Source organism: Pseudomonas sp. GM25, from assembly GCF_000282255.1.
In the GTDB taxonomy this organism is placed as follows: domain Bacteria; phylum Pseudomonadota; class Gammaproteobacteria; order Pseudomonadales; family Pseudomonadaceae; genus Aquipseudomonas; species Aquipseudomonas aphyarum.
On the sequence record NZ_AKJQ01000079.1, the window covers coordinates 1 to 56,988 of the forward strand.

The 56,988-nt window shown below is 60.3% G+C and carries 57 protein-coding genes and 1 tRNA gene (1 of these 58 only partly in view); 33 read left to right on the plus strand and 25 right to left on the minus strand.

Annotated features, from left to right (window positions below; all coding sequences use genetic code 11):
* Positions 1–21: 21 nt before the first annotated feature.
* Both PMI24_RS27535 and PMI24_RS27540 read right to left on the minus strand, forming a co-directional pair.
* The gene (locus PMI24_RS27535) at positions 22–342 is read right to left on the minus strand and encodes a YbjQ family protein (RefSeq protein ID WP_007959944.1); all 321 of its coding nucleotides are present in this window, start codon (positions 340–342) and stop codon (positions 22–24) included.
* A 154-nt stretch (positions 343–496) separates the two neighbouring features.
* Positions 497–586 (minus strand) — tRNA-Ser (locus tag PMI24_RS27540).
* A 307-nt stretch (positions 587–893) separates the two neighbouring features.
* Here PMI24_RS27540 and PMI24_RS27545 point away from each other — a divergent pair.
* From PMI24_RS27545 to PMI24_RS27555, 3 genes are all read left to right on the plus strand, one after another.
* Positions 894–1,583: a crotonase/enoyl-CoA hydratase family protein gene (locus PMI24_RS27545; RefSeq protein WP_007959952.1), complete on the plus strand. Its 690-nt coding sequence runs from the start codon at positions 894–896 to the stop codon at positions 1,581–1,583.
* Positions 1,584–1,799: 216 nt separating this feature from the next.
* Positions 1,800–2,522, plus strand: coding sequence for a 1-acylglycerol-3-phosphate O-acyltransferase (locus PMI24_RS27550; protein ID WP_045121916.1), 723 nt, complete (start codon positions 1,800–1,802; stop codon positions 2,520–2,522).
* 134 nt (positions 2,523–2,656) lie between these two features.
* Positions 2,657–3,628, plus strand: coding sequence for a magnesium and cobalt transport protein CorA (locus PMI24_RS27555; RefSeq protein ID WP_007959954.1), 972 nt, complete (start codon positions 2,657–2,659; stop codon positions 3,626–3,628).
* 39 nt (positions 3,629–3,667) lie between these two features.
* On the opposite strand, the gene PMI24_RS27560 is transcribed toward PMI24_RS27555, so the two are convergent.
* From PMI24_RS27560 to PMI24_RS27570, 3 genes are all read right to left on the minus strand, one after another.
* Positions 3,668–4,390 carry an amidotransferase gene (locus PMI24_RS27560; RefSeq protein WP_007959955.1) on the minus strand — a complete coding sequence of 241 codons (723 nt, stop codon included), beginning with the start codon at positions 4,388–4,390 and terminating at the stop codon, positions 3,668–3,670.
* A 95-nt stretch (positions 4,391–4,485) separates the two neighbouring features.
* The gene (locus tag PMI24_RS27565; RefSeq protein WP_007959956.1) at positions 4,486–6,630 is read right to left on the minus strand and encodes a 3-hydroxyacyl-CoA dehydrogenase NAD-binding domain-containing protein; all 2,145 of its coding nucleotides are present in this window, start codon (positions 6,628–6,630) and stop codon (positions 4,486–4,488) included.
* A 17-nt stretch (positions 6,631–6,647) separates the two neighbouring features.
* Positions 6,648–7,853, minus strand: a complete 1,206-nt coding sequence (locus PMI24_RS27570; RefSeq protein WP_007959957.1) for an acetyl-CoA C-acetyltransferase — start codon at positions 7,851–7,853, stop codon at positions 6,648–6,650.
* A 624-nt stretch (positions 7,854–8,477) separates the two neighbouring features.
* Here PMI24_RS27570 and PMI24_RS27575 point away from each other — a divergent pair.
* Complete coding sequence (locus PMI24_RS27575) at positions 8,478–9,263, plus strand: c-type cytochrome (RefSeq protein ID WP_052026255.1); 786 nt, start codon at positions 8,478–8,480, stop codon at positions 9,261–9,263.
* A 14-nt stretch (positions 9,264–9,277) separates the two neighbouring features.
* On the opposite strand, the gene PMI24_RS27580 is transcribed toward PMI24_RS27575, so the two are convergent.
* The 10 genes from PMI24_RS27580 to PMI24_RS27630 form a co-directional block, all read right to left on the minus strand.
* Complete coding sequence (locus tag PMI24_RS27580; RefSeq protein ID WP_007959971.1) at positions 9,278–10,087, minus strand: transglutaminase family protein; 810 nt, start codon at positions 10,085–10,087, stop codon at positions 9,278–9,280.
* Positions 10,084–11,034 (minus strand): alpha-E domain-containing protein, encoded by a 951-nt coding sequence (locus PMI24_RS27585; protein WP_007959974.1) that lies wholly within the window; start codon positions 11,032–11,034, stop codon positions 10,084–10,086. Before PMI24_RS27585 ends, PMI24_RS27580 begins: the two co-directional genes overlap by 4 nt.
* Before the next feature lie 12 nt (positions 11,035–11,046).
* Complete coding sequence (locus tag PMI24_RS27590) at positions 11,047–12,456, minus strand: circularly permuted type 2 ATP-grasp protein (RefSeq protein ID WP_007959976.1); 1,410 nt, start codon at positions 12,454–12,456, stop codon at positions 11,047–11,049.
* Between the two features lie 477 nt (positions 12,457–12,933).
* Complete coding sequence (locus tag PMI24_RS27600; RefSeq protein ID WP_007959978.1) at positions 12,934–13,281, minus strand: ribonuclease E inhibitor RraB; 348 nt, start codon at positions 13,279–13,281, stop codon at positions 12,934–12,936.
* A 210-nt stretch (positions 13,282–13,491) separates the two neighbouring features.
* On the minus strand, positions 13,492–13,725 hold the full coding sequence (locus tag PMI24_RS27605; protein ID WP_007959980.1) for a hypothetical protein: 234 nt from the start codon (positions 13,723–13,725) through the stop codon (positions 13,492–13,494).
* Between the two features lie 156 nt (positions 13,726–13,881).
* Positions 13,882–14,757 (minus strand): polyamine aminopropyltransferase, encoded by an 876-nt coding sequence (speE, locus tag PMI24_RS27610; protein ID WP_007959983.1) that lies wholly within the window; start codon positions 14,755–14,757, stop codon positions 13,882–13,884.
* 134 nt (positions 14,758–14,891) lie between these two features.
* Positions 14,892–15,083, minus strand: coding sequence for a PLDc N-terminal domain-containing protein (locus PMI24_RS27615; RefSeq protein ID WP_007959984.1), 192 nt, complete (start codon positions 15,081–15,083; stop codon positions 14,892–14,894).
* 71 nt (positions 15,084–15,154) lie between these two features.
* On the minus strand, positions 15,155–15,685 hold the full coding sequence (locus PMI24_RS27620) for a hypothetical protein (protein WP_007959985.1): 531 nt from the start codon (positions 15,683–15,685) through the stop codon (positions 15,155–15,157).
* 90 nt (positions 15,686–15,775) lie between these two features.
* Entirely contained in the window at positions 15,776–16,294 is a 519-nt protein-coding gene (locus PMI24_RS27625) for an ankyrin repeat domain-containing protein (protein ID WP_007959988.1), read from the minus strand.
* A gap of 98 nt (positions 16,295–16,392) precedes the next feature.
* Positions 16,393–18,231, minus strand: coding sequence for a long-chain-acyl-CoA synthetase (locus PMI24_RS27630; protein WP_007959989.1), 1,839 nt, complete (start codon positions 18,229–18,231; stop codon positions 16,393–16,395).
* 388 nt (positions 18,232–18,619) lie between these two features.
* On the opposite strand from PMI24_RS27630, the gene PMI24_RS27635 reads away from it, so the two are divergent.
* Positions 18,620–18,898: a DUF3509 domain-containing protein gene (locus PMI24_RS27635; RefSeq protein WP_007959992.1), complete on the plus strand. Its 279-nt coding sequence runs from the start codon at positions 18,620–18,622 to the stop codon at positions 18,896–18,898.
* Between the two features lie 77 nt (positions 18,899–18,975).
* Here PMI24_RS27635 and mtnC read toward each other — a convergent pair whose 3' ends face one another.
* The 5 genes from mtnC to aroC all read right to left on the minus strand — a co-directional run bounded on the left by mtnC (position 18,976) and on the right by aroC (position 23,192).
* Positions 18,976–19,659: an acireductone synthase gene (mtnC, locus tag PMI24_RS27640; RefSeq protein WP_007959993.1), complete on the minus strand. Its 684-nt coding sequence runs from the start codon at positions 19,657–19,659 to the stop codon at positions 18,976–18,978.
* Between the two features lie 4 nt (positions 19,660–19,663).
* Positions 19,664–20,209 carry a 1,2-dihydroxy-3-keto-5-methylthiopentene dioxygenase gene (locus tag PMI24_RS27645; RefSeq protein ID WP_007959995.1) on the minus strand — a complete coding sequence of 182 codons (546 nt, stop codon included), beginning with the start codon at positions 20,207–20,209 and terminating at the stop codon, positions 19,664–19,666.
* A gap of 91 nt (positions 20,210–20,300) precedes the next feature.
* A complete protein-coding gene (locus PMI24_RS27650) occupies positions 20,301–20,927 on the minus strand; it encodes a methylthioribulose 1-phosphate dehydratase (protein ID WP_007959997.1) in 627 nt (208 codons plus the stop codon).
* A complete protein-coding gene (locus PMI24_RS27655; protein ID WP_007959999.1) occupies positions 20,924–22,069 on the minus strand; it encodes an MFS transporter in 1,146 nt (381 codons plus the stop codon). The genes PMI24_RS27650 and PMI24_RS27655 overlap by 4 nt, the downstream gene beginning before the upstream one ends.
* A gap of 31 nt (positions 22,070–22,100) precedes the next feature.
* Positions 22,101–23,192, minus strand: coding sequence for a chorismate synthase (aroC, locus tag PMI24_RS27660; protein ID WP_007960000.1), 1,092 nt, complete (start codon positions 23,190–23,192; stop codon positions 22,101–22,103).
* A 130-nt stretch (positions 23,193–23,322) separates the two neighbouring features.
* On the opposite strand from aroC, the gene PMI24_RS27665 reads away from it, so the two are divergent.
* Complete coding sequence (locus tag PMI24_RS27665) at positions 23,323–24,276, plus strand: alpha/beta hydrolase (RefSeq protein WP_011333206.1); 954 nt, start codon at positions 23,323–23,325, stop codon at positions 24,274–24,276.
* A gap of 96 nt (positions 24,277–24,372) precedes the next feature.
* Positions 24,373–25,164, plus strand: a complete 792-nt coding sequence (locus tag PMI24_RS27670; RefSeq protein ID WP_007960006.1) for a hypothetical protein — start codon at positions 24,373–24,375, stop codon at positions 25,162–25,164.
* Between the two features lie 93 nt (positions 25,165–25,257).
* Here PMI24_RS27670 and prmB read toward each other — a convergent pair whose 3' ends face one another.
* On the minus strand, positions 25,258–26,166 hold the full coding sequence (gene prmB, locus PMI24_RS27675; protein ID WP_007960007.1) for a 50S ribosomal protein L3 N(5)-glutamine methyltransferase: 909 nt from the start codon (positions 26,164–26,166) through the stop codon (positions 25,258–25,260).
* A 239-nt stretch (positions 26,167–26,405) separates the two neighbouring features.
* Here prmB and PMI24_RS27680 point away from each other — a divergent pair, with 239 nt between their 5' ends.
* From PMI24_RS27680 to PMI24_RS27700, 5 genes are all read left to right on the plus strand, one after another.
* Positions 26,406–26,996 carry a cysteine hydrolase family protein gene (locus tag PMI24_RS27680; RefSeq protein WP_007960008.1) on the plus strand — a complete coding sequence of 197 codons (591 nt, stop codon included), beginning with the start codon at positions 26,406–26,408 and terminating at the stop codon, positions 26,994–26,996.
* A 131-nt stretch (positions 26,997–27,127) separates the two neighbouring features.
* Positions 27,128–27,448 (plus strand): hypothetical protein, encoded by a 321-nt coding sequence (locus tag PMI24_RS27685; protein WP_007960009.1) that lies wholly within the window; start codon positions 27,128–27,130, stop codon positions 27,446–27,448.
* 74 nt (positions 27,449–27,522) lie between these two features.
* A complete protein-coding gene (locus PMI24_RS27690) occupies positions 27,523–28,080 on the plus strand; it encodes a Smr/MutS family protein (protein ID WP_007960010.1) in 558 nt (185 codons plus the stop codon).
* A gap of 77 nt (positions 28,081–28,157) precedes the next feature.
* Complete coding sequence (gene folE / locus PMI24_RS27695) at positions 28,158–28,703, plus strand: GTP cyclohydrolase I FolE (RefSeq protein ID WP_003204506.1); 546 nt, start codon at positions 28,158–28,160, stop codon at positions 28,701–28,703.
* A 102-nt stretch (positions 28,704–28,805) separates the two neighbouring features.
* Positions 28,806–29,177 (plus strand): glutathione S-transferase N-terminal domain-containing protein, encoded by a 372-nt coding sequence (locus PMI24_RS27700; protein ID WP_007960011.1) that lies wholly within the window; start codon positions 28,806–28,808, stop codon positions 29,175–29,177.
* 31 nt (positions 29,178–29,208) lie between these two features.
* Here PMI24_RS27700 and PMI24_RS27705 read toward each other — a convergent pair whose 3' ends face one another.
* Positions 29,209–30,375 carry an aminotransferase-like domain-containing protein gene (locus PMI24_RS27705; RefSeq protein ID WP_007960012.1) on the minus strand — a complete coding sequence of 389 codons (1,167 nt, stop codon included), beginning with the start codon at positions 30,373–30,375 and terminating at the stop codon, positions 29,209–29,211.
* An 82-nt stretch (positions 30,376–30,457) separates the two neighbouring features.
* On the opposite strand from PMI24_RS27705, the gene PMI24_RS27710 reads away from it, so the two are divergent.
* From PMI24_RS27710 to PMI24_RS27735, 6 genes are all read left to right on the plus strand, one after another.
* Positions 30,458–30,901 carry a MarR family winged helix-turn-helix transcriptional regulator gene (locus PMI24_RS27710; RefSeq protein WP_007960013.1) on the plus strand — a complete coding sequence of 148 codons (444 nt, stop codon included), beginning with the start codon at positions 30,458–30,460 and terminating at the stop codon, positions 30,899–30,901.
* A gap of 196 nt (positions 30,902–31,097) precedes the next feature.
* Positions 31,098–32,447: an NCS2 family permease gene (locus tag PMI24_RS27715; protein WP_007960018.1), complete on the plus strand. Its 1,350-nt coding sequence runs from the start codon at positions 31,098–31,100 to the stop codon at positions 32,445–32,447.
* Between the two features lie 87 nt (positions 32,448–32,534).
* A complete protein-coding gene (locus PMI24_RS27720; protein ID WP_007960020.1) occupies positions 32,535–33,164 on the plus strand; it encodes a LysE family translocator in 630 nt (209 codons plus the stop codon).
* 201 nt (positions 33,165–33,365) lie between these two features.
* Positions 33,366–37,049 carry a hypothetical protein gene (locus PMI24_RS27725; protein WP_007960026.1) on the plus strand — a complete coding sequence of 1,228 codons (3,684 nt, stop codon included), beginning with the start codon at positions 33,366–33,368 and terminating at the stop codon, positions 37,047–37,049.
* 171 nt (positions 37,050–37,220) lie between these two features.
* Entirely contained in the window at positions 37,221–38,834 is a 1,614-nt protein-coding gene (locus PMI24_RS27730) for a hypothetical protein (protein ID WP_007960028.1), read from the plus strand.
* Positions 38,835–38,840: 6 nt separating this feature from the next.
* Entirely contained in the window at positions 38,841–40,388 is a 1,548-nt protein-coding gene (locus PMI24_RS27735; RefSeq protein WP_007960030.1) for a hypothetical protein, read from the plus strand.
* 108 nt (positions 40,389–40,496) lie between these two features.
* Here PMI24_RS27735 and uraH read toward each other — a convergent pair whose 3' ends face one another.
* Positions 40,497–40,850: a hydroxyisourate hydrolase gene (gene uraH, locus PMI24_RS27740; protein WP_003223171.1), complete on the minus strand. Its 354-nt coding sequence runs from the start codon at positions 40,848–40,850 to the stop codon at positions 40,497–40,499.
* A 430-nt stretch (positions 40,851–41,280) separates the two neighbouring features.
* On the opposite strand from uraH, the gene puuE reads away from it, so the two are divergent.
* The 8 genes from puuE to PMI24_RS27780 all read left to right on the plus strand — a co-directional run bounded on the left by puuE (position 41,281) and on the right by PMI24_RS27780 (position 49,346).
* The gene (gene puuE / locus PMI24_RS27745; protein WP_007960032.1) at positions 41,281–42,207 is read left to right on the plus strand and encodes an allantoinase PuuE; all 927 of its coding nucleotides are present in this window, start codon (positions 41,281–41,283) and stop codon (positions 42,205–42,207) included.
* Positions 42,204–42,719 (plus strand): 2-oxo-4-hydroxy-4-carboxy-5-ureidoimidazoline decarboxylase, encoded by a 516-nt coding sequence (uraD, locus tag PMI24_RS27750; RefSeq protein ID WP_007960034.1) that lies wholly within the window; start codon positions 42,204–42,206, stop codon positions 42,717–42,719. The genes puuE and uraD overlap by 4 nt, the downstream gene beginning before the upstream one ends.
* Positions 42,720–42,806: 87 nt before the next feature.
* Positions 42,807–43,802, plus strand: a complete 996-nt coding sequence (alc, locus tag PMI24_RS27755; protein WP_007960036.1) for an allantoicase — start codon at positions 42,807–42,809, stop codon at positions 43,800–43,802.
* 117 nt (positions 43,803–43,919) lie between these two features.
* The gene (locus PMI24_RS27760) at positions 43,920–44,423 is read left to right on the plus strand and encodes an ureidoglycolate lyase (protein WP_007960046.1); all 504 of its coding nucleotides are present in this window, start codon (positions 43,920–43,922) and stop codon (positions 44,421–44,423) included.
* A gap of 51 nt (positions 44,424–44,474) precedes the next feature.
* Entirely contained in the window at positions 44,475–45,788 is a 1,314-nt protein-coding gene (locus tag PMI24_RS27765; RefSeq protein ID WP_007960048.1) for a urate hydroxylase PuuD, read from the plus strand.
* A 169-nt stretch (positions 45,789–45,957) separates the two neighbouring features.
* The gene (locus PMI24_RS27770) at positions 45,958–47,316 is read left to right on the plus strand and encodes a nucleobase:cation symporter-2 family protein (RefSeq protein WP_007960053.1); all 1,359 of its coding nucleotides are present in this window, start codon (positions 45,958–45,960) and stop codon (positions 47,314–47,316) included.
* 86 nt (positions 47,317–47,402) lie between these two features.
* Entirely contained in the window at positions 47,403–48,188 is a 786-nt protein-coding gene (locus tag PMI24_RS27775; protein ID WP_007960055.1) for an outer membrane protein OmpK, read from the plus strand.
* A gap of 372 nt (positions 48,189–48,560) precedes the next feature.
* Complete coding sequence (locus PMI24_RS27780; RefSeq protein ID WP_007960057.1) at positions 48,561–49,346, plus strand: outer membrane protein OmpK; 786 nt, start codon at positions 48,561–48,563, stop codon at positions 49,344–49,346.
* Positions 49,347–49,460: 114 nt separating this feature from the next.
* On the opposite strand, the gene PMI24_RS27785 is transcribed toward PMI24_RS27780, so the two are convergent.
* Both PMI24_RS27785 and PMI24_RS27790 read right to left on the minus strand, forming a co-directional pair.
* The gene (locus PMI24_RS27785) at positions 49,461–50,633 is read right to left on the minus strand and encodes a patatin-like phospholipase family protein (RefSeq protein ID WP_007960059.1); all 1,173 of its coding nucleotides are present in this window, start codon (positions 50,631–50,633) and stop codon (positions 49,461–49,463) included.
* A 36-nt stretch (positions 50,634–50,669) separates the two neighbouring features.
* Positions 50,670–51,602, minus strand: a complete 933-nt coding sequence (locus PMI24_RS27790) for a lipid A biosynthesis lauroyl acyltransferase (RefSeq protein ID WP_007960061.1) — start codon at positions 51,600–51,602, stop codon at positions 50,670–50,672.
* Between the two features lie 117 nt (positions 51,603–51,719).
* Here PMI24_RS27790 and minC point away from each other — a divergent pair, with 117 nt between their 5' ends.
* The 7 genes from minC to PMI24_RS27820 form a co-directional block, all read left to right on the plus strand.
* Positions 51,720–52,457 (plus strand): septum site-determining protein MinC, encoded by a 738-nt coding sequence (minC, locus tag PMI24_RS27795; protein WP_007960063.1) that lies wholly within the window; start codon positions 51,720–51,722, stop codon positions 52,455–52,457.
* A gap of 169 nt (positions 52,458–52,626) precedes the next feature.
* On the plus strand, positions 52,627–53,439 hold the full coding sequence (minD, locus tag PMI24_RS27800; protein WP_007960065.1) for a septum site-determining protein MinD: 813 nt from the start codon (positions 52,627–52,629) through the stop codon (positions 53,437–53,439).
* The gene (gene minE / locus PMI24_RS27805) at positions 53,439–53,693 is read left to right on the plus strand and encodes a cell division topological specificity factor MinE (RefSeq protein ID WP_007960071.1); all 255 of its coding nucleotides are present in this window, start codon (positions 53,439–53,441) and stop codon (positions 53,691–53,693) included. The genes minD and minE overlap by 1 nt, the downstream gene beginning before the upstream one ends.
* A 91-nt stretch (positions 53,694–53,784) precedes the next feature.
* Positions 53,785–54,420 carry an RluA family pseudouridine synthase gene (locus PMI24_RS27810; RefSeq protein WP_007960072.1) on the plus strand — a complete coding sequence of 212 codons (636 nt, stop codon included), beginning with the start codon at positions 53,785–53,787 and terminating at the stop codon, positions 54,418–54,420.
* 68 nt (positions 54,421–54,488) lie between these two features.
* Positions 54,489–55,778, plus strand: coding sequence for a M18 family aminopeptidase (locus tag PMI24_RS27815; protein ID WP_007960074.1), 1,290 nt, complete (start codon positions 54,489–54,491; stop codon positions 55,776–55,778).
* Between the two features lie 132 nt (positions 55,779–55,910).
* Complete coding sequence (locus PMI24_RS29410) at positions 55,911–56,087, plus strand: hypothetical protein (protein WP_007960078.1); 177 nt, start codon at positions 55,911–55,913, stop codon at positions 56,085–56,087.
* A 76-nt stretch (positions 56,088–56,163) separates the two neighbouring features.
* Positions 56,164–56,988: the 5' end (the start) of a mechanosensitive ion channel family protein gene (locus tag PMI24_RS27820; RefSeq protein WP_007960084.1), read on the plus strand. It continues 1,332 nt past the right edge of the window; 825 of the gene's 2,157 nt are visible here — the first part of the coding sequence; it begins with the start codon at positions 56,164–56,166; the stop codon falls past the right edge of the window.

Genomic DNA, 56,988 nt, shown 5'->3' on the forward strand with positions numbered 1-56,988 from the left:
ACCTATTTCAGGACTAGACAGTCAGCGCAACTTGACCGCCGTACCGGTCGCAAACACCACAACCATGCCACCCTTCCCTGCCGGCATGCTGATCTCGAAATCCACCCCGACCACCGCATCCGCCTGCAAGGCCCGCGCGCGCTCCTTGATCTCGTCAGTCGCCTGAACACGCGCCTCCTTCAATGCCCGCTCCAGTGTCTGCGAACGCCCGCCGAAAAAGTCCCGCATGCCCGCGAACATATCGCGAATCACATTCACGCCCTGCACCGACTCGGCACTGACGATGTCCAGATACGCCGTAATCTGCCGGCCTTCGATGGAATGGGTGGTGGAAATGATCATGGAGGTCGTCCTTTTACATGCCGGATAAAACCGCGATTGTAATGCCATGGCAAAGGGAAGCCGAATCCGTCTCTGTGACCAAAAGAATCCGGGCACCAGAATGCACAAAACCCCTGGCTTCTTTCGAAACCAGGGGTTTTGTTTACATCGAATTTGGCGGTGAAGGAGAGATTCGAACTCTCGATACAGTTTCCTGTATACACACTTTCCAGGCGTGCTCCTTAAGCCACTCGGACACTTCACCGTATCTCTTCAAACATGTTCTGTCTGTCGAGGCGCGCTAATGTAGTCGAAAGCTTTTCTGATGGCAAACTTTTTTTCAGAATTTTCATGCGGTTAAGAGAAAAAGTCGCTTCCACCTTCTAGGGGCCATGGCAATCCGGCCAATCTTGGGTGGGCGCGGCCCTTCTATATAGGTGCGCAGGCGTCAGGCGCGGGGCGTGTTGCAGCGCATCGGCCGGTAAACGGTGACTGGCGGGTCAGTCACAGTGCTTTACCTGACCGGCGACGGTGGGTAACGTCTGCCCATCTTTCTTATAAGGAATTGCGCCATGAGCGACCTGATTGCCTACCACCTCGAAGACGGTATCGCGACCCTGACCCTGAGCAACGGCAAGGTCAACGCCATTTCCCCGGACGTGATCGCGGCCTTCAACGCGGCGCTGGATCAGGCGGTGGCGGATCGCGCCATTGTGATCATCACCGGTCAGCCGGGCATTCTCTCTGGCGGCTATGACCTGAAAGTGATGACCGCTGGCCCTAAAGAAGCCGTTTCCCTGGTGACCGCCGGTTCGACCCTGGCTCGTCGCCTGTTGTCGCACCCGTTCCCGGTGATCGTTGCTTGCCCGGGGCATGCCGTGGCCAAAGGCGCGTTCATTCTGTTGTCCGCCGACTACCGCATCGGTGTCGCCGGCCCGTTCAGCATTGGTCTGAACGAAGTGCAGATCGGCATGACCATGCACCACGCCGGCATCGAGCTGGCCCGTGATCGCCTGCGTCGCTCGGCCTTCCACCGCTCGGTGATCAACGGCGAGATGTTTGATCCGCAAAGCGCAGTGGATGCCGGCTTCCTCGACAAAGTGGTCGCGGCCGAAGAACTGCAAGGCGCCGCCCTTGCCGCCGCGCGTCAGTTGAAGAAGATCAACATGACCGCACACAAGAACACCAAGCTGAAAGTGCGCAAGGCGCTGCTGGAAACCCTGGACAACGCCATCATCCAGGATCAGGAGCATCTCGGCTGATACCCGGCTCGCACCGCTTCAGAAAAGCCCGACCGTCGTGTCGGGCTTTTTCTTGCACGCCCCGTTGAAAACTCCGCAGCAGCTCTAGGACGCCTCTGACCAACAAGTCGGAAACATGCGCTTAAACATCGCCCATCTCCGGACTCTATAGCGGCAATTGCCGAAAACAGTGCACATCCGTACACTGCGCCACCTTTTGTCCCGATGGGCCTGAAAATGCTGTTTGTGTTTCGTATGTTATTGATGGGCCTGCACTTTATTCTGGCGGGGATCCTCGGAGTGATCCTCGGCCTGTGCCGCCCGTTCAATCCGGACAACAGTCGCCTGTGCGCCCGTCTCTATGCACTGCCAGCGATGTGTATTTTGCGTCTGCGAGTGAAGGCCGATGTCGGCCCGTTGATGAACAAGCCCGACAGCTGCGTGATTATCGCCAACCATCAGTCCAACTACGACCTGTTCGTGTTCGGCAACGTGGTGCCGCGTCGTACCGTGTGCATCGGCAAAAAGAGCCTGAAGTGGGTGCCGCTGTTCGGGCAGCTGTTCTGGCTGGCGGGCAATGTGTTGATCGATCGTGGGAACGCGCACAAGGCGCGCCAGTCGATGCTGACCACCACCGACACCTTGCAGCACAAAGACACCTCGATCTGGGTGTTCCCGGAAGGCACCCGCAACCTGGGTGAAGAACTGCTGCCATTCAAGAAAGGCGCGTTCCAGATGGCCATTGCCGCCGGGGTGCCGATCGTTCCGGTGTGTGTCAGCAGCTACATCAAGCACATGCGTCTGAATCGCTGGCACAGCGGGAAAATTCTCATACGCTCGCTGCCGGCAATTCCTACCGCCGGCCTGACCATGGACGACATGCCCATGCTCATCAACCAATGCCGCGAGCAGATGCGCGAATGCATCGATGCGATGGATCGGCAACTGCAAGCCGCGTGAAAAAGAAGCCCGCCCTGTGCGGGTTTTCTTTTGCCCGGTGAACTGTGCAGATTTCACTGACTCTCAAGCAGCGACACGGCTAAGCTGAAGCCATGTCTCCCCTGCCATCTGCCAAGAAGAAGTGAATCACCACCATGGGTCGAGTTGTTGCTGCTGCGGTTTACAGCGCCGGTAAGAAAGTCACCAATATTTCCCTCGACGAAGGCGCGGCCTGGGCCGCCAAGACCGGCCACTTCGTCTGGATCGGCCTCGAAGAGCCGAACGCCCAGGAACTCTCCAACCTGCAACGCCAGTTCAACCTGCACGAACTGGCCATTGAAGATGCCCTGGAAAAGCACAGCCGGCCGAAACTGGAAACCTTCGGCGACGCGCTGTTTATCGTCACCTACTCGCCGGTGCGCGAACACGGCATCCTGCAATTCATCGAAACCCACATCTTCGCCGGCAAGGGCTACATCATCACCGCCCGCAACGGCCACTCGGCGTCCTACGCCCATGTCCGTCAACGCTGTGAGGCGCGGCCACTCTTGCTGGAACACGGGGAAGATTTCGTACTGTATGCGCTGCTGGATTTCGTGATCGAAAACTATCAGCCAGTGGGCGAAGCGATCCACGCCGAGATCGATGAACTGGAACGCAACGTGTTGTGCAGCGCATTGAATGAATACGACATCCAGAAGCTGCACGGCCTGCGTCGCGACGTCCTGCGCCTGCGCCGTTACGCCGCGCCGATGGTGGAAATCGGCGAGGAGCTGCAGAAGCTGAGCTTCCCCTTCATCGACAAGAACATGCGCCCGTACTTTCGCGACGTGCAGATCCACGTGAACCGGCAGATGGAAGATCTGACCACCCTAGCCGACATCGCCAGCCAGACCATCGAAATCGGCGTGCTGCTGGAAGCGTCACGCCAGAGCGTGGTGCAACGCAAATTCGCGGCGTGGGCGGCGATTCTGGCGTTCCCGACGGCGGTGGCGGGGATTTACGGGATGAACTTCCAGAACATGCCGGAGCTGAGCTGGCACTACGGCTATTTCGGCGTACTGGGCTTTATTACGGTCGGCTGCGTGAGCCTGTGGGCGAGCTTCAAGAAATCCGGCTGGCTGTAAGAAAAAACGCCCCCGTGCAAAACACGGGGGCGCCTGGATTCAAGCAGCGGTCGGCTTGTGTGCCACGAAACGCATCATCCATTCCGCAACGGTGGTGCCGTGGTGCTGATGCTCCAGGCTGGCCACACCCTTGCTGTACACCTGCTCGCCCAGCGCTTCCTGACGCAGATCCAGCAGCGCCCGCGAGTAGTCGTGGATGAATTCCGGATGCCCCTGGAAGCACAGCACCTGATCGTTGATGTGGTACGCGGCGAACGGGCAAAAATCACTGGAAGCAATCACCGTCGCGTTCTCCGGCAACGCCGTGACTTGATCCTGGTGACTGATCAAAAGCGTCAGCTCTTCACGCACCGGGCTCATCCACGGCGCCTTGGCCGCCAGTTTGTAATTGTGGATGCCAACACCCCAGCCTTGCGTGGCGCGCTCGCTCTTGCCGCCCAGCAGCAGCGCCAGCAGTTGATGGCCGAAGCACACGCCGAGCAGTTTGTCGCCGCGCTCATAGCGGGTCAGCAGGTATTGCTTGAGGGTCTGGATCCACGGGTCGGTACCGAACGAGTCGGCCTTGCTGCCAGTGACCAGGTACGCATCGAAGGTCAGGTCATCACTCGGATAGTCGCCCTGCATCACGTTGTACACCGTGAACTCGGCGGCGATCGGCTGTTGCGAGAACAGGCGCTGGAACATCTGCCCGTAACCCTGATATTCATCGACCAGTTCCGGACGCAGGATGTCGGTTTCCAGAATGCAGATGCGTAACGACATAAAAAATACCTGACACGTGATGGGAATAATGCACACCCCAGAGCCTGCCTTGAAACCACCCGGCAAGGCAAGCCCCGAAATGCGTCCCCGCCCCGTTAGAACAACTCGCCCTTCGCGGCTTTTTCCAGCAGCAGCGCAGGCGGTGCGAAACGCTCGCCGTACTGTTCAGCCAGGTACTGTGCCCGCGCGACAAAGTCCTTCACGCCATATTGATTGATGAACTGCAACGCACCGCCCGTCCAGGCCGCAAAACCGATGCCGAAGATCGAGCCGACGTTGGCGTCCGCCGTCGACGTCAGCACGCCCTCCTCCACACAACGCACGGTTTCGATGGCCTGCACGAACAGCAGTCGATCACGCACATCCTTCGGCGATATCTGCCCGTCGGCTTTCTCGAAACGGGTTTTCAGCTCGGGCCACAGATGTTTCTGCCCACCTGCCGGGTACTCATAAAAACCGCCTCCCGCTGCCTTGCCCGGCCGCTTGTATTCGTTGAGCAGCAAGTCAATCACGGCGAACGCCGGGTGCTCAATCAGCGGTTTCCCTTCTGCTTGAAGGTCTTTGGCCGTTTGCTGACGGATATGGCTCATCAGGCTGAGGGAAACTTCGTCAGAGATCGCCAGCGGCCCGACAGGCATGCCGGCCTTGCGCGCTTCAGTCTCGATCATCGGCGCGCTGACGCCCTCACCCAGCATCGCAATGCCTTCATTGGTAAAGGTGCCGAATACTCGCGACGTGAAGAAGCCGCGACTGTCGTTGACCACAATCGGGGTTTTCTTGATTTGCAGTACGAAATCGAACCCGCGTGCGAGGGTTTCGTCGCTGGTTTGCGCGCCTTTGATGATTTCCACCAGCGGCATCTTTTCCACCGGGCTGAAGAAGTGCAGGCCGATGAACTTGCTTTGATCCGGCACTGCGGTCGCCAAGCCAGTGATGGGCAAGGTCGATGTGTTGGAAGCAATCACAGCGTCGGCGCCAACCACCTGTTGCGCTGCTGCCGAGACCTTGGCCTTGAGTTGACGATCTTCGAACACCGCTTCGATGATCAGATCGCAACCTGCCAGATCGGCGTCACTTTCAGTGGTCTGGATACGCGCAAGCACTACTTCACGCTGCTGCGCAGTCATCTGCCCGCGAGCAACTTTCTTGTCCAGCAGCGCCGCCGAATGCGCCTTGCCCTTTTCCGCAGCCGCAAGGTTGATGTCCTTGAGCACCACGTCGATCCCGGCCACTGCGCTGACATAGGCGATCCCGGCGCCCATCATGCCTGCGCCGAGTACGCCCACGCGTTTCGTCACATAAGGCGCAAAACCCTGCGGCCGCGAACCGCCGGCATTGATTTCATTAAGCTGGAACCAGAAGGTGCCGATCAGGTTTTTCGAGATCTGGCCGGTGGTCAGTTCGGTGAAGTAGCGGGTTTCGATCAGGTGCGCCGTGTCGAAATCCACCTGCGCGCCTTCCACCGCCGCACACAGAATCTTCTCCGGCGCCGGCAACGTGCCCTGGGTTTTGGTGCGCAGGATCGACGGCGCAATCGCCAGCATCTGCGCGACTTTCGGATTGGATGGCGTGCCGCCGGGAATCTGATAACCCTTCACATCCCAACGCTGCACGGCCGCAGGATTGGCCAGAATCCAGGCCCGGGCCTTGGCCAGCAATTCATCGCGATCCGCCGCCAGCTCATCGATCAATCCGGCCTGCACCGCCTGCTGCGGACGGACTTTTTTGCCTTCGAGCAGATACGGCAAAGCCTTTTCGATGCCAAGCATGCGCACCATGCGCACTACGCCACCGCCACCCGGCAACAGGCCGAGGGTCACTTCCGGCAAACCGAGTTGCACCGACGCATCGTCCAGCGCCACCCGGTGGTGGCAGGCCAGGCAGATTTCCCAGCCGCCGCCGAGCGCCGCGCCGTTGATCGCCGCGACCACCGGTTTGCCGAGGGTTTCCAGGGTGCGCAACTGGCCCTTGAGGGTCAGCACCATGTCGTAGAAAGCCTTGGCTTCGGGCTTGCCGACCTTGATCAGTTCATTCAGGTCGCCGCCGGCGAAGAAGGTTTTCTTGGCCGAGGTGATGATCACCCCGGCGATGTCATCTTTTTCCGCCTGCAAACGGGCGACGCTTTCGGCCATGGCTTCGCGGTACACCGCGTTCATGGTGTTGGCGCTCTGGCCCGGCATGTCGATGGTCAGGAGGACGATGCCGTCCTGGCCTTTTTCGTAACGAATGGCTTGGGTCATGACAGGATTCCTTGGGGTCAGAGGCGTTCGATGATGGTGGCGATGCCCATGCCGCCGCCGACGCACAGCGTCGCGAGGCCGTAGCGCAGGCGCCGGGCTTCCAGTTCATCGAGCAAGGTGCCGAGGATCGCGCAACCGGTGGCGCCCAGCGGGTGGCCCATGGCGATCGAGCCGCCATTGACGTTGACCTTGTCCGGGTCGACGACCATGTCCTTGATGAATTTCAGCACCACCGAGGCGAACGCCTCGTTGACCTCGAACAGGTCAATGTCTTCCACCCGCAGCCCGGCCTTGGCCAGCGCCTTGCGAGTGGCCGGCGCCGGGCCGGTGAGCATGATGGTCGGGTCGGTGCTGGTGACCGCCGTGGCGACAATCCGCGCCCGAGGTTGCAGACCCAACGCGCGCCCCTTGGCCTCGGAGCCGATCAGCATCAGCGCCGCGCCGTCGACGATCCCCGAGCTGTTGCCCGGCGTGTGCACATGATTGATTCGTTCGACATGGCTGTAGACCCGCAACGCCGTAGCGTCGAAGCCCATCTGGCCGATCATCTCGAAGCTCGGCTTGAGTTTTCCCAGACCTTCAAGAGTCGACTCGGCGCGAATGAATTCATCGTGATCAAGCAGGATGATGCCGTTCTGGTCCTGCACCGGCACCAACGACTTGTTGAACGAACCGTCGGCCCGGGCGCGGGCAGCTTTCTGTTGCGAGTGCAGCGCGTAGGCATCGACGTCCTGCCGGCTGAAGCCTTCAAGGGTGGCGATCAGGTCGGCGCCGACGCCTTGTGGCGTGAAATGGCTGTGCAGGTTGGTCTGCGGGTCCAGCGCCCAGGCACCGCCGTCGCTGCCCATCGGCACACGGGACATGGATTCGACGCCGCCGACCACCACCAGGTCTTCGAACCCGGAGCGCACTTTCATCGCTCCGAGGTTCACCGCTTCCAGCCCCGAGGCGCAGAAGCGGTTGATCTGCACGCCCGCGACGCTGACGTCCCAATTGGCCACCTGCACGGCGGTCTTGGCGATGTCGGAGCCCTGATCGCCAATCGGCGTGACGCAACCGAGCACCACGTCATCGACCTGGCTGGTGTCCAGCGCGGTGCGCGCTTGCAAAGCGGTCAGCAGCCCGGCCACCAGGTTCACCGGTTTGACGCTGTGCAGCGATCCGTCGGCCTTGCCCTTGCCACGGGGCGTGCGTAACGCGTCGAAAATCAAAGCTTGGGTCATGACGTCCTCGAACCTGTGCGGTGAGTGAAATTCGTGCTGTCACTGTTGTCTTCGCAGGCCATGGATTCAATGACCACAGCGCTCAATGACGTTGACGCGCACGCTCAGACGGACGGTCATCCGTGTCTTGGTTAACCGGTTCAGGTGCGCGAGCTGTCTAGCAAACGGGCGGCAAAGAAGCTGGCAATTGGCCTCATGCCTTTTTAATCGCGACAGGTAGCAAATACATACGAAATGGATCTAAGCCAAGCGTGACGCGGGCCCTAAGGTGAAGATGTACGTCGTTGTCGTCGGGTTTTGCCGAGACAGGCGTTCGCTACAGGAAGTGCAGCGCTTGCCGTCATGGATATGCAGGCAGGCATCAGGAAATAACAAAAAAGGCGGTCAAGCCATGTTCAAACAACCGAAAGTACGGCAAGCAGGGCTCATTCTTTTCGCCACGACGCTGTTGTTGATTCTACCGAACCTGACCAAGGTCATCGGCTGATTCAAGCGGCAGGTATTGTTTATCGCCACTGAAAATGTGACTGGCCCGCTACCCGGGCCAGCGTGGCTGTGCCAACCTTTGCGCACTTCCACGACACGGACGGCGATCACTTGAAAACGCTCATTCTGTTCGGGGCCATGCTGCTGAGCATGCCCCTGTCTGCCGCGCAGCTGAACCTGGAGCTGGGCGCGAACAGCCGCACCTGGCAGACCGAGGAATTGCTCAAACATCCTCAGGTACAAACCCTCACGGTCAAGAATGATGTGTCCTACAAGAAGGACATGACTTATCGCGCCGTGCCGATGGCCGCGCTGCTGACCGGCATCAAACCGGACGATCACCTGCAAGCGGTAGCGCTGGACGGCTTTGCCGCAGAGCTGTCCGCCGCACCGCTACTGAACAACAAGGGTTCACGCGCCTGGCTCGCCATCGAAGATCCGGCGCAGCCCTGGCCGCCGCTGTCGGAAGGCAAGCACAGCGCCGGGCCGTTCTATCTGGTGTGGACCGATCCGCAGGCCGGCAATATCAGCCCGGAACAATGGCCATTCGAAGTGGCGAGCATCAAGCGCATGGCGCCGGTGGCCGAGCGCTTCCCTGCCCTGCTGCCGGATCCTGCGTTGAAGGCCGATGACCCGGTGAATCAGGGGTTTGCGCTGTTCCAGAAGAACTGCCTGGCGTGCCATCGCCTGAATGGCGCGGGGGATGCTCAGTTCGGGCCGGATCTGAATATTCCGTACAATCCGACCGAATACTTCGGCGCGGATTTTCTCAAGCGCTATATCCGCGATCCGCAGAGTCTGCGTCAGTGGCCGCAGGCGAAGATGCCGGGGTTTTCCGCCGAAGTGTTGCCTGATGCGGATCTGCAGAAACTGATCGGGTATTTGCAGCACATGGCCGGGCGCAAGGTTGCGCCCGCCAAGTAAGCCAACTACGCCGCTTACTGCTGTTGCACCGAGATGATTGGCGCTGGTGTCGGCGACACCAGCACTTTCGCGTGCATCTGCTCTGAACCACCGCCCCGGCGCATGCCGCGCACCGGGCAGGCATCGAGGTAATCCAGACCCACCGCCAGTTTCAGGTGCCGCTCCGGCCGCGCCAGTTCATTGGTCACGTCAAAGCTGTACCACGCGTCATCGATCCAGGCTTCGGCCCAGGCGTGACTGGCCAGATGCTCGCAATCCTCGCTGTACAGATAACCCGACACATACCGCGACGGCACACCGAGGCTGCGCGCACAGGCCAGAAACGCGTGGGCATGATCCTGGCAAACACCCGCCCGCCCGGCAAACGCCTCGGCGGCACTGGTATCGACTTCGGTGGCGCCCGGTTTGTAGGTCATGTGCTGGTTAAGCCCATGCATCAGGTCGATCAGTGCATTGCGGTCCCGGCGCTGTTTGCAGGACTTCTCGGCAAACGCCCGCAGCGCCTCGTCAGCCTCGGTCAGCCGGGTGAAACGCAGGAACGGCAGCGCCGACTGACTCTCGTGCTCCGCCTCGCGCAACTCGTCGATATCGACCTGCCCCCGGGCGCCGATGATGATCGCTTCGTGGGGCTCGTCCATGGTCAGCACATGCAGGATGTTGCCGAACGGATCGAGCTGGGCGCGCACCGGGCGCGGCAGGTCGAGCTGCCAGCTCAGCACATGCTGACGCTCGCTGTCGTGGGGTGTCAGGCGCAGGTACTGGATGCTCGCGCGCACCTGATCTTCGTAGTGATAGGTGGTCTCGTGGCTGATGGAAAGTCTCATGCGGCCTCCAGGTAGGAACTGTGAATGGCGTTACCCAACTGGCGCACCAGCGGGATGAACTCGGTGAGCCAGGCGTGCAGCCCTTCCTCGAGAATTTCTTGAATGCCGGTGTAGCGCAGACGCGCGTCCATTTCCGCCGCCAGTCGTTGTGCAGGGCGACCGTTGGCCCCCGGCAGTTGCGCCAGAATCTGGTCAATCTCCTCGGTGCACGCCCGCAGCGAACGCGGCACGTCGGCCCGCAGCAACAGCAACTCGGCCACATGCCGGGCGCCGGGCGCATCGCGATAGATCTCGGTGTAGGCCTCGAACGATGACAGCGCCCGCAACAGCGCACTCCACTGGTAATAGGCGTGAGCGGTGCCGTCGCTGACCGCTTCGGCCTGATCGCCGGCCATCTCGTAACGAGCATCGAGCAGGCGCAAGGTGTTGTCCGCCCGCTCGATGAACGTACCCAGGCGAATGAAACGAAACGCGTCGTTGCGCATGATGGTGCCGTAGGACGCGCCCCGAAACAGGTGCGAACGCTCCTTGATCCACTCGCAGAAGCGACTCATGCCATAACGGCTGAGGCCCTGGTTGGCGATCCCGCGAATCTCCAGCCAGGTGGCGTTGATGTTCTCCCACATGTCAGCGGTGATTCGTCCTCGCACCGCATGGGCGCTGGCCCGTGCCGCACCTAGGCAGCTGTAGATGCTCGCCGGGTTGGCCGCGTCGAGGGCGAAGAAGTGCAGCAAGCGCTCGGCATGCAGCTCGCCGTGACGTTCCAGGTAATCGTCCAGCGTGCCGGTGATCAGCAACGGCATCGCCAGTTCATGCAGACCGTCGCCACGGCCGTCCTGCGGCATCAGCGACAGCGAATAGCTGACATCGAGCATCCGTGCGAGGTTTTCCGCCCGCTCCAGGTAACGCGACATCCAGTACAGATCCGAGGCAGTTCTACTTAACATGGCAGGCTTCCTTCAATCCTCGACCACCCAGGTGTCCTTGGTTCCGCCGCCCTGGGATGAATTCACCACCAGAGAGCCTTCACGCAGGGCGACACGGGTCAAACCGCCGGGCACGACCCGGGTTTCGCGACCGGACAATACGAACGGGCGCAGGTCGATATGGCGCGGCGCAATGCCGTTTTCGACAAAGGTCGGACAGGTCGACAGCGACAGCGTCGGTTGCGCGATGTACGCGTGGGGCTTGGCCTTGATCCGCTCGCGGAACGCATCGATTTCCGCGGTCGTCGCCGCCGGCCCCACGAGCATTCCGTAACCGCCGGAGCCCTGGGTTTCCTTGACCACCAGATCCGGAAGATTGGCCAGGACATGGGAAAGTTCAGACGGATTGCGGCATTGCCAGGTCGGCACGTTCTTCAGGATCGGCTCTTCGTCGAGGTAGAAACGGATCATCTCGGTAACGAACGGATACACCGATTTATCGTCCGCGACGCCGGTGCCGATGGCATTGGCCAGCACCACGTTGCCGGAGCGATACGACGACAACAGCCCCGGCACACCGAGCATCGAATCCGGGCGGAAGGCCAGCGGATCGAGGAACGCATCGTCGAGGCGGCGGTAGATCACGTCCACCGCTTTCGGGCCGTCGGTGGTGCGCATGAAGACTTTGTCGTCGCGCACGAACAGATCGGCGCCTTCAACCAGTTCCACGCCCATTTCCCGGGCGAGAAACGCATGCTCGAAAAACGCGCTGTTGAACCGTCCCGGTGTCAGCACCACCACACTCGGGTCGTCGATCGGGCTAGAGCTTTTCAGGGTGTCGAGCAGCAGGTTCGGGTAATGGTCGATCGGGGCAATGCGCTGGGCCGCGAACAGTTCGGGGAACAGGCGCATCATCATCTTGCGGTCTTCGAGCATGTAGCTCACGCCGCTCGGCGTGCGCAGGTTGTCCTCGAGCACGTAATACGTGCCGTCGCCGTCGCGCACCAAATCGACGCCAGAGATGTGCGAATAGATACCGCGGTGCAGATCCAGCCCCTGCATCGCCAACTGGTACTGCTCGTTGGCCAGCACCTGTTCGGCGGGAATGATCCCGGCCTTGATGATGCGTTGCTCGTGGTAAAGGTCGGCGAGGAACATGTTCAACGCCTTGACCCGCTGAATGCAGCCGCGCTCGACGATCCGCCACTCGCTGGCGGGAATGCTGCGCGGAATGGTGTCGAAGGGAATCAGGCGTTCTGTCCCTTGCTCGTCCCCGTAGAGCGTGAAAGTGATCCCGGCACGATGGAACAGCAGATCGGCCTCGCGTCGCCGCTGGGCCAGCAGTTCATCAGGCGTATCGGCCAGCCAGCGGGCAAACTCCCGGTAATGCGGGCGAACCTGGCCGCCGGCATCGTACATTTCATCAAAATAGGTGCGGATCATGCCGTACTCCTTGTCACCCCGGACATACAGGCCTTCGCAAGGCCCGTGCCATCGGCATAAACGCTTTGATTTCAATCGGTTGGATATTCACGCCACACACACCGCACCATTCCTGTGCGGCAAATGCCCCAACCTGATCGCCCCCGCTTCATTGCGACGCAGTCCCGTCGCCTATCACCAGCATAGTCAGAGTTGATTTCACTGCCCGGTGCCGGCTGCGGATAATCCGCGCATCTGCTGCAAAAACGTCGCTGACGAAGTACGCAGCCTCACTGATCCGGCTTGCCTCGGCAGCCCTCCCGGCCGTAACCCTGACCGGTTTCCTCTCCTTCCGGTCTTCCCTTTCAGCCACCTTTTCAGGTGGCTTTTTTTTGCGCCGGTTTCTTGTTTCAGGGTTTTGCCATGCGCTTTCGGGGCGGCAGAAACGACAACGGCCGACCCGAAGGTCAGCCGTAGCTCGACATGTTGCGAGAGTGATCAGTTCAAACGGTGCCGGTTGCGGATCTCCTGTTTCACGCCCCAGCCTTCGATGATGCCGCCCAAGGGCTCGACCACCGCCGAAAAACCCTGCTCGAAATCGCCAATGTCGTCGTAGGTTGCGTACATCACCTTGCTCAATTCCAGAGACCAGGCGCCGTCGTCGCGCGCACTGACCTGGGCATTGATGGATTCACCGCGAAATTTGCCTGCCGCCCTGCGCGCCCGCTCCTCGTCCGGGAAAATGGCGTAGAACTCGATGGGATGGAATCGGGAAAAATCGAAACCGCCTTCTTTCATGCGGCGCAGCACGCTGCTGCTGATGTCTTCTTGATAGGCTGTGCTCATGAATCGTCCCCCTCGCATAGATGGATAGACTTTCCGTATTCCCTGCACTGGCCCAACGGGCCCGGGTGCTTACGGCAACCGCGTTGCCGGCGGGAAACAAGCATGTAGCTGACAAGACCAGACCTTAGCGATCCGTTCGCTGATCTCGCTTGCAGAGTAGCCCCAAGATAGAGCCGCTGCCAAGGCCTGGTACATGAAGAAAATGAAGATTCAGATTGGGGTGATGCTGCGGATTTCGATGCTGTTCTGGGTTTTCAGGCTTTTCACGCCGGCATCGGCGGTGCGCCCTTCCAGATCGTTCAGGTCAAGCTCGGCGGCGACTGGCAGGAGTCGTTCCTTGATGAGGCGGGCTGCCCGTTCATGGCTGGGGCATTCCTCGCACTCGAAGACTTCGTCGATCGTTTCACCATGATCGTCCACGAAAGTGACTTTCCACTTTGACATCGGAGCCTCCTCGATCAAACCCGCAAATGGGCTTACACCTATCTCGACTTTTGTCAGGATTGATCGTTCAAAAGGTTTACACCGATGCAACATGAAAAAAGCCGAGGCCGGTGTGTTTTCACACACCGGCCTCGGCTTTTTCTGACCCGCGAACGATCAGTCGTTACTTGGCTTGTTCACCGCTTGCAGCACGTATTGCGGCAAGGCGAAGGCGCCGATGTGGATTTCCGGGTTGTAGTAGCGGGTGACGATGCCGCTGCCGATGAAGCGCTGTTGCAGGACTTCGCGGCTCAGCTTGCGGTAGGCCGGGTTGGTCGAGCCCCAGGCGAAGGTCATCGAACCGCCGATGTAGGTCGGTACTGCCGCCTGATAGAAGTGCCAGTCCGGGAACAGGCTGCGCAGGCGACCGGCAGTGGTTTTCACTTCTTCGATCTGCATGAACGGCGTGCCGTTCTGGGTCACGAGGATGCCGCCCTCGTTCAGGCAGCGGTGGCAGGCCTGGTAGAAGTTTTCCGAGAACAGCACTTCGCCCGGGCCAATCGGGTCGGTGGAGTCGGAAATGATCACGTCGAACTTTTCAGTGGTGGTCGCGACGAAACGCATGCCGTCGTCGATCACCAGGTTCAGGCGTGGATCGTCGTAGGCGCCCTTGGAGTGGTTCGGCAGGAATTCCTTGCACATGTCGACCACGGTGCCGTCGATCTCGACCATGGTGATGTGCTCGACGCTGGCGTGTTTGGTCACTTCGCGCAGCATGCCGCCGTCGCCGCCGCCGATGATCAGCACGCGCTTGGCGGTGCCGTGGGCGAGGATCGGCACGTGGGTGAGCATTTCGTGGTAAATGAATTCATCGGCTTCGGTGGTCTGGATCACGCCGTCCAGCGCCATCACCCGGCCCATGCGCGGGTTCTGGAAAATCACCAGGTGCTGGTGTTCGGTGCGCACTTCGTGCAGCAGTTTTTCCATGCGAAAACGCTGGCCGTAGCCTTCGTAGAGGGTTTCCAGGTATTCGCTGGTCTTGGTGACGGTCATGGTGAAGTGCTCCGATGAATGCGCGGGCGCCAATCGTCAGGTTCGATTGCCCGGGAAAGGCGCGCATTCTACGTTGCCGAAGATGACAGGTCGAACCTCAGTTCATCGGCCCGACCCGATCAGGCTGCGAACGGTCAGATCCGCACATTGCCCCGCGGCCCGGCAATCGCCCAGATGATCAGGCCCAGCACCGGCAGGAGGATGATCAGTAGCACCCAGAGGATTTTCATCCCGGTCTCGGCGCCGCTTTTCAGCACATTGATGATCGCCCAGATGTCGAGCGCAAGAATGATCAGGCCGACCAGGCCGTTGAACGTGGAACCCATGGTGTCGCTCCAGAATAGTGGCATGCACTTTTAGGATAGACGGTCGCGCACAGGGTTCCCTTTTATTGCGTTCAGACGTGAACGGCGACCTTCAGGGCTTCCAGCGACGGCGCGGCGGCAATGCCGGCTTCGGCGCACAGTTCCAGCACGCGCGGTACGTCGTTGCCGTAGACCAGCACTACTTGCAGCTCGTCGTCGAGCAGTTGGCTGAAGTTCATCAGGGTGTAACCGCCGTTTTCCTTGTTCAGGCTGCTCATCTGCACCTGGATGCGGTTGAGCGCAGTCAGCGCCTCGGTCTTGGCCAGTTGCTTGGGCTTGAGGTTGAACTCGACGCCCGGGCCGAACGAGGCAACGATCTGCGCGAACAGGTCAGCGTAGGTGTCAGCCTGGAACAGCACGGTCTCTGGCAGGCTGCCGACCACGACCCACTCGCCCAGCGGAATCGGGAAAGTGTCGTCGTAGTTGATGTCCGGGTTGGCGGTCAGAAAAGCGTCGGCATCGGCGTAGGCCTGTGCCGCTTCGTCAGCGACCTTCAGGATCTCGTCTTCGCCCATGCAGCCGGAGCTGATTTTGCTGATGAGTTCGGCGAGTGCGGCTTTCATGGGGGCGGATCCTGTGGCGAAGGGAATTTTGAGGGCGCGAAGGATAGCGCATTCTCGCCTTCGCCACAGAGCGGGTTCCGGCCAGCGGCTTCAGCCCAGCAGTTTTTCCAGCTGCGCAGTAGTGTCGACAGCGCCCATGGTGCGGGCCGCGTCCAGCGCGGTGATGCCGTTGGCATCCTTGGCTTTCGGATCGGCGCCCTGGTCGATCAGGAAGTCGACGATTTCAACGCGGTTGAACATCGCCGCCATCATCAACGCCGTGCGGCCGTCGAAGGAGGCGCCTTCGATCTGCGCCCCGCCAGCAACCAACGCCTTGACCACCGCCAGATCACCTTTGAACGCGGCGCCGGCAATCGGGCTCTGGCCGTTACCGTTGCGTTGTTCCGGATCGGCCTTGTGCTTGAGCAGCACTTGCACCGCGTCCACATGCCCGTAGTAACTGGCGAGCATCAGCAGGGTGTCGCCCTTGCTGTTGGTCAGGTTCACCGGCAGACCGGCAGTGATCAGGCGATCCAGCATCACCGCATCACCCTCGCGCGCCTTGTTGAATACCTGCTCGGTGAATTCGGCAGCTTCTTCGGAGGTCATCTGGCGGCTTTGGTCGGACATGGGGGCAACTCCACTTTCGGTCAATCGGAAAGCCGATAGTTTCCCGAGCGCGGCGATAGCTGTCATCCCCTTTTTTCAAAGACTGCCGATAGCCAATATCAATAACGGAACTTGCCTGCCCGGATGTCCGCAAGGATTTCATCCGTCACCTGCACGTAGGTTTCGGTCCCCGGCAGCCAGGCGTAAATCGGATCATCCCCCGTCAGGCCGGGATCGAAACCTTCGTTTTTCAGGCGGGTTTTCTGGTATTTGAAGGTGCCGGTGGTTTCCATCTTCACCTTGACCCGCAAGAACAGCGGCACCGCGTAGGCCGGCATGCGCTGGCGGGCGAAGGCCAGCAGCTCGGCGAAATCCAGGGTCGCCAGGGACTCGGCCGGGGTGATCGCCGCCATCCCGGCGCGGCCATTGGTGTTGGGGATTTCCACGCCATAGGCCACCGCTTCGGAAATATGCGGATGCTGCAGTAGCAGGTTCTCGACCTCGGTGGTCGAGACGTTCTCGCCCTTCCAGCGATAGGTGTCGCCGAGGCGATCCACAAACTGCGCGTGACCGAAACCGATGTTGCGCAGCAGATCGCCGGTATTGAAGAAGCGGTCGCCCTTGGTGAACACGTCCTGCAGCACAACCTTGGCGGTTTTCTGTGGGTCGGTGTAGCCATCCAGCGGTGCCTTGTCGTCGATCCGCGCCAGCAACAGGCCTCGCTCGCCCCGGCCGACCTTGCGCATGAACCCGTCAGCGCCGCGAATCGGTTCGCCGCTGTCCTGGTCGTAGGCGACCAGTTCCCAGGCCATCAGCGAGAAGCCGATGGTGTTGTCGAAATTGAGGATGTTGGTGAAGCCGATATTGCCGTCGCTGGCGGCGTAAAGCTCACAGATGTGATCCACGCCGAAGCGGGTCTTGAACTCGGCCCACGCGCCGGGCCGCAGGCCGTTGCCGATCATCTTGCGCACATCGTGACGGCTATCGTCGGCGCTGAGCGGCTGATCCACCAGATACCGGCACAGCTCGCCGACGTAACCAATGGTGGTTGCGCGGTAGCGGCGCACGTCGCTCCAGAACTGCCGGGCGCTGAACTTGCGGCGAATCGCGAAACCCGACGCACCATTGACCGCCGAACCCCAGCACACGCAAAGCCCGGTGGCGTGGTACAGCGGCAAGGTGCAATAAACGATGTCGTCCGGGCGCATGTCGAGGGCGATCATGCCGAAGCTCGCCGAACTGCGCATCCAGCGGCCGTGCTTGAACACCCCGGCCTTGGGCAAACCGGTGGTGCCGGAGGTGTAGATATAAAAACAGGGATCGTCGAAGAAAATCTGCCGGCTACTGGCCGGGTTGTCGCCAGAGGCATCGGCACTGGCGCTGATCAGGTTGATATAACCCTCGGGCGCGATGCCCGGATGGCTGAAGGTATCCTGATCGGCGACGAACCATGCGCGCGCTGCCGGGATCGACACTTGCTCGCGTACCGCCGCAAATGCCGGCAGCAATTCTTCACCGACGACAATCGCCGCCGGCGTCACCAGATTGATGCTGTGAATCAGCGTATCGCGGGTCTGCGAGGTATTGAGCAGCGCGCTGACCGCGCCGACTTTGGCCAGCGCCAGAATCGTCACCAGCAGTTCCGGGCGGTTCTCGATGAACACCGCCACCACATCGCCCTTGCCGATGCCCTGCCCGATCAAATAATAGGCGATGCGGTTGGCCCACTGGTTGACCTGTGAATAACTCAGCACCACCTCGCCCGACAGCAGCGCGGGGCCTTCGGGGTTGCGCAGGGTCGCTTGCTCGAATGTCCAGCCCAGGCCACAGGTTTGGGTCGGATCCTTGACGTTGGCCACCTTCATGCCTTTCACCACCCGGGGGATGGCTTTGGCAATCATCGGCAGTTTGCGGAGCATCATGCCCCAGGTAATCGTGTCGCTCGGCGCGTGGCGCATGGCAGCTCCCGTTCGACCTTGACGTGCAGGCCGGTTTTTTATTGTCGGGCAATCGGGTGAGGCAACCAGCGCTTCTCGAGCGAGGGTCGAGGCCGAAAATACGTCAGGGCTTCGCGGGCTGTACACGCGGTTTTTGCAATGTTTTGTATCCGCCAGCGCTACAAGGCGAAGCGGGATTACGGCCGGCTGAAATGGTTCCATCGGATCGACAACGATCCCGCAAAATGCAGGATGCACGATGGCCATTCATGCAGATTGCACGACGATGGGAATTAGACAATTTTATAAGCTATTGATTTATAACGATTTTTAAAAAAATAAATACTGGCACAATCGCTGCAACTCCCTACGCATGCTTGCCATTCAAGTGCATACGGAGCTGAAAGACATGAGCCTGATCCAAGAAAAATTTACCTCCCTGTTCTCCAACTTCAATGTCACCACTGCGCCACGTCCCGATGGCGGGATTCTGCTGACGCTGAAGAGTGCCGACGGCAAAGTGTTCAAACGTGCGCTGACCTATCAGCAACTGCATGCCGGCGATCAACTGTCGTGGGCGATCAGCGCAATCCGTCGTGATCTGGCGGAACAGGCCAGCGAGCTACCGCAGATCGGCATGCTGCAAAGCCAGCAGCGTTTTGCCCTGCCGACCTATCACTCGATGTAATTCGAACACCGTATAAACAGACAGGCCGTGGAGCTTTCGCTTCACGGCCTGTTTTTTTGCGCTTCGATTGGGTGAACTCAGAACGCTTCCGGTTCGATCCCGGTGAAACTGTCCACGGTTACATGCCCTGCCAACTCCCCGCCTTCACGGGCCAGCCCGCAGGTTTGCAGGCCGGCGGCCTGGGCGGCATCGAGCTCTTGCACGATGTCGGACAGGAACAGGATTTCCTGCGGATCCACTCCGATGGACTGCTGAATATTGCTGTACGACTGCGCTTCGCGCTTCGGTCCTGAAGTGGTATCGAAATAACCGCTGAACAGCGGCGTCAGATCCCCGGCTTCCGAGCAGCCGAAAATCAGCTTCTGCGCCTGAATCGAACCGGACGAATACACAAACAGCTGATACCCGGCCTGATGCCAGCGCTGGAGCGCTTCAACGGCGTCCGGGTAAACATGGCCTTTCAACTGACCGGCCTGATAACCCTGCTCCCAGACCATGCCTTGCAACGCTTTCAGCGGCGTGGCTTTGCGATCTTCGGCGATCCAGGCCAGCAGAATTTCCACGACCCGCTCGACGTCAGCCTGCGGTTCGTTGCTGTCGCGGCGCACGGCGTCCAGTTGCTCGGCAACGTCGGCACGCTGGGCGTTCTGGCGAACGAAGTCCGGCAGGTGTTTGGCGGCATACGGAAACAGCACGTCGAACACAAAACTCACCGCGCTGGTGGTGCCTTCGATGTCGGTGAGAATGACCTTGATCGACATCGGCTCAGTCCTCCAGACGCGGGAAGCGGCCGGCGATGTCTTCGCCGGTGAAGTTGGCGACCCAGCCTTCAGGGTTGTTGAACAGGCGGATCGCCACGAAATGCGGGTTCTCGCCCATGTCGAACCAGTGCTTGGTGCCGGCTGGCACCGAAATCAGGTCGTTCTTTTCGCACAGCACGGCGTAGACGTAATCGTCGATGTGCAGGGTAAACAGGCCACGACCGGCGACGAAGAAACGCACTTCGTCTTCGCCATGCCGATGTTCTTCGAGGAACTTGGCGCGGAATTCGGCTTTTTGCGGGTGATCGCTGTTGAGGCTGATCACGTCGACCGTGATGTAACCGCGCTCGGTCATCAGTTTGTCGATCTGCTCTTTATAGGCACCGATCACTTCTTCCTGGCTGGCGCCGGGCTGGATCTTTGCGGCGGCTTGCCAGCGGTCGAAGCGCACCCCCTGCTCGGCCAGGGTCGAGGCGATGTCTTCGAAATGGGTCAGCACCTTGTTCGGAATTTCGGGGCTGGAAACGTGATAGACGGACAGGCTGCTCATGGGGCATTCCTCGGTATCGGCCTTGCCGTCCGGTTCTTCGAGACCGGTCGGGCACTGCATTCATCAGGCAAATAGGCTGGTTCTGGTGAAGTCAGCCTTGGCGGTTCATGACGCTGCGGGTCTTCAACTCGCATTCAAACAGAAATTCAAAGGCCTCGATCTGGCGCAGCGCATCGCTCATCTGCGCACCCCAGGTGTAGAGGCCGTGGCCGCGAATCAGATAGCCGACGCAATCGGGATGGGCGTCGAGCCAAGGCTGCACCTTGGCGGCGAGGCGCGCAATGTCCTGATCGTTGTCGAAGATCGGCACCCGCACCCGGGACTCGTGGGTCGAGATGCCGCTGAAGGCTTTTTGCAGTTCGTAGTCTTCGAACTCGATGAAGTCTTGCGGCGTCAGGCGCGACAGCACCGTGGCGTTCACAGAGTGGGTGTGCAACACGGCGCCGATTTCCGGACGCCAGCTGTAGAGCTGGGTGTGCAGCAGGGTTTCGGCGGACGGTTTTTTGCCGGGCTCAAGACTGTTGCCGGACAGGTCGGTGGCGAGCACGTCGTCCAGGCCCAACTGGCCCTTGTGCTTGCCGGACACGGTCAACAGCGCTTCGCTCGGCGACAGGCGCGTCGAGTAATTGCTGCTGGTGGCCGGCGACCAGCCGCGACCATAAAGAAAACGCCCGGCGTCGACAATTTGCTGGGCAAGCTGTTCACGGGTAAGGCTCATGGCCTGTCCTCTTGCATTCGAATGGCAATGATAACGGCAGCGGCGAGCGCTGCGAGACTGGCAATACTAAAGGTCAATGTCGCGCCGAGGGCATTCCAGCTGTAACCGGAATACAACGCGCCGAGCGCACCGCCGGTACCGGCCAGCGCTGCATACAACGCCTGGCCCTGCCCTTGCTGACGCGCGCCGAAGCTACGTTGCACGAACGCGATGGCAGCCGCATGAAAGCTGCCGAACGTCGCCGCGTGCAGCACCTGGGCAAACAACAGGACCCACAGGAACTCGGCGAACGAACCTAGCAGCAACCAACGCAGCGCCGCCAGCAGAAAACTCGCCATCAGCACCCGCCGCAGGGAAAAACGCGCGAGGATCCGGCTCATGGCCATGAACATCAGCACTTCCGCCACCACGCCGACCGCCCAGAGCATGCCGATCACGCCACGGCTGTAGCCCAGTCGTTCGAGGTGCAGGGTCAAAAACGTGTAATAAGGCCCGTGGCTCATCTGCATCAACGCCACGCAACCGTAGAACGCCAGCACCCCGGGATTGCGCAACTGCTTGAGAAAACCTTCCCCTGTCGACCGGTTGCCCTGAGGCGGCTGAGCGTTTGGCACCCACAGACTGCTGAGGACGATGCCGGCCATGATCAACACCAGCGCCGCCGGATAGATGTCGAGGCTGAGCCACTCGAACAGCCGACCGAGAGCAACCACGGTGATGATGAAACCGATCGAGCCCCAGAGGCGGATCTGACTGTAGCGGGAGGTCTGGCCCTGCAAATGCGCCAATGTGATGACTTCAAACTGCGGCAACACCGCGTGCCAGAAGAACGCGTGCAACGCCATGACCATCGCCAGCCAGGCGTAGGTCTTGCTGACGAAAATCAGCGAGAACGTCAGCAGCGTACACACCGCGCCAAAGCGCACGATGGCCAAGCGTCTGCCGGTGTAATCGCCGAGCCAGCCCCAGATGTTCGGCGCCACGCAGCGCATCAGCATCGGGATCGCCACTAGCTCGCCGATGCGCGCCGCACTGAATCCGAGGTGATCGAAGTACAGCGCCAGAAACGGCGCCGTCGAACCGAGCAAGGCGAAATAGAACAGATAGAAACTGGACAGCCGCCAGTACGGGAGCGCCGCCACGGTCAGACCGCGGCGGCTTTGAGATCACCCATCAAAGCTGACCCAGCACCGGGGTGCTCACGCGCACATCGGCGTTCTGGCCACGGTGACGCAGCAGGTGATCCATCAGCACGATGGCCATCATCGCCTCGGCAATCGGCGTGGCGCGGATGCCGACGCACGGATCGTGACGACCCTTGGTGATCACGTCGACCGGGTTACCGTCGATGTCGATCGAACGCCCCGGGGTGGTGATGCTCGAGGTCGGCTTCAACGCCAGGTGCGCGACGATCGGCTGACCCGAGGAGATCCCGCCGAGGATGCCGCCAGCGTTGTTGCTGAGGAAGCCTTCCGGGGTCATTTCATCGCGGTGTTCGGTGCCACGCTGGGCGACGCAGGCGAAACCGGCGCCGATTTCCACGCCTTTGACCGCGTTGATGCTCATCAGCGCATGGGCCAGTTCGGCGTCGAGACGGTCGAAGATCGGCTCGCCCAGGCCCGGCATCACGCCTTCGGCAACCACGGTGATCTTCGCCCCGACGGAGTCCTGATCGCGGCGCAGTTGGTCCATGTAGGCTTCCAGCTCCGGCACCTTGTCCGGGTCCGGGCTGAAGAAGGCGTTCTGCTCGACCGATTCCCAGGTCTTGAACGGGATTTCGATCGGGCCGAGCTGGCTCATGTAGCCGCGAATGACGATGCCTTGGCTGGCCAGGTATTTCTTGGCGATGGCGCCGGCCGCGACGCGCATGGCGGTTTCCCGCGCGGAGCTGCGACCGCCGCCGCGATAATCGCGCTCGCCGTATTTGTGGTGGTAGGTGTAGTCGGCGTGGGCCGGGCGGAACAGGTCCTTGATCGCCGAGTAGTCCTTGGACTTCTGGTCGGTGTTGCGGATCAGCAGGCCGATGGAGCAGCCGGTGGTGCGACCTTCAAACACGCCGGAAAGGATTTCGACTTCGTCGGCTTCCTGGCGCTGGGTGGTGTGGCGGCTGGTGCCCGGCTTGCGACGGTCGAGATCGCGTTGCAGGTCCTCAAGGGAAATCTCCAGGCCCGGCGGGCAGCCGTCGACAATGGCGACCAACGCCGGACCATGGCTTTCGCCCGCGGTGGTGACAGTGAACAGCTTGCCGTAGGTATTGCCGGACATGCAGGACGCTCCGTGAAATCGAACCCAAATTCGTGATGCGCGCCAGTATACGCAGGCTAACCGAGTAGTTCATCCTCGAACCTTAGCGGTGTGGGTGAGTCCAACCGGCACCTTGGCAAATGATGGCGTGATGATGCTGCGAGTTTTGATCTTGAGCCTTTCCCTGTTTACCGGCTTTGTCCAGGCAACTGTCCTGCAACGACCGGTCACGTTGACGACTGACAACGGCGAACTTTTCGGCTCGCTGTTGCTGCCGAAATCCGACAACCCCGTGCCGGTTGTCCTGATCCTTTCTGGCTCGGGTCCTACCGATCGTGACGGAAACAACCCCGACGGCGGGCGCAATGACAGCCTCAAGCGACTGGCCTGGGTGCTGGCCAAACACAATGTCGCCAGCGTGCGTTTCGACAAGCGCGGCGTGGCGGCCAGCCTTGCGGCAACCCCGGACGAGCGAAACCTGTCGGTGGAAGCCTATGTGGCGGACGCCGTGGCCTGGGGTCAGAAGCTTAAAGCCGATCCGCGCTTCGGCCCGTTGATCCTGCTCGGCCACAGCGAAGGCGCGCTGATTGCCAGCCTCGCGGCGCCAAAGGTCGACGCGGCGGCGGTCATCTCGCTTTCCGGCACGGCCCGACCGATTGATCAGGTGCTGCGCCGGCAACTGGCCCGCAGCCTCCCTCCCCCGTTGATGCTGCGCAGCAATGAACTGCTCGACAGCCTCAAGGCCGGGCATACCGACGACAATGTGCCGGCGCCGTTGCAGGTGATTTTCCGTCCGAGCGTGCAGCCGTATCTGATTTCGCTGTTCCGTCAGGATCCGGCGGCGGCTTTCGCTCAACTGAAAATGCCGGCGCTGATCGTGCAAGGCAGCAACGACATTCAGGTCCAGGTCGATGATGCGAAATTGCTCAAGGCTGCCAAACCGGACGCGGAGCTGGCGCTGATCGAAGGCATGAACCACGTGTTGCGCATCGTACCCAACGACGTGAAGCGGCAACTGGCCTCCTACAAGGACCCGAATTTGCCGCTGGCGGCAGAACTGGGGACACGCGTCCTTGAATTTATTGACGGACTTCGCACCCGTTGAGCTCTTTTACCCTCTAGTCCTATGGAAAACGGCCGATAAGCCTTTGTCGCCAGCGTACTGGCTGGCGGCAAGCAGCTTGGACAGGATCTCGCCGTTATGACTGATACCCAGACTTCACCCGACACCACCGCTGAAAAAGACGCACCGCCAGCGGTCGAGCTGCCATGGGCGGATGTCCACGTCGAGCACCACAAGATGCTCCGCCTGGCGCCGTTGCAGACCGACCGCAACACCGGCGGACGGCCGCTACGCTTCGTTGAGTTCGGTTACGCCGAGCGCAACGGCAAAGAACACAGCCTGATGCGCATGGCAATCAAGTTGCCCGCTCAGCGCGTGCGTAAAGAGCAGAATCATCTGGACGTGTGGGTCGACCACACGACCAAACGCGTTCATTTCGGCCCGGACAGCGGTTTGCAGATCGAACCGATGAACCGTGGCATCGGCCGTTTCATGGCCGCCCAGGGCATCAACTGGGCGAAAAAACGCTGGCCCACCTACACCGTCGACGGCATGGACTTGAACAACAAGGACGCGCTGAACGAAGACACTCGCCTGCGCCGCGATCATTTTCTGCGAGTGCATGGCTTTGACGTGGTTTACGCCGACGCCCAGCATTTGAAGGGCAGCGTCAAGGAAGTGCAGGTCGGTGATTTGCTGGGCGACTGGAACAGCGAAAAGCTGCAGATCGTCGAGATTCTTGAAGCTGCGCAGATGTTGCAGCAGGCCGAGCAGAACCTCGCCGAGCAGGAAGTGAAGCTGAAGAAGCAGGAAGACAAGGTCAGCAAGTTCAAGCGTGAAGACGCCGGTTTGCGTTTCACCATTACTTGCCTGGTGGCGTTTGCGGTGTTTCAGGCCGGGTTGCTGATCTGGATTGCAACGCACCGCTGACTGATCTTTCCCACACTCCGCGTTTGACTCGGATGGGACGCAGAGCGTCCCGGGCTGCATTCCCACGCAGAGCGTGGGAACGATCAGAGCAATTTAGACGCGGGAAGCGAACAGTGCCTGATGGGCGCGGCACTGTTCGGCGGTCAGCATGAACACGCCGTGCCCGCCGCGCTCGAACTCCAGCCAGGCAAAATCGACTTCCGGGTACAGCGCCTCGACGTGCACCTGGCTGTTGCCCACCTCGACAATCAGCAAACCCTTCTCGGTCAGATGATCCGCCGCTTCGGCGAGCATCCGCCGTACCAGGTTCAAACCGTCATCGCCGCAGGCCAGGCCCAGTTCCGGCTCATGCTGGTATTCGTCCGGCATGTCGGCGAAATCTTCCGCATCGACGTAGGGCGGGTTCGACACGATCAGGTCGAAACGTTGACCCGGCAGACCATCAAAACCATCGCCCTGCACGGTGAACACACGCTCATCGACACCATGACGCTCGATGTTCTGGTTCGCCACTTCCAGCGCTTCGAACGACAGATCCGCCAGCACCACTTCGGCATTCTGGAACTCGTAGGCGCATGCGATGCCGATGCAGCCGGAGCCGGTGCACAGGTCGAGAATCCGCGCAGGTTCGTCACCGATCCATGGGGCAAAACGGTTTTCGATCAGCTCGCCAATCGGCGAACGCGGGATCAGCACGCGCTCATCGACGATGAACGACATGCCGCAGAACCAGGCTTCGCCCAGCAGGTAAGCGGTTGGAATGCGTTCTTCGATGCGGCGCTTGAGCAGGCGTTGAAGGTTGACCAGTTCATCGTCTTCCAGCGCGCAATCCAGATAGCTGTCGGCGATTTCCCATGGCAGGTGCAAGGCACCGAGCACTAGCTGCCGGGCTTCGTCCCAGGCATTGTCGGTGCCATGGCCGAAAAACAGATCCTCCCCATGGAAGCGGCTGACGGCCCAACGGATGTGGTCGCGCAGGGTACGAAGTCGGGAAGTGATCACGGGGCAGAACTCCAGAAAAAACGACTGGCGATTCTACCAGCCAAAACGCGCCGCGACGACGCAGGAAAGATTCCGGGGCGGCGGTAGGACGCTTCCGATTTTCCCCTCGGCTATTGAACAGATCGTGTAACTTGACAAGGCTGCAGGCCAGCAACGACGGTGTCTACGATGGTAGCGATTCACAGAACCGCTCAGCCAGAGGACAATGTCGCAAAAGCCCCACCCGAAGGAGCCCCAGAATGTCCGTTCCAAAAACGATGTTTCAACTCAGCGGTCGCGGTTACGCAGCGGCCACGTTGAGCCATGCCACCGTGGTCATCATCGATGCCCAGAAAGAGTACCTCAGCGGCCCGCTGGCCCTGAGCGGCATGGACGCGGCTGTCGCGAACATCAAACAACTGGTTGCCGCCGCCCGCGCAGCCGGCCGGCCGATCGTGCACGTGCGTCACCTCGGCACCGTCGGCGGTCTGTTCGACCCGCAGGGCGAACGCGGCGAGTTCATCCCCGGCCTGGAACCCCAGGGCGATGAAACCATCATCGGCAAACTGCTGCCGAGCGCCTTTCACGGCACCGAACTCTACGATCGCCTGCAAACCATCGGCTCGCTGGACCTGATCGTCTGCGGTTTCATGAGTCACTCCAGCGTCAGCACCACCGTGCGCGCGGCGAAAAACCTGGGTTTCCGCTGCACCCTCGTCGAAGATGCCTGCGCCACCCGCGATCTGCCGTTCAAGGGCCGCGTGCTCAGCGCCGAACAGGTGCAGCAAGCGGAAATGGCGATCATGGCCGACAACTTCGCCACCCTCGCTCTGACCCAGGATCTGATCTGATCGACCGTAAATGAGCGGCTCAGCCCGCCGCTCATCTGCAAAAACCTCGCATTTGCTTCAATTACCCTAGCCTCAGGAACAACCCGGTCAACTCCCGGTCGAAGGGCCGATACCCATTGAGGAAGGTCGGAATGAAGTTATCCGATGGATTTGACGCACGCCGCTTGCGGCCCAAAGGCCAAAGCAACTGGCGATTTCGATTCGGCGCGGCGATCGCGGCCATTCTGGCCACATTCGGCGTGCTGCTGGCGATGGCCGGGGCCGCCAGCCTGCTGGGGCGCCCGCCGGCGCTCGGCGATCTGAATGCAACACCGCTCGGCTCGGCGATCATTCTCGCCGTCGGCCTGCTGTTCCTGTATTTCGGCGTGGCCCTGTGGCGTCGTTGCCGGCGTCGCGCACGGCAATCGCGGGAATTGAACATGTCCCCGCACCTGATGAAAAAACACGATTGATCGACGGCCTGGCTTTTTTGCCGGGCCGTTTTGTGTCTGTTTGGGTAAACTGGCCGCCCTTCGCGGAGGCTGACATGCAAGACGACGATTTTTCCCTGTTCAAAAGTGCGATCCAAGGCGTCAAGCCGATCAAGCACGACCGCGCCGACACCGGCAAACCCAAGGCTGACCGTGACCGGATCGCCAAACTGCGCCAGTCCGCCACCGTGCGCACCGACACCGCTACCGTTGACGGCCTGTCCGATCAGTTCGTCATCGACGTCGGTCCCGAAGACGAGCTGATGTGGGCCCGCGACGGCGTGCAGGAAAGCCAGATGCGCAAGCTCAAGGTCGGGCAGATCCCGTTCGAAGGCAGCCTCGACCTGCACGGCATGAGCGTCGAAAAGGCCCGCGAAACCCTCTGGGCGTTTCTCGCCGAAGCGACCAAATTCGAAATCCGCTGCGTGCGCGTCACCCACGGCAAAGCCGTGCGTCTGGACGGCAAGCGGCCGATGATCAAAAGCCACGTCAACACCTGGCTGCGCCAGCATGCGCAAGTGCTCGGTTTCTGCTCGTGCCAGGCGAAACATGGCGGCGCCGGCGCCGTGTATGTGATGCTCAAACGCACCATGATGGAAGGCCGCGACGAATAATCCCGTCACACCGAACTTGCAGGGTCGTGTCCGCCACCGTACCCTTGCCCTTTGCGAAAATCCCCACAGGTAGTTTCATGTCCCTGGAACAGAATTACACCGCGATTCTCGGCCAACTGGGCGAGGACGTCTCCCGCGAGGGCCTGCTCGACACGCCAAAGCGTGCCGCCAAAGCCATGCAGTACCTCTGCCGCGGTTATGAACAGACGCTCGAAGAGGTCACCAACGGTGCCCTGTTCAGCTCCGACAACAGCGAAATGGTGCTGGTGAAGGACATCGAGCTGTACTCGTTGTGCGAACACCACCTGCTGCCGTTCATCGGCAAGGCCCACGTCGCGTATATCCCGAGCGGCAAAGTGCTGGGCCTGTCGAAGGTCGCGCGGATCGTCGACATGTACGCCCGCCGCCTGCAGATCCAGGAAAACCTCAGCCGCCAGATCGCCGATGCGGTCCAGCAGGTCACCGGCGCGCTGGGCGTGGCCGTGGTGATCGAGGCCAAGCACATGTGCATGATGATGCGCGGTGTGGAGAAACAGAATTCGTCGATGATCACTTCAGTGATGCTCGGTGAATTCCGCGAAAACGCGGCGACGCGCAGCGAGTTTCTCAGCCTGATCAAGTAATGCGTGACAGAAAAAAACCGGCGTTGATCGCCGGTTTTTTTTCGTCCGTGAAAAATCGGGTAAGCTGCGCGCCTTCTTCAATGTCCCTGTGAGGCTTGTAACGTGTTCGTCAAAGCGCTTCGTGTCGGCCTCGGCCAACTGATCATCTTCGTTGATTTCCTGACCCGCCCGGGCAAGAAACAGCGCCCCGCCGCTGCCCAGGCTCAGGTTGACGCCGCCGCGAAGGACCTGACCCTGTATCAGTTCCACGCCTGCCCGTTCTGCGTGAAGACCCGCCGCAGCCTGCGCCGCCTGAACGTTCCGGTGGCCCTGAAGGATGCGAAAAACAACGAGCAGGATCGTCAGACCCTGCTGGAACAGGGTGGCAAGATCAAGGTGCCGTGCCTGCGCATCGAAGAGAACGGCCAGACCACCTGGATGTACGAGTCCAACACGATCATCGAATATCTGAACAAGCGGTTCGCCGCAGTCTGAATCAAAAAAACCGGCCTGATGGCCGGTTTTTTTATGCCGCCTGCGCGGCCTGAGCCTGGCGCACCACTGCCGCCAGACGTTTGAGCCCTTCGTCCAGTCGGGCCGGGTCGATGTGACTGAAGTTCAGGCGCAGATGACCGGGATTGCGATCCGGCTCGGGGAAGAACGGTTCGCCCGGCATGAACGCCACATCGTTGGCCAGCGCGGTGTTCAGCAACGTACGTGTGTCCAGCGGTTGCTTCAGGGTCAGCCAGAAAAACAGCCCGCCCTGCGGCGTGTTCCAGTCCGCCAGATCGGCGAAATGGGTTTCCAGTGCCGCTTGAAAGGCATCGCGGCGCTGCCGGTAGAAGCCGCGCAATTCACTCAAGTGTTGCTGATATTTCTCACTGCCAATCCACTGCAATGCCTGCCACTGGCCGATGCGGTTGGTGTGCAGATCCGCCGACTGCTTGAGCTTGAGTAGATGCGGGAAAAGGTCCGGGCTGGCAATCAGGTAGCCGACGCGCAGGCCCGGCAACAGGGTTTTCGACACGGTGCCGGTGTAGATCCAGCTGGATTTCTTCAGGCGTCCGGCAATCGGCTGAGCGCTGCCGCCATCGAAGGTCAGCTCGCGATAGGGTTCGTCTTCGATCAGGGTCACGCCGAATTCGTCGAGCAATGCCGCGACGGCCTCGCGCTTGGCTTCGCTGTAGCGCACGGCGGACGGGTTCTGGAAGGTCGGGATCAGGTAGATGAACGCAGGGCGGTGCTGCTCCAGACGCTGGCGCAATTGCGCGAGGTTCGGACCGTCAGCCTCCAGCGGCACGGTCAGGCAATCGGCGCCGAACAGTTGGAAAATCTGCAAGGCTGCCAGATAGGTCGGCGCTTCGAGCAGGATTTCGGTGCCCTTGTCGATGTACAGCTTGGCCGCCAGGTCGAGGGTTTGCTGGGAGCCGCTGACCACCAGCACCTGACTCGCCTCACACGACAAACCCAGCGCCCTCGCCTCTGCCGCCAGCGCTTCACGCAATGCCGGCTCGCCCTCGCTCATGCCGTACTGGCCGAGAGACAGCGGCATTTCTGCCCACTCGACCTTCGGCAGCATCGCTTCAGCCGGCAAACCGCCAGCGAAAGACATGACCTCCGGGCGCTGGGCCGCTGCAAGGATTTCACGGATCAGAGAACTTTTGAGGCGCGAGACACGTTCGGAAAAAGCCATGGAAGTCACCGCTAGCGAGGCCTGGGAAAAATGAGTCAAACTGGTTGACTGAAATTACGACACACTCTCTGGAAACGTCAATATGCTTGACCTTAAAAACTGCGCCAGCCAGCAACAAGCCATGGAAGCATTTTTCTTCGGTTACCAGGCGTTCACCGCCAAGGCCGATGAAATGCTCGAGCGTCGCGGCTTGTCCCGCGTGCATCAACGCATCGTGTTTTTCATCGCCCGTTATCCGAATCTGAGCGTCAAGGAATTGCTCGCGCTGCTCGGCGTCAGCAAGCAAGCGCTGAACATGCCGTTGCGGCAATTGCAGGAAATGCATCTGGTGGACAGCGTGGCGTCCGAGACTGACAAGCGCAAACGCCTGCTGGAGCTGACCGCTGAAGGCGCGAAACTTGAACAGGCGTTGCGCCGCGAACAGGTGAAATTGCTCGAGCGCGTCTTTGCCGAAGCGGGCGAAACGGCGGTCAACGGCTGGCTGGCGGTGAATCTGGCACTGGGAACACATCGTCCGAACGAGTGATATAGCTTGATCGCCAGTATTTTCGTCTACAAAACCAAAAACAATATTTGCTTTATTTGTACACAAAAGCATAATCCACAGCGTGCGAGTTCCTGACCGCATGGTCAACAAATTCGCGTATGCCTCAAAGGGCCGCTGCCACCCCTCATGGGTCCGGTCCTGGAAATAACAATAAAACTCTTGAGGAGTACTCGCTGTGGAAAGCCGCAAATCCGAAGCATCGACGCTGGAACTCTCGCCGCCGTTACGCAATGGCCTGCTTGAGCGCATCTTTAAACTCAGCTTGCATGGCACCACGGTGAAGACCGAGCTGATTGCCGGTCTGACAACCTTCATCACCATGGCCTACATCATTTTCGTCAACCCGAACATCATGGCCGATGCCGGGATCGATCACGGTGCAGCCTTCGTCGCCACCTGTATCGCCGCCGCGCTGGGCTGCCTGCTGATGGGCCTCTACGCCAACTGGCCGGTAGGCCTGGCGCCGGGCATGGGCCTCAACGCGTTCTTCACCTACACCGTGGTCGGCACCATGGGCTACAACTGGGAAACCGCGCTCGGTGCGGTGTTCGTCTCGGGCGTGCTGTTCATGATCCTGACCTTTTCGCGGATTCGCGAATGGCTGCTCAACAGCATTCCGGTCAGCCTGCGCTATGCGATGGGCGCCGGCGTGGGTCTTTTCCTCGGGCTGATCGGCCTGAAAACCGCCGGCATCGTCGTCGATAGCCCGGCCACCCTGATCAAGCTCGGCTCGCTGCGTGAACCCGGTCCGCTGCTTGCCGCCATCTGCTTCCTGATGATCGCGATCCTCAGCTATCACAAAGTGTTCGGCGCGATCCTCATCAGCATCATCACCGTGACCCTGGCCGGCTGGGGCATTGGTCTGGTGCACTACGAGGGCATCATGTCCGCCCCGCCAAGCCTGGCGCCGACCTTCATGGCCATGAACGTCGCCGGCGTGTTCAACGTCAGCATGATCAGCGTGGTCCTGGCCTTCCTATTCGTGCACATGTTCGACACCGCCGGCACCCTGATGGGCGTCGCCCAGCGCGCCAATCTGGTGAACGCTGACGGTCGTATCGAAAACCTCTCCCGCGCCATGAAAGCCGACTCCGCCTCCAGCGTTTTCGGCGCGGTAGTCGGTGTCCCTCCAGTCACAAGCTACGTGGAAAGTGCCGCCGGTGTAGCGGCTGGTGGTCGGACTGGTCTTACCGCAGTCACCGTGGGTGTGCTATTTATAGCCGCGATGTTCTTTGCACCGCTGGCCGGCATGATTCCCGCCTATGCCACCGCCGGCGCGCTGATTTACGTAGCGATGCTGATGATGGGCGGCATGGCGCACATCGAATGGGACGAAGCGACCGACAGCATTCCAGCGATCGTCACCGCGATCATGATGCCGCTGACCTTCTCGGTCGCCGACGGTATCGCGCTGGGCTTCATTACCTATGTCGCGCTGAAGGCCGGCACCGGTAAATACAAAGAGATCTCCGTCAGCCTGTGGGTGCTCTGCGCGATCTTCATCGCCAAGTTCATCTTCCTGTAAGCGCTACGCGGTTCACGCTTCAAAACAGCCTCACCCCTCCGGGTGGGGCTTTTGCACATTCTTGATAACGATAAAAAGGAGCAAGTGATGAGTCTGGAAACCTGGCTGCTGTTCAGCGGCGCTGCGCTGGTGGTGATCCTGATTCCGGGGCCGCTGTCGTTGCTGATGATCAGCAACAGTCTGAATTACGGTCTGCGTCGTTCGTACCCGGCGTTTCTCGGTGGCGTGTTCGCCTCGATCTGCCTGCTCAGTGCCTCGGCGCTGGGGCTGGGTGCCCTGCTGCTGGCGTCCGAAAAACTGTTCAGCGCCCTGAAGATCGTCGGCGCGATCTACCTGTTCTACCTCGCCTGGCAGAGCTGGCAGCAATCGCGCCAGCCGTCGGTGGGTGCCGAAGTACCTCAGGCTGCACCGGTTCCGAAATTCCGTGCATTGTTCAGCCGGGCCTTCGTGCTGGGCGCGAGCAATCCGAAAGACATTTTGTTTTTCGCCGCGTTTCTGCCGCAGTTCCTCAGCGCCGAACAACCGTTCCTGCCGCAACTGCTGGTGATGATCGCCACCTGGACGCTGCTCGATCTGCTGTGCAAATTGACCTACGGCCTCGGTGCCCATGGTGCAGCGCGTTACCTGCGCAGCGGCAAGGGTCAGAGCTGGTTCAACCGCATCAGCGCCGGATTGTTCGGCGGTGCCGGGGCAGCATCGTTGCTCAGCGGGCACTGATTCCTTGCAGACAATCTTCTGAGCTTCAGAAATTTCAAAGCTGGCTGCCAGTTTCGACACTTGATTCATGCATCGAAACTGGCAGCAACTTCCGCTTCCAAAACGCAACACACCGCAACACCCCGCCGATGTACATCGTTTGAACCCTCTTCCTAAGATGACGCCACAGCGCAACCTCATCTTCAGAACAAGGATGTTCAAATGGCTACCCTTATCCTCCCGTCATCGATCGAACATAACGACGTAGACATTGCCGACATGCAACTTGTCGTCAATGAACGGCAACCGTCAACGATCGACTATGACGACAACAATTCCCTCCAGACCTCGCCCGCGCTCAAACGCAAAAGAGCGCAACTGAAAACGGTAGACCAGGTATTCGGCCCACTGCAGATAGGCGGATATTCAATCACCCGTAGAGCCCTGGATACATTGGGCGCGACCATTGACGGGCAACCTTTGAATGGCAAGAACACGTTTTTCCGCACGCCGGGAAAGCGATTTATCAACGCCCTTCAATTTGACCCTGTCGCCATTGAAGCGCGGATGAAAACAACCACCGGCGCAGACGACTATTTACTTCCCGCCCTGCTCTTCGAACTCGCCAGCCGCCGTCCGCTGACCGCGCCCCCCATGTTGATTGACCCTCTCGATGCCCATACCGAACCGGGTGCTTATCAGACCAAGCTGAAACAACTTCTGAACGCAGCGCAAAAACTCGACATCCGCCATGCCCATATTCAGGAGCCACTCCCGAACTGGGTCAAACGCTCAACCAGCCGCACCATGGCCAGCACGGGTATCGGACTTCAGGCGTTCGGGATCTACAGTGGTCTGCGCGGTCTGCAGGATGCCGTCAGAGACAAGGATTCGTATGGCATCGTCTTCAACAGTTCCGCACTCACCGCAGACGTAGCTTCGATAGCGATCGATCTCGCGGTAGCCCGCAAAGCCACGCAAATGCTCAAGGCCAGCGAGAGTGCCTTCAAGGGTTTTGCCAAAACCAGTTTCGCCCTGAAACTGGGGCGCGGCGGCGGCTTGATTGGCGGCGCCCTGACGCTGCCCTTCGATATCATTTGCGCGGTGGATGGTTTCAAGGCGGCAGCCCGGACAACCGGCAAAGAATCCATCAATCACTATGTGAATGCCGGGTTGAGTGTCACCAGCGCGGCCATGACCGTGCTGCTCGGTGCAGCGGCACTGGCCGGATTCTCCTCGGCTGGCCCGATCGGGCTGATCGCCGGTTTGCTGCTGGTCGCAGGATCCCGAGTCTGGGCGGCGATCAATGTGGTCGATGACATTGACGACTACATCACGTTGACCACCGAAGAGCGTCTGCGTACCGGCTGGTTTGCGTTCTGGGGTATCAGCCCGGATGAAAGCATTGAAGATCGCCACCTTATCGCCAGGTCGGCCGCCCGACACTCACAACAACTGCGCGCCACTGCCCGAAAGTTGCTGGACGAGACACTCAAAGATCAGGCCGAAGCCATCGTAAATGGCAGTTTCCAGGTGGATGTCGAACCCATCCAGGTCGCGACTTATGAGTGGACAGCACAAAACCCGAAGTACAAAACCATCAAGCGTCCCCGCATCAACGATCACAACGACACCATCGATGCACGCGCAGGCGTTACCAAAGACACTCCCGGAGCAGTGCTTGGAACTTCTGCCGACGACAAGGACATCCTGTGGTTTATCGGCGGCGGTAACGACACTATTCAAGGGGTGAAAAAAAAGCCCAACGGCTTCTATTACGCTGCCGGCCATAAATCCCTGAACGGTGGCGAGAAAGCCGACGAGTTCATCTTCGAGGGCGCTGCCGACCTGCTGAAAACCGGCACCCAAGAAACACTGATTTCCGAACTGCAAGGTGATGCAGGTAACGACACGCTGAAACTGGCGGGACACTTCCCGGAAACCAACGAAGATCGTTACGGATTCCGAGTGGACTTGCATAAGGGTGAGATGTCGCTACTGGTCAAGCCGCCCACTCCAAAAGAGCAGGCCTACAGGCTGCACAGTCATCTGCAAAGTATCGAAAACGTCGAGACGCTGGCCGGTGCAACCAATGAAGTCATCGGTAGTGACGGTCCGAACATCATCAAGTCCCGTGGTCGCGACGAGATTGATGCAGGCCCCGGCGAGGACCAGATTTATTTGCTCAGCCATTACGTATCGGCCAATGGCGGCAAAGGCAAGGATGCCTACGCTATCGCTCATGTCCCCGGCACGGCATCGATTATTGAAGACGGCGCAGAGGAAAGCATCATTGCACTGGACTGGCGATCGGACCTGATCGAAAGCTGGAAGATCGAAAACCGGGAGTTGGTCATCACATCAGGATTCGAATTCGACGACGTCAGCAAGAAAGTGATCAGGATCAAGAATGTCTACCAGCGAACCGGGGACACACGAGCGCTACAGAATGGAAAACTGACCTTCATCACCAAAGACGGATTTCATCTCGTGCCAGAACTTCCAGCCAGCATCGAAACGCCGCAAGCGGTCGATGTGGAAGTGGTGATCCTGCGACAGGGAATCCGACAGCTTCCGGTCATCGTGTTTGATACGAAGTGCACCGTCCCCAACGACAGGAGTTCGAGCTACTGGCTGTCACGCAACAATATCCAGACGGTTTTCCAGGTAACAACGCCCGGTAATAATGGGGTCACTACGCTGCACATTGATTGCCCCAGCACAGAACTGACGCGCGTCGAGGCTTATTACAACGCCGACCTCCTACGCGGCACTCACTTCAACTACATCATGTACAAGGAATGCGGGATGACCCTGCATTTCGGCAGCAAACAGCTAGCGATCAAAAATCTTGCCTCTTCGACCATGTCCGGCATGCGCGATCTCAAGCCCCGGTTGAAGGCCCCCGAACTGGCAACACATCACTCGTTCATTCTGGTCATGAACGACGGCGCGTCTTATCGGCTTGTTCAGCCCGCCGTCACCGACAGTCATTTTTGGAACGACACGTTTGAAATAAGCGGCCCGATGCATTGGACCAGCAACGTGCCTCTGCCACTTTCCCCCAGAGCGGGAACGCATCAATACCTGCAACCGCTCGACAACCAGGCACATGCGCTGGGTAGCCGGGAGAAGTGCGTCATGCTCAAACCCGCTGCGTACCAGACTGCCGTGGAAAGCCTCACCGGTGAGGGCTCGAAGTACCTCGTCCACCTCAGTCCCGGCATGTCGTTGCGCATTTCCACACCCGGCGCACTGGCGATCGCGAGCCAGCAACTGGCATTTTCCTCGACGTGGGAATTCGACGCCTCCAGCCTGGGCACGGTCGAGATCACACTCGTCGACAACCGGTTACAGATCGGGCAGACGATCATTTACCTGCCGCAATACCAGAACACGGGCGACCTGATCGACCAGATTCGCGTCATCACCGCGCAAGGCATTGTCTGGGCGGTCGACCTGATCTTCGAGGCGGTTTATATCGAAGCGATCGATGCACGGTTTCTCGTACCGCCAACCGACCTCTCCACCCCGTTGCCTATCGAACTGAAGCAATATCCGGAAGACGACATACTTGTGCGCAACATGGCCATGAAAGATGGCAGCCTCGGTGCCCTGCGATATCACCTGGCGCAACGTCAATGGATACTCGACGCGGACAAGTCCCGCGAAATTGATCGCCAGGATTTGCAGACGGCCAACCACTGCACCCACCAACTGAAATTGTTCGAAGAAGTGGCACAGATCGGTCTCGCTTACTCTCCCCCGCTGGGCGACCACGCCTTGAAACTCCTGCGCGAACATTGCGTCAGGTTGATGGGCGATCTCTCGCTGGACTACCCGGAGAAACTGGAAAAGGCGAAACACTTCGCCTGGCTTTTATCCGGACAAACGCACTACAACTGATGCCCTCGGGAGCAACGGACTCAGCTGGAAACGCTTTGCATCAGTCGCTTGCACCGATTGATCTATGTACCACACGCCAGAAGTGCGCTTTGACGATCATTCAGCCCCCTTTAGCCAGCATCACTCCATGGCTTTACACAGCTGAATCAGTCGTACATCGGAGCACTTCAAATGGCCAAGCCACCCAAGCAGATTCCTCCAGCGGGTTCGTCGCCTCCCAGGCCGTCAACAGACACGCCTCACGTCAACCTCGATAACGTTTCGAACATTCGCCCCGGCATGCATCTGCCCATCGGCGAGCCGACTCTGACCGGACACTCTTCGCCGCGCACGACGGAACATGACGCAGGCAACCGACTGCCCTCGGTCGAAGTCAGCGAGATGCTGCCCCGCCAGCCGCCACACGCGTCAAACATTGCACCTGAAGCCTCGCCAAGGCCGACATCACCCGTATTCATTCCTGCACATCTGGCCCTCAGGCTGACCCCGGCAGCCGCGTCCTCGCAAGGCATCCGCCGTGACGGCCGGGAGCGAACCTATGTGGACATGCGCGAAGGCACCGCCATGGTTCATCAGCACCCTGACGGACGCTCTCAACTGACCTCGGCCAGCGAACTGACGCCCTCCGGTTTTCTGGTCGAGCGGATCCGGGGCACGAATCTGTGGCAAAAACGACAAGCAATCACGGCACGCCGCCCGCATGTCGACGAGCCGGACACGCAGGCCGATCCGGGCAAGCGCCCGCGACTGAATGAAGATGACGCGTCGACCGATCCCGACCCACTCGCCGACAAGCCTTCGACCAATGCCCACCAGCCTCTGGATCTGTCCAATAAGCCATGGCGAAGTTGGGGCCAGCCGACAAAGCCCACCGGCGGTCAATCGGTGGAAATAGACGGGCTGCACTACCCGATCGTGTCGCAGATCGTTCGCTCCAACACATCGATCGTCTGCATCAAGCACCCGCGTTTCAACCCCGAGCGCTTTGATGCCTTCGAACAGATGCTCGTGGACGATCGCACACTGCAACCGCGCTGGGCAGCTCGCGGCCCGGACAATCAGTGGCGCTTTACAGACCATCACCTGCCATTCGAAAAGCCGCTGACGCAATATGTTGCCGATGCCTTCGAGTGCTTGTCCGGGCCGTCTGCCAGGGCCGTGGCCAAGGCCATGTTCAGAGAGTCCCGCGGCGCCGAAGTGATCAACGGTGAAGGGTTGCAGGCGCTGAGCCAGAGCTTCCGTCACTGGCAAGACAGGGCCATCCCCGCCCCCCGACACCTTGCAGATCCACTGCTGTTGCTGCCGGTCCAGCCCATCCTCGGTGACGGCACTTTCGGGGGAAGAATCGTGCTGCCCCCGACAACCGGGCCGAGCCTGCAGCGAGTCGATTTTGATCCGCAGAAATTCTCGCAGCAATGGAGTGAATATACGGCTGCACCGGGGGCTGCGAGCTTGCAAAAGCTCTTCCACAACATCCTGGTCAAGAGTGGATACACCGTCAGTTCGCCAGATCCCTTGCTGCTGGAACACTCGCTGGTTTTTCATCGGGAAGGACTGGACTCGCTTTTCGTATTGAAGCTCCCGTTGGTCTCCCCGGGCTTCATCCCTCGCTATACCAGGCCGGGTTCCGAACTGACCAGTTCGGCCTCGTTGATGAGACTCGACGAAGTCGGGCGACAACGGCTGAACGCGTTGCTGGCGCTGGACAAAGTCAACTATCTGGTGGGTGGCATCGAACAGCCAAGCCCGGCCCAACCCACCCTCTTCATTCTTCGCGAAGGCTGATCATCAATGAGCCCCAAACGTCCTATCCGAACGAAAACAGATACAGCGGATTCCACGCCTGTCGTACGAGACACCACGCCGGACATTTCAACGCCGCCTCGACTGTTGCCCGACACACTGATTGATCCGACCTCGACCCACCCGGCCTGGCAATTGCCTGCGCCACCCGTTACCCGTCAACAGATGATCGAAATCTACGATCTCCCTGCCGAGACACATGTCCGGAACGTCACCGCGCAACGACCGATCGGCAGCTATTTTCTCGCCCCCGGACTGGTCAACAGATTGCCGCCTGCCGATCCTCGGGACGGCACGCGCACAGCGGGACGCTATACCTACGTCGACCTTGTCGAAGGGGGGACGGTGCAGATCGGCCCCGATGCGCAGAATGGATTGAGGGCCCGGTTATCCAGTGAGCTCCTGGCATCCGGCCCACTGCTGGAAAGGGTTGAAGGTACGCTTGTGTGGCGTCCGCTCCCTGCGCAAAACACCCCGGATGCCGACATCTCGCAGCTGTCCATGACACGTCACCGATTGCCGGATGACGAGCCGTCGGTCGTACCGCCCAAACGTCAGCGCATTGATGAAACGCTGGATCCGTGGAGCAGTTGGGGCATCGACCCGCAACATGCCACCACCGGTGACATTCGCGTCGACGGTATCCAGTACAAAGTCATTCCGCGAGGCGATGCGAGCGATCCGATCGTCTACATCAAGAACCCGAGTCATCTGATCTACGACTTCGACTTGCTGGACCGCACGCTCAGACTGGAACCACAGGAACAGCCGCGGGGCGCCATCCAGGTTCCGCCTGCTCATGACTGGCAAATCGATCCGACGTTGCCGTTCGAACGTCCACTGACGAAATACATCAGCCAATACTTTCCGGAGCTATCGACGACCTCGCTGGAGAGGGTCGCCTTTCACCAGTTCGTGCTGGCAAATGGTACTGACACGGCGACCGGATCGGGGCTGACCCTTCTGCGCCAGACATTCAATGACTGGCAGACCGGAAACCGCCATCCCCGTCCGCAACTGGCCGATCCGCTGCTGATGCTGCCGATTCTCCCGACGTCGGGCAATGGAGCGGTTCGCATCCTCGAATTGCCGACGCCGACATCGGACGGTCCGCTGCAGCGACTGGATTTCGATCCGGCACTGTTTCGTCAGGAATGGCTGTATTCCAACACCACACAATCGGCGCTGGATCTCAAACGTTTCATGGCCACCCTGCTGACCCGCAACGGTTATGCCGTGTTCGATCCAAGCCCGTCCAACTCGTATCCGGCGCTGGTGTTCAAGCGCTCGGGGCATGACTACGTGTTCTTCATCAGCCTGCATCGCATCCGGGGCCGCAAGATCAACCAGACGCTGAATGTCGATCACAGCAGTGCCAATCTACGTCTGCACATTCAGGTGGGTGCGACAGCGGCGGCGGCCGTTGTTGCAGCAAACGCTGCAAACAAGGTCGTCTGGCTCAGAGGCGGTCCCCAGACACTGGCGAACGCCGACGACACCGTGTTTATCGTGCGCGACGCAAACCCACGGCTGTGATTGCACTCCGCTGAACGACGGGCGAAAAAAAGCCCGCAGTGTGAGCGGGCGAAAGACCAAAGAAGCTATATGCGCAGTCGCTTCCCGGCAGGGGCAGCTGCTTGGGGGTCAGCTGCCCCGATAGGTGGAATAGCTGTAAGGCGAGATCAGCAACGGTACGTGGTAGTGATCCTGTTCGGCAGAAATGCCGAACCGCAGCACGACCACGTCCAGGAATGCCGGCTCCGGCAACTGGACGCCACGGGCGCGGTAGTAATCGCCGGCGTGGAACTGAACCTGATAGACACCGGTACGGTAGTCATCGCCTTGCAGCAGCGGCGCATCGACCCGGCCATCGCTGTTGGTAATCGCACTGGCGACCAATTCCAGGTGCGAACCTTCAACGCGGTACAGCTCGACCTTGATCGAGCTGCCCGGGCAACCGTGTGCAGCGTCCAAAACGTGTGTTGTCAAACGTCCCATTGATTCTGCGCGCCTGCCTGCGTGGAGCAGTCAGACTTCGCGCCTCCCGAAGTCAGTTGAAAAGGAGACCGCACCGTTTCGGAGCACGAAAAGCTGCGGCGAGCGATTGATTAAGACACTTTTTAAAAAAATTGTACACAATAAAAACGACATTTTTCCTCCTACCCCCGCCATCCTTCGATTTCCCGGTGATTTGCCCCGTAACCTCGCATTCATTGAACCCCCAATCCATTAGCTGACTGGTCAGGCAGGTTTCTTGCAGGTTCACGCCATTAACAGCAAAAGATGACAGCCGGTGAAAAATGCGAAAATTCAGGCTTACAAATTGAGAATAAAGTTGTATACAATCAGCCCATCGCTGTGACGCCAGCCTGCCATCCAAACTTCAGGGCGCCACACAATCTGTCAACGAATAAGAAGGAAGACTGCAGTGAGCGCTGACTACCCACGCGACCTGATCGGTTACGGCAGTAACCCTCCTCACCCACACTGGCCGGGCAATGCCCGGATCGCCCTGTCGTTCGTACTCAATTACGAAGAAGGCGGCGAGCGCAACATTCTGCACGGTGACAAAGAATCCGAAGCCTTCCTGTCCGAGATGGTTGCTGCTCAGCCTCTGCAAGGCGCGCGCAACATGAGCATGGAATCGCTTTACGAGTATGGCAGCCGTGCCGGCGTCTGGCGGATCCTGAAACTGTTCAAGGAATTCGACATTCCGCTGACCATCTTCGCCGTGGCCATGGCCGCCCAGCGTCACCCGGACGTGATCCGCGCGATGGTCGAGGCCGGTCACGAGATCTGCAGCCACGGCTACCGCTGGATCGACTACCAGTACATGGACGAAGCGCAGGAACGCGAGCACATGCTCGAAGCGATCCGCATCCTCACCGAACTCACCGGCGAGCGCCCATTGGGCTGGTACACCGGTCGCACCGGCCCGAACACCCGTCGTCTGGTGATGGAAGAAGGCGGTTTCCTCTACGACTGCGACACCTACGACGACGACCTGCCCTACTGGGAACCGAACAACCCGACCGGCAAGCCGCATCTGGTGATCCCGTACACGCTGGACACCAACGACATGCGCTTCACCCAGGTCCAGGGTTTCAACAAGGGCGACGATTTCTTCGAATACCTCAAAGATGCGTTCGACGTGCTTTATGCCGAAGGCGCCGAAGCACCGAAGATGCTGTCGATCGGTCTGCACTGCCGTCTGGTGGGCCGTCCGGCGCGTCTGGCTTCGCTCAAGCGCTTTATCGAATACGCTAAAAGTCATGAACAGGTGTGGTTCAGCCGCCGCGTCGACATCGCGCGTCACTGGCACGAAACCCACCCGTACCAAGGGGCTGCCAAATGAGCACCTTTCAAACCCTGAAACCGTCGACCCTGAGCCGCGACGCCTTCGTCAAAGCCTTCGCCGACATCTACGAACATTCGCCATGGGTGGCCGAGAAGGCCTTCGACCTGGGCCAGGACGCGTCGATCGACCAGATCGAAACCCTGCACCAGCGCATGAGCGACATCCTGTTGAGCGCCGATCACGCCAGTCAGCTGGCACTGATCAACGCTCACCCGGACCTGGCCGGCAAAGCTGCCGTCCAGGGCGAGTTGACCGAAGCCAGCACCAATGAACAGGCTGGCGCCGGTATTCACCAATGCACGGCCGAAGAGTTCCAGCGCTTCACCGAGCTGAACGACGCCTACAAAGCCAAGTTCAAGTTTCCCTTCATCATGGCGGTAAAAGGCAGCAACCGGCATCAGATCCTCGCGGCGTTCGAAACGCGCATTCACAACCCGGTCGACACCGAGTTCAAATGCGCGCTGGCGGAGATCAACAAGATCGCCCTGTTCCGATTACTGACTCTCTAGCAAGCCTGGCCCGAGTGCATCAAACGCGGAGAGCACCCAGGGCCTCGCAAGCATCCCAAGCCACTTATTTAAAGGCAGACAAGAAGAATGAAAGCTTACGCCGTACCTTTCGAGAAGTTCGTCAACCTGGCCGATGCCCGTCTGGGCACCAAAATCATCTCGGTCACCGATGACTGGTTCGCAGACGCCAATCGTCTGTTTCAGCCGACCCCGGCCGTGTGGAAGGAGGGCGTGTTCGATGACAACGGCAAGTGGATGGACGGCTGGGAGTCCCGCCGCAAGCGCTTCGAAGGCTACGACAGCGCGGTGATCCGCCTGGGCGTACCGGGTTCGATCAAAGGCGTGGACATCGACACTTCATTCTTCACCGGCAACTTCCCGCCATCGGCCTCGCTGGAAGCCTGCTTCCTGGCGTCGGGCGAGCCGGACGAAAACACCCAGTGGACTGAAGTGCTGTCGGCCGTCGAGCTGCAGGGCAACAGCCACCACTACCACGAAATCAGCAACGACAAGGCGTTCAGCCACCTGCGCTTCAACATCTACCCGGATGGCGGCGTGGCCCGTCTGCGCGTGTACGGCATTCCGTTCCGCGACTGGTCGGCTGTCGGCGACAACGAGCAAGTCGACCTGGCCGCAGCCCTCAACGGTGGCCGCGCCCTCGCCTGCTCCGACGAACACTTCGGCCGCATGAGCAACATCCTCAACCCGGGCCGTGGCATCAACATGGGCGACGGCTGGGAAACCGCACGTCGTCGCACCCCGGGCAATGACTGGGTAATCGTCGCACTGGGCCATCCGGGCGAGATCGAAAAAATCATCGTCGACACCCTGCACTTCAAGGGCAACTACCCGGACACCTGCTCGATCCAGGGCGCGTTCGTCAAGGGCGGCACCGACAGCCAGATCGAAACCCAGTCGCTGTTCTGGCGCGAACTGCTGCCAAGCCAGAAGCTGGAAATGCACGCCGAACACACCTTCGTCGAGCAGATCAAGGCGCTGGGCCCGATCACCCACATCCGTCTGAACGTGTTCCCGGACGGTGGTGTGAGCCGCCTGCGCGTATTGGGCAAAGTCGCTAAATAAGCACTGAACCCGATCGCCAGCAGGCTGGCTCCCACAAGGGAATGTATTCCAGATGTGGGAGCTGGCCTGCCAGCGATAGCAACAGAACCAACAACACAGAATTCGGAAAAGAACAGCATGCGCACATTGACGATTGAACCGCTGACCAAAGAAGCCTTCGCCCCTTTCGGTGACGTGATCGAAACCGACGGCAGCGATCACTTCATGATCAACAACGGTTCGACCATGCGCTTCCACAAACTGGCGACGGTCGAAACCGCGACGCCTGAGGACAACGCGATCATCAGCATCTTCCGCGCCGACGCGCAGGACATGCCGCTGACCGTCAGCATGCTGGAACGCCATCCGCTGGGCAGCCAGGCTTTCATTCCGCTGCTCGGCAACCCCTTTCTGATCGTGGTCGCGCCACTTGGCGATGAACCTGTATCAGGCTTGGTCCGCGCCTTCGTCACCAACGGCAGGCAGGGCATCAATTACCATCGCGGCGTCTGGCACCACCCGGTGCTGACGATCGAAAAGCGGGATGACTTCCTGGTGGTTGATCGCAGTGGCACAGGCAATAACTGCGATGAGCATTTTTTCAAAGAGGATGAGCGTTTGATCCTCGCCCCCCACCAATAAGAGAAGGTCCGATCACTCGACAACAAGAGTGACGGGCGAGAGGTAAAGACTGTGGAAGCACATCTGTTGGAATGGCTGAACCTGAGCGTGCGCTGGGTTCACATGATCACTGGCGTGGCCTGGATCGGCGCGTCGTTCTACTTCGTCTGGCTGGAGAACAACCTCAACCGCGTCAACCCGAAAACCGGTCTTGCCGGTGATCTGTGGGCGATCCACGGCGGCGGTATCTATCACCTGGAAAAATACAAACTGGCCCCTCCGTCGATGCCGGAGAACCTGCACTGGTTCAAATGGGAAGCCTATTTCACCTGGATGTCGGGGATCGCGCTGCTGTGCGTGGTGTTCTACTCCAACCCCGTGCTCTACCTCGTGGCACCCGGCAGCGGCCTGACCGGCCCTGAAGGCGTGGCCATCGGCATCGGTTCGCTGATCGCCGGCTGGTTCATCTACGACTTCCTCTGCGATTCGCCTCTGGGCAAGAAACCTGCCCTGCTCGGCTTCATCCTGTTCGTGCTGATCATCGGCGCGGCGTATGGCTTCAGCAAGGTGTTCAGCGGTCGTGGTGCGTACCTGCACGTCGGCGCGATCATCGGCACCATCATGGTCGGCAACGTGTTCCGCATCATCATGCCGGCGCAGCGCGCACTGGTTGCCGCGATCGCCGAGAACCGCACGCCGGATCCGGCGCTGCCGGCCAAAGGCCTGCTGCGTTCGCGTCACAACAACTACTTCACCCTGCCGGTGCTGTTCATCATGATCAGCAACCACTTCCCGAGCACTTACGGCAGCCAGTACAACTGGTTGATCCTGGCCGGGATCGCGGTGTTGGCGGTGTTGGTGCGTCACTACTTCAACACCCGTCACGACAGCCACAAGTTTGCCTGGACCCTGCCGGTTGCAGCGGTGGGCATGATCAGTCTGGCGTACGTCACCGGCCCAGCGCCGATGTCGACCGCTCCGGACGTGGCCAAGGCACCTGCGAAAATCGAGTACCAGCCACTGCCGGAAACGGCTTTGGGTGGTGGCGCGAAACCGGCTGAAGCAGCACAACCAGCCGCCCCTGCTGCACCGGCCGCCGCTCCGGCTCAGGCGTCCAACGCAGGCCCGGGTTTCGACAAGGTGCACACCGTGATCCAGGAACGCTGCGCGGTCTGCCACTCGGCCAAACCGACCAGCCCGCTGTTCAGCGCTGCCCCGGCCGGTGTGATGTTCGACACCCCCGAGCAGATCCGCCAGAACGCGGCACGGATCCAGGCGCAAGCCATCACCACGCAGATCATGCCACTGGGCAACATCACACAGATGACCCAGCAGGAACGTGACCTGATCGGTGCATGGATCGCCCAGGGAGCCCAGACCAACTAAGCCGTAAAAACCTCGCGAGCAGGCTCGCGCCCACACGGATCATCCGGATCCTGTGGGCGCCGGCTTGCCTGCGATTGGCCGCATAAGCGGCCCGCCTGATGCAAAGAGGACAGCGGCAAGCAACCCGGCCGCTGTTCATCACAAGAATAAAAAAGATCCGAGGTGTTGCATGTCCGAGCTGTCCAAAGCGCGCATCCCCGACGCACCCGCCATTCAGCGTTTGCCCCTTTTGCAACTGATCCTGGTCGGTTTGCAACATGTACTGCTGATGTACGGCGGCGCCATCGCGGTACCGCTGATCATTGGACAGGCCGCTGGCCTGAGTCGTGAAGAAATCGCCTTCCTGATCAACGCCGACCTGCTGGTCGCCGGCATCGCCACCATCGTGCAGTCCTTGGGGATAGGCCCGATGGGCATTCGCATGCCGGTGATGATGGGCGCCAGTTTCGCCGCCGTCGGCAGCATGGTCGCCATGGCCGGCATGCCCGGCATCGGTCTGCAGGGAATCTTCGGCGCAACCATCGCCGCCGGGTTCTTCGGCATGATCATCGCGCCGTTCATGTCCAAAGTCGTACGCTTCTTCCCGCCTCTGGTGACCGGCACGGTCATCACCTCGATCGGTTTGTCGCTATTCCCCGTGGCCGTGAACTGGGCCGGTGGCGGCGCTGGCGCCGCACAATTCGGTTCACCGATTTACCTGGCCATCGCCGCACTGGTACTGGCCACCATTCTGTTGATCCACCGCTTCATGCGCGGTTTCTGGGTCAACATTTCCGTGCTGATCGGCATGTGCCTGGGCTACGTGCTCTGTGGTGCCATCGGCATGGTCGACCTGAGCGGCATGGCCAACGCGCCATGGGTTCAGTTCGTCACCCCGCTGCATTTCGGCATGCCGAAGTTCGAACTGGCACCGATCCTGTCGATGTGTCTGGTGGTGGTGATCATCTTCGTCGAGTCCACCGGGATGTTCCTCGCGCTGGGCAAGATCACCGGCCAGGAAGTCTGCCCGCGCATGCTGCGTCGCGGCCTGCTGTGTGATGCCGGCGCGTCGTTCTTCGCCGGCTTCTTCAACACCTTCACCCACTCCTCTTTCGCGCAGAACATCGGCCTGGTGCAGATGACCGGCGTGCGCTGCCGTTCGGTGACTATCGTTGCCGGCGGTCTGCTGATCGTTCTGAGCCTGCTGCCGAAAGCGGCATTCCTGGTGGCGTCGATTCCACCGGCAGTGCTCGGCGGCGCGGCGATTGCGATGTTCGGCATGGTGGCGGCGACCGGCATCAAGATCCTGCAGGAAGCCGACATCGGCGACCGTCGCAACCAATTGCTGGTAGCCGTGAGCATCGGCATGGGCCTGATCCCGGTGGTGCGCCCGGAGTTCTTCGCCCACCTGCCATTGTGGATGAGCCCGATCACCCACAGCGGGATCGCCATGGCCACCCTCAGCGCGCTGACGCTGAACCTGTTGTTCAACATCCTCGGAGGCGCCGAACGCGCCGCGGTCAACGACTGCCACGCACACCCGCACTGACCCGAAGAGTAAAAAAGGGGGCTCGCCCAAGCCTGCCCCCTCGCGACAGCTTTGCCTCAAACAATAAAAACAAGAGGGAGCAACAGATGATCCGGACTCAAACCAACGTGTTGTTGAGCGGCGGCCTGCTGGCCGCATCGCAAGCCATGGCCGGCGATTTATTGCTGTGGCAGACCAACAGCCTGAGCTACCTGTACGGCAAGAACTTCGCGATCAACCCGTCGATCCAGCAGACGGTGACGTTCGAGCACGCCGACAAGTGGAAGTACGGCGACAACTTCCTGTTCGTCGACAAGATCTTCTACAACGGCCAGGAAGACCGCAACAAAGGCCCCCACGCGTTCTACGGCGAATTCAGCCCGCGCCTGTCGTTCGGCAAGATCTTCGACAAGAAGCTGGAGTTCGGCCCGATCAAGGATGTGCTGCTGGCCATGACCTACGAGTACGGCGAAGGCGACAGCGAGGCTTATCTGATCGGCCCCGGCTTCGACCTCAAGGTGCCGGGCTTCAACTATTTCACCCTGAACTTCTATCGCCGCCAGACCGAAGGCCCGCGCCCCGGCGACGGCGTCTGGCAGATCACGCCCGGCTGGTCCTACAGCATCCCCGTGGGCAATTCCGACCTGCTGATCGACGGCTATCTGGACTGGGTGGTCGACAACGACCAGAACTCCCGTGGCACCTATCACGCCAACCTGCACATCAACCCGCAGATCAAATACGACCTGGGCAAAGCCCTCGGCTGGGGTGAAAAGCAGGTGTACGTCGGCACCGAATACAGCTACTGGAAAAACAAATACGGGGTCGAAAGCACCCACAGTTTCGACACCAACCAAAACACCGCCAGCCTGCTGGTGAAGGTGCACTTCTAAGATGACCCGCAACCGTGCCCCCTACCTGTCGTCGGTGCTCTGTTGCGGGGCACTTGAGGCCTGGCCGTTGAGTCAGTATTCTCCGCGGCCTCCTGAATTCGGTCTAAAAAAAAGCCCGAATTTAATTCCTGACCGAAAAGCCAACTTATCCCGGCCGCGGTCAGTACCGAGGCATCCCGAAAACACGCTCAATCGACTGTTTTTCAGCAGCCGACGGGCGTTTTTTTGCTTTTCGAAAAGCCTTGGCTCAGCTCTTGCTAACAGCACTAAAGCTGACCGAATGGATGATTTTTGCTGCAACGAAAAAAGGCGCCACACCAGAGCGCCGACTCAAAAAAATAAACGTGGAACACCTACTTTGGGAGCAACCGAATGAAACGTATGTGCACCAGCCTGATGCTTGCGGGATCGCTGCTGGCAGGGGGGCAGGCCATGGCCGACGGCCTGCTGCAATGGCAGAACAACAGCCTGACCTACCTCTACGGCAAAGACTTCAAGGTCAACCCGGCCATCCAGCAGACCGTGACCTTCGAGCACGCCGATGCATGGAAGTACGGGGACAACTTCTTCTTCCTCGACAAGATCTTCTACAACGGTGACAAGGACTTCAACAACGGTCCGAACACCTACTACGGCGAGTTCCAGCCACGCATCTCGCTGGGCAAGGTTCTCGACCAGAAGATCGAGTTCGGCCCGATCAAGGACGTCCTGCTGGCGATGACCTACGAGTTCGGCGAGGGCGACACCGAGTCCTACCTGATCGGCCCGGGCTTCGACCTGGCCATTCCGGGCTTCGACTACTTCCAGCTGAACTTCTACCAGCGTCACACCGAAGGCTCGCGTCCGGGTGACAACGTCTGGCAGATCACACCAGTGTGGTCCTACACCATTCCAGTGGGCGACTCGAACATCCTGATCGACGGCTACATGGACTGGGTGGTCGACAACGACGTCAACAGCAGAGGCGAATACCACGCCAACCTGCACTTCAACCCGCAGGTCAAATACGACCTGGGCAAGGCGCTGAATTTCGGCGAGAAGCAGTTGTACGTCGGTGTTGAATACGACTACTGGAAAGACAAGTACGGTATCGACGACACCAAGGCCTTCACCACCAATCAGAACGTGACCAGCTTCCTGGTGAAGTTCCACTTCTGATAGTGCGGCGTCCTCAAGGACGCCATCGCGAGCAGGCTCGCTCCCACATTGGTTTTGTGCACGACGCAAATCCCTGTGGGAGCTGGCCTGCCAGCGATTGCCGCACAGCAAATCTCAGGCCGGAACCAGCGCCTCGCCAATCCCCAAAAACCGGCACAGCTCATCGCGCTTGGCCAGGGCATCGCGCCGTCCAAGGTCGATCAATTCGCTGCAATACCCCGCCTCGAACAGCAAGTAACTCAACACCCCTGCCCCGCTCGTCTTGGTCGCTCCCGGCCCACGCAGAAACAACCGCAAAGCCGCCGGCAGTTCCTGGCGATGCCGCGCCGCGATTTCATCGATCGGCTGACTCGGCGAGATCACCAGCACTTCCACCGGCGCCACCCCCAGCGCACGGGTCGGCGTGCCTTCGGGCATCAGATGACTGAACTGGTTGAGACGCTGAAGCAGCTCGATGTCGCTTTCGAGGCTATCAATGAAGGTGCTGTTGAGCATGTGCCCGCCGATCTGCGCCAGCGTCGGCTGCTGCCCGGTGTAGGTGCGTTCCAGCGGTTGCGCCGGATCGAAACCACGCGGGTTGCCGCTGACACCCACAACCAGCACCCGGCTCGCGCCCAGGTGCAGCGCCGGGCTGATCGGCGCCGACTGTCGCACCGCGCCATCGCCGAAATATTCATCGCCGATCTTCACTGGCGCGAACAACAGCGGGATCGCCGAACTGGCCAGCAAGTGCTCCACCGACAACTGCGTCGGCACACCGATGCGCCGGTGACGCAGCCAGGAATCGATGGTGCCGCCGCCCTGATAGAAGGTCACGGCTTGCCCGGACTCGTAACCGAACGCCGTCACTGCCACCGCGTGCAATTGCTTGCGGGCGATGGACTCGGCGATGCCGGGCATGTGCAGTTTTTCATTGAGCAGATGACGCAGCGGCGAACTGTTGAGCAGCGCCACCGGCATTTGCCGGCCCATGCCCAACAGGCTGTGGCTGACGAAACGACTGGCCTGGCGGATCACCCCCGGCCAGTCGCTGCGCAGCACGCGATGGCTGCGAAAGCCTTGCCAGAACAGCGTAAGGCGTTCGATGGCCGCGCGAAAATCAGTCGCACCGCTGGCCAGGCTGACCGCGTTGATCGCCCCGGCCGACGTGCCGACGATCACCGGAAACGGATTGTCCGCCCCCAATGGCAGCAATTCGGCAATCGCCGCCAGCACCCCCACCTGATACGCCGCCCGAGCCCCGCCGCCGGAAAGAATCAAACCTGTGACCGGTTCAGCTGGGCTCATCGCAACGCTCCGTGGTGCTTATGGGGATGGGTCAAATCAACCGCGTTTGGCGTACAGCTTCGGCTCGCCCGGTGGCCGGCTCTTGAAGCGCCGGTGTGCCCACAGGTATTGCTCGGGGCACTCACGCAACACGCCTTCGACCCACTGATTGATGCGGATGCAATCTTCTTCTTCGGTCTCACCCGGGAAACCTTCCAGCGGCGGATGAATCACCAGACGATAACCGCTGCCGTCGGCCAGACGCTCCTGGGTGAACGGCACCACCAGCGCCTTGCCCAGACGCGCGAACTTGCTGGTGGCGGTGACCGTTGCGGCCTGAATGCCGAACAGCGGCACGAAGATGCTTTGCTTGGCGCCGTAGTCCTGATCCGGCGCATACCAGATCGCCCGGCCTGCGCGCAGCAATTTGAGCATGCCGCGCACGTCGTCACGCTCCACCGCCAGCGAGTCGAGGTTGTGCCGCTCGCGGCCCTGCCGCTGAACGAAGTCGAACAGCGGATTCTTGTGTTCGCGGTACATGCCGTCGATGGTGTGCTGCTGGCCGAGCAGCGCCGCGCCGATTTCCAGGGTGGTGAAATGCACCGCCATCAGAATCACGCCCTTGCCTTCGCGCTGAGCCTTTTGCAGGTGCTCCAGGCCTTCGACGTGGGCCAGTTTCGCCAGGCGCTGACGCGACCACCACCAGCTCATCGCCATTTCAAAGAAGGCGATACCGGTGGAGGCGAAGTTTTCCTTGAGCAGGCGCTTGCGTTCGGCGGCGGATTTTTCCGGGAAACACAGTTCCAGATTGCGCTTGGCAATGCGCCGCCGGTCGCCGGCGAAGCGATACATCAAGGCACCAAGAAAACGACCGATGGCCAGCAAGGCCGGATAGGGCAGCTGCACGATCAGCCACAACAGCCCGAGGCCGCACCAGAGCGGCCAGAAGCGTGGGGCAAGAAATGCTTTTCGAAAACGCGGGCGATCCATTAAAGCTTCCGTAAATACAGTGGCCGCGCATTCTACATCGTTCGACCCGGCTTGCGGCCTGCGGGCGTTCTCGTTATAAGTCTCGGCACTTTTAGTGACAAGCCGTTGTATGCCGACATGAGCCAAACCGAACCGAAAGACCAAGATCCCGTGTTCCAGCTGAAGGGCAGCATGCTCGCCATTACAGTGCTGGAGCTGTCCCGCAACGACCTGGACAGCCTCGATCGGCAATTGGCCGCCAAAGTCGCCCAGGCACCGAATTTCTTCAGCAACGCGCCGCTGGTTCTGGCGCTGGACAAACTGCCGCCAAGCGAAGGCGCCGTCGACCTGCCGGGCCTGATGCGCGTGTGCCGTCAGCACGGCCTGCGCACCCTGGCGATCCGCGCCAGCCGCATCGAAGACATCGCCGCCGCCATCGCCATCGACATCCCGGTGCTGCCGCCGTCCGGCGCCCGCGAGCGACCGCTGGAAAGCGCCGAACCCGTCGCCCCGAAGAAACCGGAAAAACCGCCGGAGCCGGCCGTCAAACCGACCCGCGTCATCACCACGCCAGTACGTGGTGGCCAACAGATATATGCGCAAGGTGGCGATCTGGTGGTGGTTTCCTCGGTCAGCCCGGGGGCGGAACTTCTCGCCGATGGCAACATCCATGTATACGGCCCGATGCGCGGTCGTGCGCTGGCCGGGGTCAAGGGCGACACCAAGGCGCGGATTTTCTGTCAGCAATTGAGCGCTGAACTGATCTCCATCGCAGGCCATTACAAGGTTTCCGAAGACCTGCGTCGCGATCCGATGTGGGGTTCGGGCGTACAGGTCAGCCTGTCGGGCGACGTGTTGAACATCATTCGGCTTTAACGGATACTGCCGCATTTTCCAAGCATCTCTAAAACGTAGCGAAAACGGCTCAAACGAAGTAGGAAAAAGGCCAAAAGCCGAATTCCAGCCAAGGCTGTCCGACTGCAGTAGTTTTCTAGAGATGTTTTTCAGGGGCTGAACAGTCCTTCTTCCTTAGGGGTGAAACACCTTGGCCAAGATTCTCGTGGTTACATCCGGCAAGGGTGGTGTGGGTAAGACCACCACCAGCGCCGCTATCGGTACCGGCCTCGCTCTGCGCGGCCACAAAACAGTGATCGTCGACTTCGACGTGGGCTTGCGTAACCTTGACCTGATCATGGGTTGCGAGCGCCGCGTGGTGTATGACTTCGTCAACGTCGTGAACGGCGAAGCCAACCTGCAACAGGCCCTGATCAAAGACAAGCGCCTGGAAAACCTCTATGTACTGGCCGCCAGCCAGACCCGCGACAAAGACGCGCTGACCGTCGAAGGCGTGGAAAAAGTCCTGATGGAGCTCAAGGAACAATTCGAGTTCGTCGTCTGCGACTCCCCGGCGGGTATCGAAAAAGGCGCGCACCTGGCCATGTACTTCGCTGACGAAGCGATCGTCGTGACCAACCCTGAAGTGTCCTCGGTACGTGACTCGGACCGCATGCTCGGCCTGCTGGCCAGCAAGTCCCGTCGCGCCGAACGCGGCGAAGAGCCGATCCAGGAACACCTGCTGATCACCCGCTACCACCCGGAGCGCGTAGAGAAAGGCGAAATGCTCGGCGTCGAAGACGTCAAGGAAATCCTCGCCGTACGCCTGTTGGGCGTCATCCCGGAATCCCAGGCCGTACTCAAGGCCTCCAACCAGGGCGTACCTGTGATCCTCGATGATCAGAGCGACGCCGGCCAGGCCTACAGCGATACCGTTGATCGCCTGCTGGGCAAGGAAAAAGAACACCGGTTCCTGAATGTCGAGAAGAAGGGATTCTTCGAGCGTCTGTTTGGAGGTAGGTAATGAACCTTTTTGACTTCTTTCGTGCCAACAAAAAGCCAAGTACCGCCTCGGTCGCGAAAGAGCGTCTACAGATCATCGTGGCGCATGAACGCGGCCAGCGCAGCACCCCTGACTACCTGCCATCCTTGCAGAAGGAACTGGTGGAAGTGATCCGCAAATACGTCAACATCGGCAACGACGACGTACACGTGGCACTGGAGAGCCAGGGCAGCTGCTCGATTCTGGAACTCAACATCACCCTGCCAGACCGCTGAGTCGATCCGGCAGGAACGACGGCGGCTCAGGGCCCTTCCGACACCGGAGGGGCCCTGAGCCGCCGTTGGCATTTGTTACGAGGCTGTTTTAATGCCGTTGTCCAACGTCCAAATCATTCATCAGGACGCCGCCGTTCTGGTGGTGAACAAACCCACCCTGTTGCTCTCCGTGCCCGGCCGGGCCGACGACAACAAGGACTGCCTGATCACCCGCCTGCAGGAAAACGGCTACCCGGAAGCGCGTATCGTCCATCGCCTGGACTGGGAAACGTCGGGGATCATTCTGCTCGCCCGTGACGCCGATACCCACCGCGAACTGTCGCGGCAGTTTCACGATCGTGAAACAGAGAAAGCCTACACTGCGCTCTGCTGGGGTCAGCCGGAACTGGACAGCGGCAGCATCGACCTGCCCTTGCGCTACGACCCGCCGACCAAACCGCGTCACGTGGTCGATCACGAACTCGGCAAACACGCCCTGACCTTCTGGCGCGTGCTGGAGCGTTGTGGCGACTGGTGCCGCGTCGAGCTCACACCAATCACCGGCCGGTCGCACCAGTTGCGCGTGCACATGCTGTCGATCGGTCATCCGTTGCTCGGTGACGGCCTCTACGCTCACGAACAAGCCCTCGCCGCCTGGCCTCGTTTGTGCCTGCACGCGAGCATGCTCAGCTTCACGCACCCTCAATCCGGTGAGCGTTTGCGCTTCGAATGTCCGGCGCCTTTCTGACGCGCCACAATGTCCCAAGCATCAGGCCGATGCGTTAAACTCCCGCCCATTGCTGTCTGGAGCTTCTTATGCGCGAAGAGTTGAACCAAGGCCTGATCGACTTCCTCAAGGCCTCCCCTACCCCGTTCCACGCCACCGCCAGCCTTGTTCAACGCCTGGAGGCCGCCGGTTATGTGCGCCTCGACGAGCGCGAAACCTGGCACACCGAAGCCAATGGTCGTTACTACGTCACCCGTAACGATTCCTCGATTGTCGCGATCAAGATGGGCCGCAACTCGCCGCTGCACGACGGCATCCGTCTGGTCGGCGCCCACACCGACAGCCCGTGCCTGCGGGTCAAGCCACAACCTGAACTGCAACGCCAGGGTTTCTGGCAGCTCGGCGTCGAAGTCTACGGCGGCGCGCTGCTGGCACCGTGGTTCGACCGCGACCTGTCGCTGGCCGGCCGCGTCACCTTCCGCCGCGACGGCAAGGTCGAGAGCCAGCTGATCGACTTCAAGGCCCCGATCGCGATCATTCCCAACCTCGCAATCCACCTCAACCGTGAAGCCAACCAGGGCTGGGCCATCAACGCCCAGACCGAACTGCCGCCGATTCTCGCGCAGTTCGCCGGTGACGAGCGCGTGGACTTCCGCGCGGTGCTCACCGATCAACTGGCCCGCGAACACGGCCTCAACGCCGACGTGGTACTCGATTACGAGCTGAGTTTCTACGACACCCAGAGCGCAGCGGTTATCGGTCTGCACGGCGACTTCATCGCCGGCGCGCGTCTCGACAACCTGCTGTCGTGCTACGCAGGTCTGCAAGCCCTGCTGACCGCCGACACCGAAGAAACCTGCGTGCTGGTGTGCAACGACCACGAAGAAGTCGGTTCCTGCTCGGCCTGTGGCGCTGATGGCCCGATGCTGGAACAGACCCTGCGCCGTCTGCTGCCGGAAGGCGACGAATTCGTACGCACCATCCAGAAATCCCTGCTGGTCTCGGCCGACAACGCCCACGGCGTACACCCTAACTACGCCGAGAAGCACGACGCCAACCACGGCCCGAAACTCAACGCCGGCCCGGTGATCAAGGTCAACAGCAACCAGCGCTACGCCACCAACAGCGAAACCGCCGGCTTCTTCCGCCATCTGTGCATGGCCGAAGAAGTGCCGGTGCAAAGCTTCGTGGTGCGCAGCGACATGGGTTGCGGCTCGACCATCGGCCCGATCACCGCCAGCCACCTGGGCGTGCGCACCGTCGACATCGGCCTGCCGACCTTCGCCATGCACTCGATCCGCGAACTGTGCGGCAGCCACGACCTGGCCCACCTGGTCAAAGTGCTGAGCGCGTTCTACGCCAGTCGCGAATTGCCGTAGGAAACAGCCGGGATCGCAGCGTGGAGCTGCGATCCTCCGGCCTGTAGAACCGGCTCATTTCTGATACACATCAGCACCGTCCATCGAAAACCCACCTAGACTTAAATCATTCCCTTCGACAAGGCTGTCGCCATGATCTCGATGTCTGCGTTCCACTCCATGCTCATTCCCATCCTGTGCGGAATGATTCTGCTGGCCATCGGCTTCAACTTCCGCGACAAGAACGCCGGCGTGTTCGCCATGTGGATCGGCATGCTGATGATCCTGGCCACCGTGGTCTACAAGATCCTCGCCAAACTCAACGAATAAATCCGCGCCCGGCTCGCATTGAATCTGGCGGGCTCGTACACTCGCCCGATCCGCCCCTTGCGAGGTTGACCGCCTAGTGTTCGCTCGTCTTTTTGCCCTGCCCTGCCTGTTCCTCATCTGCCTGATGACCCTGATGTCGCCGGCACCTGCCGACGCCGCCGGTCTGCCGGGACTGCTCACGGGCTCCGGCAAGGCTCAGCCCGAAGCTCAGGAACCGCTCGGCCAGTCGCTGGACGAAGTCATCAAGTCGCTGGAAAACGACAAGCAACGCGCCCAGTTGCTGACCGACCTGAAAAAACTCCGCGACGCCACGAAAAAAGCCCAGGCCAGCCCCGAAGAAGGTGTGCTGGGACTGATCGGCGGCACCCTCGCCACTTTCGAAAAACAGTTCACCGGCGCCGACAGCCCGCTCAATCGCTGGTCCGCCGAATTCGACATGGCCCAGGATGAATTGAAAGGCCTGATGCTGCCGGCCAGCGAATGGCTGCCGATCATCTTCGCCTTCGCCGTGATCCTCGCGGTCTGGAGCCTGCTCGCCGCCGCGCTGATCTGGCTCGGCCACCGGGTACGCATGCGCTTCGGCCTGACCGAAGAACTGCCGCAAAACCCCCGGGCCCTCGACATGCTGCGCTTCGCCCTGCGCAAGCTCGGGCCCTGGTTGATCGCGTTGGTGATCACGGTCTACATGAGCTATGCATTGCCCTCGTCACTGGGCAAAAGCCTGGCGATGGTGCTGGCTTACGCGCTGGTGGTCGGCACCTGCTTCTCGGCGATCTGCGTGATCGCCTTCTCCGTACTCGACGGCCCGCATCGTCATCGCGCGCTTTACATCCTGCGTCACCAGGCCTTCCGCCCGTTGTGGCTGATCGGCAGCTTCGCCGCCTTCGGTGAAGCCCTGAGC

Coding starts and splice junctions, on each gene's coding strand:
- PMI24_RS27535 (WP_007959944.1), bottom strand. CDS start 342: ATGATCATTTCCACCACCCATTCCATCGAAGGCCGGCAGATTACGGCG.
- PMI24_RS27545 (WP_007959952.1), top strand. CDS start 894: ATGAGCGACCTGATTGCCTACCACCTCGAAGACGGTATCGCGACCCTG.
- PMI24_RS27550 (WP_045121916.1), top strand. CDS start 1,800: ATGCTGTTTGTGTTTCGTATGTTATTGATGGGCCTGCACTTTATTCTG.
- PMI24_RS27555 (WP_007959954.1), top strand. CDS start 2,657: ATGGGTCGAGTTGTTGCTGCTGCGGTTTACAGCGCCGGTAAGAAAGTC.
- PMI24_RS27560 (WP_007959955.1), bottom strand. CDS start 4,390: ATGTCGTTACGCATCTGCATTCTGGAAACCGACATCCTGCGTCCGGAA.
- PMI24_RS27565 (WP_007959956.1), bottom strand. CDS start 6,630: ATGACCCAAGCCATTCGTTACGAAAAAGGCCAGGACGGCATCGTCCTC.
- PMI24_RS27570 (WP_007959957.1), bottom strand. CDS start 7,853: ATGACCCAAGCTTTGATTTTCGACGCGTTACGCACGCCCCGTGGCAAG.
- PMI24_RS27575 (WP_052026255.1), top strand. CDS start 8,478: ATGCTGCTGAGCATGCCCCTGTCTGCCGCGCAGCTGAACCTGGAGCTG.
- PMI24_RS27580 (WP_007959971.1), bottom strand. CDS start 10,087: ATGAGACTTTCCATCAGCCACGAGACCACCTATCACTACGAAGATCAG.
- PMI24_RS27585 (WP_007959974.1), bottom strand. CDS start 11,034: ATGTTAAGTAGAACTGCCTCGGATCTGTACTGGATGTCGCGTTACCTG.
- PMI24_RS27590 (WP_007959976.1), bottom strand. CDS start 12,456: ATGATCCGCACCTATTTTGATGAAATGTACGATGCCGGCGGCCAGGTT.
- PMI24_RS27600 (WP_007959978.1), bottom strand. CDS start 13,281: ATGAGCACAGCCTATCAAGAAGACATCAGCAGCAGCGTGCTGCGCCGC.
- PMI24_RS27605 (WP_007959980.1), bottom strand. CDS start 13,725: ATGTCAAAGTGGAAAGTCACTTTCGTGGACGATCATGGTGAAACGATC.
- speE (WP_007959983.1), bottom strand. CDS start 14,757: ATGACCGTCACCAAGACCAGCGAATACCTGGAAACCCTCTACGAAGGC.
- PMI24_RS27615 (WP_007959984.1), bottom strand. CDS start 15,083: ATGGGTTCCACGTTCAACGGCCTGGTCGGCCTGATCATTCTTGCGCTC.
- PMI24_RS27620 (WP_007959985.1), bottom strand. CDS start 15,685: ATGAAAGCCGCACTCGCCGAACTCATCAGCAAAATCAGCTCCGGCTGC.
- PMI24_RS27625 (WP_007959988.1), bottom strand. CDS start 16,294: ATGTCCGACCAAAGCCGCCAGATGACCTCCGAAGAAGCTGCCGAATTC.
- PMI24_RS27630 (WP_007959989.1), bottom strand. CDS start 18,231: ATGCGCCACGCGCCGAGCGACACGATTACCTGGGGCATGATGCTCCGC.
- PMI24_RS27635 (WP_007959992.1), top strand. CDS start 18,620: ATGAGCCTGATCCAAGAAAAATTTACCTCCCTGTTCTCCAACTTCAAT.
- mtnC (WP_007959993.1), bottom strand. CDS start 19,659: ATGTCGATCAAGGTCATTCTCACCGACATCGAAGGCACCACCAGCGCG.
- PMI24_RS27645 (WP_007959995.1), bottom strand. CDS start 20,209: ATGAGCAGCCTGTCCGTCTATCACGTTTCCAGCCCCGAAATTCCGAAC.
- PMI24_RS27650 (WP_007959997.1), bottom strand. CDS start 20,927: ATGAGCCTTACCCGTGAACAGCTTGCCCAGCAAATTGTCGACGCCGGG.
- aroC (WP_007960000.1), bottom strand. CDS start 23,192: ATGTCCGGCAATACCTACGGCAAGCTGTTCACTGTCACCACCGCGGGC.
- PMI24_RS27665 (WP_011333206.1), top strand. CDS start 23,323: ATGATGCTGCGAGTTTTGATCTTGAGCCTTTCCCTGTTTACCGGCTTT.
- PMI24_RS27670 (WP_007960006.1), top strand. CDS start 24,373: ATGACTGATACCCAGACTTCACCCGACACCACCGCTGAAAAAGACGCA.
- PMI24_RS27680 (WP_007960008.1), top strand. CDS start 26,406: ATGTCCGTTCCAAAAACGATGTTTCAACTCAGCGGTCGCGGTTACGCA.
- PMI24_RS27685 (WP_007960009.1), top strand. CDS start 27,128: ATGAAGTTATCCGATGGATTTGACGCACGCCGCTTGCGGCCCAAAGGC.
- PMI24_RS27690 (WP_007960010.1), top strand. CDS start 27,523: ATGCAAGACGACGATTTTTCCCTGTTCAAAAGTGCGATCCAAGGCGTC.
- folE (WP_003204506.1), top strand. CDS start 28,158: ATGTCCCTGGAACAGAATTACACCGCGATTCTCGGCCAACTGGGCGAG.
- PMI24_RS27705 (WP_007960012.1), bottom strand. CDS start 30,375: ATGGCTTTTTCCGAACGTGTCTCGCGCCTCAAAAGTTCTCTGATCCGT.
- PMI24_RS27710 (WP_007960013.1), top strand. CDS start 30,458: ATGCTTGACCTTAAAAACTGCGCCAGCCAGCAACAAGCCATGGAAGCA.
- PMI24_RS27720 (WP_007960020.1), top strand. CDS start 32,535: ATGAGTCTGGAAACCTGGCTGCTGTTCAGCGGCGCTGCGCTGGTGGTG.
- PMI24_RS27725 (WP_007960026.1), top strand. CDS start 33,366: ATGGCTACCCTTATCCTCCCGTCATCGATCGAACATAACGACGTAGAC.
- PMI24_RS27730 (WP_007960028.1), top strand. CDS start 37,221: ATGGCCAAGCCACCCAAGCAGATTCCTCCAGCGGGTTCGTCGCCTCCC.
- PMI24_RS27735 (WP_007960030.1), top strand. CDS start 38,841: ATGAGCCCCAAACGTCCTATCCGAACGAAAACAGATACAGCGGATTCC.
- uraH (WP_003223171.1), bottom strand. CDS start 40,850: ATGGGACGTTTGACAACACACGTTTTGGACGCTGCACACGGTTGCCCG.
- uraD (WP_007960034.1), top strand. CDS start 42,204: ATGAGCACCTTTCAAACCCTGAAACCGTCGACCCTGAGCCGCGACGCC.
- alc (WP_007960036.1), top strand. CDS start 42,807: ATGAAAGCTTACGCCGTACCTTTCGAGAAGTTCGTCAACCTGGCCGAT.
- PMI24_RS27760 (WP_007960046.1), top strand. CDS start 43,920: ATGCGCACATTGACGATTGAACCGCTGACCAAAGAAGCCTTCGCCCCT.
- PMI24_RS27770 (WP_007960053.1), top strand. CDS start 45,958: ATGTCCGAGCTGTCCAAAGCGCGCATCCCCGACGCACCCGCCATTCAG.
- PMI24_RS27775 (WP_007960055.1), top strand. CDS start 47,403: ATGATCCGGACTCAAACCAACGTGTTGTTGAGCGGCGGCCTGCTGGCC.
- PMI24_RS27780 (WP_007960057.1), top strand. CDS start 48,561: ATGAAACGTATGTGCACCAGCCTGATGCTTGCGGGATCGCTGCTGGCA.
- PMI24_RS27785 (WP_007960059.1), bottom strand. CDS start 50,633: ATGAGCCCAGCTGAACCGGTCACAGGTTTGATTCTTTCCGGCGGCGGG.
- PMI24_RS27790 (WP_007960061.1), bottom strand. CDS start 51,602: ATGGATCGCCCGCGTTTTCGAAAAGCATTTCTTGCCCCACGCTTCTGG.
- minC (WP_007960063.1), top strand. CDS start 51,720: ATGAGCCAAACCGAACCGAAAGACCAAGATCCCGTGTTCCAGCTGAAG.
- minE (WP_007960071.1), top strand. CDS start 53,439: ATGAACCTTTTTGACTTCTTTCGTGCCAACAAAAAGCCAAGTACCGCC.
- PMI24_RS27810 (WP_007960072.1), top strand. CDS start 53,785: ATGCCGTTGTCCAACGTCCAAATCATTCATCAGGACGCCGCCGTTCTG.
- PMI24_RS27815 (WP_007960074.1), top strand. CDS start 54,489: ATGCGCGAAGAGTTGAACCAAGGCCTGATCGACTTCCTCAAGGCCTCC.
- PMI24_RS29410 (WP_007960078.1), top strand. CDS start 55,911: ATGATCTCGATGTCTGCGTTCCACTCCATGCTCATTCCCATCCTGTGC.